Origin of the sequence: Streptomyces lycii (assembly GCF_009735685.1) — a bacterium.
Classification (GTDB): domain Bacteria; phylum Actinomycetota; class Actinomycetes; order Streptomycetales; family Streptomycetaceae; genus Streptomyces; species Streptomyces lycii.
On the sequence record NZ_WHPN01000301.1, the window covers coordinates 42,277 to 99,947 of the forward strand.

At 74.7% G+C, this 57,671-nt stretch carries 41 protein-coding genes (1 of these 41 running past the window's edge); 12 read left to right on the forward strand and 29 right to left on the reverse strand.

What is annotated here, in order from left to right; genetic code table 11:
* Positions 1–353 precede the first annotated feature (353 nt).
* From GCU69_RS17845 to GCU69_RS34390, 21 genes are all read right to left on the reverse strand, one after another.
* On the reverse strand, positions 354–1,229 hold the full coding sequence (locus GCU69_RS17845; protein WP_156206602.1) for an MBL fold metallo-hydrolase: 876 nt from the start codon (positions 1,227–1,229) through the stop codon (positions 354–356).
* A 371-nt stretch (positions 1,230–1,600) separates the two neighbouring features.
* Positions 1,601–2,086, reverse strand: coding sequence for a phosphatase domain-containing protein (locus tag GCU69_RS17850; RefSeq protein ID WP_235978541.1), 486 nt, complete (start codon positions 2,084–2,086; stop codon positions 1,601–1,603).
* A gap of 136 nt (positions 2,087–2,222) precedes the next feature.
* Positions 2,223–5,438 carry a beta-N-acetylglucosaminidase domain-containing protein gene (locus GCU69_RS17855; protein WP_156206603.1) on the reverse strand — a complete coding sequence of 1,072 codons (3,216 nt, stop codon included), beginning with the start codon at positions 5,436–5,438 and terminating at the stop codon, positions 2,223–2,225.
* 227 nt (positions 5,439–5,665) lie between these two features.
* On the reverse strand, positions 5,666–7,321 hold the full coding sequence (locus GCU69_RS17860) for a four-carbon acid sugar kinase family protein (RefSeq protein ID WP_156206604.1): 1,656 nt from the start codon (positions 7,319–7,321) through the stop codon (positions 5,666–5,668).
* Entirely contained in the window at positions 7,318–8,037 is a 720-nt protein-coding gene (locus GCU69_RS17865) for an aspartate/glutamate racemase family protein (RefSeq protein ID WP_176604599.1), read from the reverse strand. The genes GCU69_RS17860 and GCU69_RS17865 overlap by 4 nt, the downstream gene beginning before the upstream one ends.
* Positions 8,034–9,143, reverse strand: coding sequence for a hypothetical protein (locus GCU69_RS17870; protein ID WP_218037945.1), 1,110 nt, complete (start codon positions 9,141–9,143; stop codon positions 8,034–8,036). The genes GCU69_RS17865 and GCU69_RS17870 overlap by 4 nt, the downstream gene beginning before the upstream one ends.
* Positions 9,140–10,849: an FGGY-family carbohydrate kinase gene (locus GCU69_RS17875; protein WP_156206605.1), complete on the reverse strand. Its 1,710-nt coding sequence runs from the start codon at positions 10,847–10,849 to the stop codon at positions 9,140–9,142. Before GCU69_RS17875 ends, GCU69_RS17870 begins: the two co-directional genes overlap by 4 nt.
* Complete coding sequence (locus tag GCU69_RS17880) at positions 10,834–15,402, reverse strand: FAD-dependent oxidoreductase (RefSeq protein ID WP_170315876.1); 4,569 nt, start codon at positions 15,400–15,402, stop codon at positions 10,834–10,836. Before GCU69_RS17880 ends, GCU69_RS17875 begins: the two co-directional genes overlap by 16 nt.
* On the reverse strand, positions 15,399–16,997 hold the full coding sequence (locus tag GCU69_RS17885; protein WP_170315877.1) for a GH1 family beta-glucosidase: 1,599 nt from the start codon (positions 16,995–16,997) through the stop codon (positions 15,399–15,401). The genes GCU69_RS17880 and GCU69_RS17885 overlap by 4 nt, the downstream gene beginning before the upstream one ends.
* On the reverse strand, positions 16,994–19,180 hold the full coding sequence (locus GCU69_RS34385; protein WP_176604600.1) for a hypothetical protein: 2,187 nt from the start codon (positions 19,178–19,180) through the stop codon (positions 16,994–16,996). The genes GCU69_RS17885 and GCU69_RS34385 overlap by 4 nt, the downstream gene beginning before the upstream one ends.
* 250 nt (positions 19,181–19,430) lie before the next feature.
* Positions 19,431–22,037 carry a glycoside hydrolase family 2 protein gene (locus tag GCU69_RS17895; protein WP_156206607.1) on the reverse strand — a complete coding sequence of 869 codons (2,607 nt, stop codon included), beginning with the start codon at positions 22,035–22,037 and terminating at the stop codon, positions 19,431–19,433.
* Entirely contained in the window at positions 22,034–24,991 is a 2,958-nt protein-coding gene (locus tag GCU69_RS17900) for a glycoside hydrolase family 38 N-terminal domain-containing protein (RefSeq protein WP_235978542.1), read from the reverse strand. Before GCU69_RS17900 ends, GCU69_RS17895 begins: the two co-directional genes overlap by 4 nt.
* Positions 24,988–25,893 (reverse strand): D-sedoheptulose-7-phosphate isomerase, encoded by a 906-nt coding sequence (locus GCU69_RS33245; protein WP_218037946.1) that lies wholly within the window; start codon positions 25,891–25,893, stop codon positions 24,988–24,990. Before GCU69_RS33245 ends, GCU69_RS17900 begins: the two co-directional genes overlap by 4 nt.
* A gap of 89 nt (positions 25,894–25,982) precedes the next feature.
* Positions 25,983–26,993 carry an ROK family protein gene (locus GCU69_RS17910; RefSeq protein ID WP_156206608.1) on the reverse strand — a complete coding sequence of 337 codons (1,011 nt, stop codon included), beginning with the start codon at positions 26,991–26,993 and terminating at the stop codon, positions 25,983–25,985.
* Positions 26,994–27,091: 98 nt separating this feature from the next.
* Positions 27,092–28,042, reverse strand: a complete 951-nt coding sequence (locus GCU69_RS17915; RefSeq protein WP_156206609.1) for a carbohydrate ABC transporter permease — start codon at positions 28,040–28,042, stop codon at positions 27,092–27,094.
* Positions 28,039–28,992, reverse strand: coding sequence for a carbohydrate ABC transporter permease (locus tag GCU69_RS17920; protein ID WP_098755407.1), 954 nt, complete (start codon positions 28,990–28,992; stop codon positions 28,039–28,041). Before GCU69_RS17920 ends, GCU69_RS17915 begins: the two co-directional genes overlap by 4 nt.
* 5 nt (positions 28,993–28,997) lie before the next feature.
* Positions 28,998–30,368 (reverse strand): extracellular solute-binding protein, encoded by a 1,371-nt coding sequence (locus GCU69_RS17925; RefSeq protein ID WP_098755406.1) that lies wholly within the window; start codon positions 30,366–30,368, stop codon positions 28,998–29,000.
* A 625-nt stretch (positions 30,369–30,993) separates the two neighbouring features.
* A complete protein-coding gene (locus tag GCU69_RS17930; protein ID WP_098755401.1) occupies positions 30,994–32,052 on the reverse strand; it encodes a LacI family DNA-binding transcriptional regulator in 1,059 nt (352 codons plus the stop codon).
* A gap of 13 nt (positions 32,053–32,065) precedes the next feature.
* Positions 32,066–34,084 carry an alpha-amylase family protein gene (locus GCU69_RS17935; protein ID WP_156206610.1) on the reverse strand — a complete coding sequence of 673 codons (2,019 nt, stop codon included), beginning with the start codon at positions 34,082–34,084 and terminating at the stop codon, positions 32,066–32,068.
* Positions 34,081–35,868 (reverse strand): MBL fold metallo-hydrolase, encoded by a 1,788-nt coding sequence (locus tag GCU69_RS17940; RefSeq protein WP_235978543.1) that lies wholly within the window; start codon positions 35,866–35,868, stop codon positions 34,081–34,083. The genes GCU69_RS17935 and GCU69_RS17940 overlap by 4 nt, the downstream gene beginning before the upstream one ends.
* Positions 35,869–36,297: 429 nt before the next feature.
* Positions 36,298–37,164, reverse strand: coding sequence for a universal stress protein (locus GCU69_RS34390; RefSeq protein ID WP_098750764.1), 867 nt, complete (start codon positions 37,162–37,164; stop codon positions 36,298–36,300).
* Positions 37,165–37,615: 451 nt separating this feature from the next.
* On the opposite strand from GCU69_RS34390, the gene GCU69_RS17950 reads away from it, so the two are divergent.
* From GCU69_RS17950 to GCU69_RS17970, 5 genes are all read left to right on the forward strand, one after another.
* Complete coding sequence (locus tag GCU69_RS17950) at positions 37,616–38,881, forward strand: APC family permease (RefSeq protein ID WP_156206612.1); 1,266 nt, start codon at positions 37,616–37,618, stop codon at positions 38,879–38,881.
* A 425-nt stretch (positions 38,882–39,306) separates the two neighbouring features.
* Complete coding sequence (locus GCU69_RS17955; protein WP_098750766.1) at positions 39,307–39,714, forward strand: STAS domain-containing protein; 408 nt, start codon at positions 39,307–39,309, stop codon at positions 39,712–39,714.
* Between the two features lie 40 nt (positions 39,715–39,754).
* Complete coding sequence (locus tag GCU69_RS17960; protein ID WP_098750767.1) at positions 39,755–40,411, forward strand: response regulator transcription factor; 657 nt, start codon at positions 39,755–39,757, stop codon at positions 40,409–40,411.
* Positions 40,408–41,619: a PAS domain-containing sensor histidine kinase gene (locus tag GCU69_RS17965; protein WP_218037948.1), complete on the forward strand. Its 1,212-nt coding sequence runs from the start codon at positions 40,408–40,410 to the stop codon at positions 41,617–41,619. The genes GCU69_RS17960 and GCU69_RS17965 overlap by 4 nt, the downstream gene beginning before the upstream one ends.
* A complete protein-coding gene (locus GCU69_RS17970; protein WP_218037949.1) occupies positions 41,616–42,029 on the forward strand; it encodes a response regulator in 414 nt (137 codons plus the stop codon). The genes GCU69_RS17965 and GCU69_RS17970 overlap by 4 nt, the downstream gene beginning before the upstream one ends.
* A gap of 238 nt (positions 42,030–42,267) precedes the next feature.
* On the opposite strand, the gene GCU69_RS17975 is transcribed toward GCU69_RS17970, so the two are convergent.
* The gene (locus GCU69_RS17975; RefSeq protein ID WP_098750768.1) at positions 42,268–42,681 is read right to left on the reverse strand and encodes an arsenate reductase ArsC; all 414 of its coding nucleotides are present in this window, start codon (positions 42,679–42,681) and stop codon (positions 42,268–42,270) included.
* 95 nt (positions 42,682–42,776) lie between these two features.
* Between GCU69_RS17975 and GCU69_RS17980 the strand changes: the two genes are divergently transcribed.
* From GCU69_RS17980 to GCU69_RS17990, 3 genes are all read left to right on the forward strand, one after another.
* Positions 42,777–43,091: an ArsR/SmtB family transcription factor gene (locus GCU69_RS17980; RefSeq protein ID WP_156206613.1), complete on the forward strand. Its 315-nt coding sequence runs from the start codon at positions 42,777–42,779 to the stop codon at positions 43,089–43,091.
* Positions 43,088–44,194, forward strand: a complete 1,107-nt coding sequence (gene arsB / locus GCU69_RS17985) for an ACR3 family arsenite efflux transporter (protein WP_098750770.1) — start codon at positions 43,088–43,090, stop codon at positions 44,192–44,194. The genes GCU69_RS17980 and arsB overlap by 4 nt, the downstream gene beginning before the upstream one ends.
* A gap of 90 nt (positions 44,195–44,284) precedes the next feature.
* Complete coding sequence (locus GCU69_RS17990) at positions 44,285–44,590, forward strand: hypothetical protein (RefSeq protein WP_156206614.1); 306 nt, start codon at positions 44,285–44,287, stop codon at positions 44,588–44,590.
* 235 nt (positions 44,591–44,825) lie between these two features.
* Here GCU69_RS17990 and GCU69_RS17995 read toward each other — a convergent pair whose 3' ends face one another.
* The 3 genes from GCU69_RS17995 to GCU69_RS18005 all read right to left on the reverse strand — a co-directional run bounded on the left by GCU69_RS17995 (position 44,826) and on the right by GCU69_RS18005 (position 47,980).
* Entirely contained in the window at positions 44,826–45,179 is a 354-nt protein-coding gene (locus GCU69_RS17995; protein ID WP_098750772.1) for a hypothetical protein, read from the reverse strand.
* Positions 45,180–45,392: 213 nt separating this feature from the next.
* Positions 45,393–46,262 (reverse strand): AraC family transcriptional regulator, encoded by an 870-nt coding sequence (locus GCU69_RS18000; RefSeq protein WP_098750773.1) that lies wholly within the window; start codon positions 46,260–46,262, stop codon positions 45,393–45,395.
* 215 nt (positions 46,263–46,477) lie between these two features.
* Entirely contained in the window at positions 46,478–47,980 is a 1,503-nt protein-coding gene (locus tag GCU69_RS18005) for a SulP family inorganic anion transporter (protein ID WP_098750774.1), read from the reverse strand.
* A gap of 404 nt (positions 47,981–48,384) precedes the next feature.
* On the opposite strand from GCU69_RS18005, the gene GCU69_RS18010 reads away from it, so the two are divergent.
* Positions 48,385–48,804, forward strand: a complete 420-nt coding sequence (locus GCU69_RS18010) for a MerR family transcriptional regulator (protein WP_098750775.1) — start codon at positions 48,385–48,387, stop codon at positions 48,802–48,804.
* A gap of 416 nt (positions 48,805–49,220) precedes the next feature.
* Here the strand turns inward: GCU69_RS18010 and GCU69_RS18015 are convergent, their stop codons facing one another.
* Together GCU69_RS18015 and GCU69_RS18020 are read right to left on the reverse strand one after the other, a co-directional pair.
* Complete coding sequence (locus GCU69_RS18015; protein WP_170315879.1) at positions 49,221–49,739, reverse strand: RICIN domain-containing protein; 519 nt, start codon at positions 49,737–49,739, stop codon at positions 49,221–49,223.
* 429 nt (positions 49,740–50,168) lie between these two features.
* The gene (locus tag GCU69_RS18020; RefSeq protein ID WP_156206615.1) at positions 50,169–50,876 is read right to left on the reverse strand and encodes a B3/B4 domain-containing protein; all 708 of its coding nucleotides are present in this window, start codon (positions 50,874–50,876) and stop codon (positions 50,169–50,171) included.
* Between the two features lie 397 nt (positions 50,877–51,273).
* On the opposite strand from GCU69_RS18020, the gene GCU69_RS18025 reads away from it, so the two are divergent.
* Positions 51,274–51,852 carry a helix-turn-helix domain-containing protein gene (locus GCU69_RS18025; protein WP_156206616.1) on the forward strand — a complete coding sequence of 193 codons (579 nt, stop codon included), beginning with the start codon at positions 51,274–51,276 and terminating at the stop codon, positions 51,850–51,852.
* A 161-nt stretch (positions 51,853–52,013) separates the two neighbouring features.
* Here GCU69_RS18025 and GCU69_RS18030 read toward each other — a convergent pair whose 3' ends face one another.
* On the reverse strand, positions 52,014–53,399 hold the full coding sequence (locus GCU69_RS18030; protein WP_156206617.1) for a peptidase C39 family protein: 1,386 nt from the start codon (positions 53,397–53,399) through the stop codon (positions 52,014–52,016).
* A 367-nt stretch (positions 53,400–53,766) separates the two neighbouring features.
* Between GCU69_RS18030 and GCU69_RS18035 the strand changes: the two genes are divergently transcribed.
* Complete coding sequence (locus tag GCU69_RS18035) at positions 53,767–54,354, forward strand: uridine kinase family protein (RefSeq protein ID WP_098750780.1); 588 nt, start codon at positions 53,767–53,769, stop codon at positions 54,352–54,354.
* Positions 54,355–54,836: 482 nt separating this feature from the next.
* Positions 54,837–56,753 (forward strand): AAA family ATPase, encoded by a 1,917-nt coding sequence (locus GCU69_RS18040; RefSeq protein WP_098750781.1) that lies wholly within the window; start codon positions 54,837–54,839, stop codon positions 56,751–56,753.
* 116 nt (positions 56,754–56,869) lie between these two features.
* Here the strand turns inward: GCU69_RS18040 and GCU69_RS18045 are convergent, their stop codons facing one another.
* Positions 56,870–57,671 carry the 3' portion of a hemolysin family protein gene (locus GCU69_RS18045; RefSeq protein WP_156206618.1) on the reverse strand. Its footprint extends 371 nt past the window's final position, so the window shows 802 of its 1,173 coding nt (coding positions 372–1,173); its start codon lies beyond the right edge, outside the window — the gene reads right to left on this strand; it ends in the stop codon at positions 56,870–56,872.

Here is a 57,671-nt window from a genome sequence, read left to right on the forward strand (position 1 = left end):
GGTCAGGCACCCGGCGCGCGGCGCGTGCGGCCCGGCGCGGAGGGGCCAGCGGACGTCCGGGGACTCCGGGTCGTGGTGGCAGGGCCGGCGGTTCGGATCCGGGCCGGGCTCGGGTCTTCCGGGCAGAGCCGGTTCCGGGCGGTTCCGGGGGCTCGTGCTTCCGGGCAGAGCCGGCTTCGGGCGGTTCCGGGGGCTGCTGCCTGCGGGGCAAGGCCGGTCCGGGCGGTTCCGGGGGCTGCTGCCTGCGGGGCAAGGCCGGTCCGGGCGGTTCCGGGCGTTGCCCGGCCGGGCGAGGGCCCGTTCGCGCCGCCGCGCCGGACTCCCGGACTCCGCCCCGCCCCGGGCCCGTTCGTTCAGACGGCGGGGCCGGGGCCGTGCCCGTCACCCGTCCCCGCCGCGACCGGTCCGTTCGCGTCGACCGTGACGGTGTCGCCCCGCGCGCAGCGCAGGACGCGCGAGGCGATGCCGCGGCGGCCGGCCTCCCGCAGGAAGTCCGACAGCGGCGAGCGCATGACCGTGTAGTCGTCGTAGTGCACCGGCAGGACGTGCCGGGGCCGCAGGGCCTCGACGAGATCGGCGCCCTGGCGGGCGTCCATGGTGACGACGAGTCCGCCCGGCAGCGTCGTGCCGCCCAGATGCACGACGGCCAGGTGCACGTCGGGAAAGCGGCGCGCGATCTCGTGCACGCCGGGGAACATCAGGGTGTCGCCGGTGATGTGCAGCCGCAGCCGGGGCGGGCCGCCGGGGTCGCCGAACTCCAGCAGGCTGCCCATGACCGGCGGCAGCAGCCCCGGCAGCTTCCCCGGGGTGTGGCGGCCGGGCAGCGCGGTGATCCGGACCTGGCTCCGGTCGCGCAGCAGCACGTGCTCGTGCCAGGTGGGGAGGCCCGTCGCCCGGCTGAAACCGTGCAGGCCCTGGAGCCGGCGGGAGGCGTGCGGGGTGGTGAGGACCGGCAGGGAACGGTCCAGGCCGCGACGGGCGACCCGGTCCCAGTGGTCTCCGTGCAGATGGGAGAGGACCACCGCGTCGAGGTCCGCCGGCAGGTCCCGCACCGTGACGGCGGGGTCCGCGAGCCGCCGGGACACCAGCCCCTTGCCGAGATAGGCGTACTGGCCGCGGTGCAGGAAGTTGGGGTCGGTCAGCAGGGTGAGCGAACCGTAGCGGATGAGCAGCGTGGCGTTGCCGATGAAGCGGATCTCGGCGGCGCCCGGGGGCGGTACGGGACTCATGGGCGGCCTCCTGACCGGGCACGGGCAGGCCCGGGCGCCGTGGCCCGCGCCGCCGTGACCCGTTGGGGAACGGCCGCCGTCACGATCGGCTCCGTCCCCGCGGAACGGTACGGGCGGTTCCGGGCCGTTACCGGGGCGGCCTCTCCGCCCGTCCGTCCGCGGTACCCGGGGGGCGGCGGGCCATGCACGGACGGGCGGGAGCCCACCGGCCGAGGGCGGACGGCGGCGGGGCGGGCCCATCGGGCAGCGGGGCACGCACACCGGCGGCGGAGGCGGGCCCACCGGGCAGCAGGGCACGCACACCGGCGGCGGAGGCGGGCTCACCGGGCGACGGAGCGGACTGCTCGCCGGGCGGCGGCGGAGCCGGTGTCTCAGGTGCGGCCCTCGTCCTCCTGGACCTGCTCCAGGACCGGCGGGGCCTGCGCCATCCAGTCGGCCCGTACGACCCGGAAACCCGCCGCCTCGTAGGCCGCGCACACCTGCTCGTCGTCGTCCGCGACCAGGGCGACCTCGCGGCCGGCGGCCAGTTCGCGCAGCAGTTCCGGCTTGGTGACACGGGCGGGACGCCGGTCACGGGCGCCCCGCATCCGCAGGTCGCCGTCGGGCAGGCCGTGCCGGGCGAGCCACTCCCGGGTGTCGCGCCGGCAGCTCTCCGGGCGTCCGGTCACGTACACCACCTCGCAGTGCCCGGTGCTCTCCCGCACGAGCCGGACGCCCGGTTCCAGGGGCGCGTCGCGCGGGGCCGCCCGGAAGAACGCCTTCCAGTCGCGGGGGCGGCGTTCCAGGTGGTGCAGCCGGTGCCGGACGTCGGCGAGCGTCCCGTCGAGGTCGAACACCGCCAGCGGTCGTGCTGTCACCGTTGGCCTCCGGGGGTCGGGATCGTCGGTACGGCGCCATGGTCGCACCGCCGGGCCCGGGCGCGCCCGGCGGCCCGGCACCGCGCGCGCCCCGGCACGCCCGGATTCACGGACGTGCCGGGGCGGGCCCGTGGCCTCAGCGCAGGGCCCAGCGCACCGCCGCGTCGAACAGGTCCAGCCCGCGCTCCGTGACGACGTCCGGGTCGACGGCCTCGTCGCCCAGGAAGAGCGCCACCCTGGCGGCCGGCGCGGTGCCCTCGGCCATCCGGTCGCCCGCGCGGTAGCCGAAGAGCGCCGGGCGGCTGTCGCCGTCGGCCGTCACCGCGGCGACCTCGGCCTCCGGGCCCGGCGTGCCCCAGCGCACGCGGTCGGGGCCCCGGTAGACGGCGACCTCGCCGTCCAGTCCTGCGGCGAGCGGTGAGCCGGGGTCGCTGATCCGCAGCCGGGAGGCCCGGAACGTCTCCCCCGGATCGCCGGCCATGCCCAGGTCGTCGAAGAGATACGCCTCCCAGACGAGGACCGGCACCGCGGCGTCGGTGAACTTCTGCCGCACCGCGCCCGAGGAGAGCGTCGAGGAGATCACCACCGCCGCCTTTCCCCGGGCGTCGCCGGATGCCGCGTCCTCGCCCCGGAGCACCCGGACGGGGTGCCCCAGATGCTCCAGCCGGTCGCGTACGGCCGCGTCGCCCGCGCTGAGTTCCTCGCCCTCCGGGACGGGCGCGTCGCGGCCGACGAGGAGCAGTACGGGTTCCGGGTCGCCGACGGTGAGGCGGGCCGCCGCGGAGCGCACGGCGCCGCCGTCCGCCGCGACCGCCCGCGCCGTCACCAGATGCAGCCCGGTGGGCGCGGAATCCCAGGTCAGCCTGTACGGGGCGGTGGCGTCCTCGCCCAGCTTCCGGGACCCGGCGTGGAACTCCACCTTCGCCACCGGGGTGTCACCGGCCCGCACGTCCGCGCGCAGCGCCACATCGGACCCGGCTTCGGCGCGCCCGGGCGCGGTCGCGGTGACGGTGCGCCGGGCCAGTCCGGCGTCGGTGAGGAACCGGCGCAGCACACCGGTCGCCACGGTCTCGTACGTCTCACGGGCCCGCGCCGCCTCCCGGTCGGCGGTGCGCCACCGGCTCCACGACACGGTGCCGCCGCCGTCCGTCCCGGCGGCCGTCTCCGCCGCGAGGGCTTCGGTCGCCGCCGCGCCCGCCGCGCCGTAGTGGTGGAGCTTGGTCAGCCACGGCTTCGCCTGGGCCGTGAAGCGCGGGTTGCCCATGTCCCGGACCAGGGTGTCGCGCGCGTCGCGCATCGCGGTGAACGCGTCGATCAGCGCGGCGGTGGCGGGCCCGTTCCGGCCGGCCCGGTGTTCGGTCCAGAAGTCCGCGATGAGGGCGGCGAGCCGGGGTGACTCGGTGCGGTCGAGGTCGGAGGAGCGGCTGTTGCCCGCGAACGCCTCCAGTGCCCGGTGCGCGGAGCCTCCGATGTCCCGCAGCGCCGCCCGCCAGGACCGCTCGGCGTCGTAACCCGCGGTGTTCCAGGCGTAGTCGGCGACCGTGGCCAGGGCGATCTTGGAGGGTTCGGACTGCGGCATCGGGTTGGCGGTGATCCCGGCGATGCCGTGCCGGGGCAGCTCGGGCGACCGGCCGGTCAGCGGGCCCAGGAACAACTGCCGGGGCAGGTAGTCGTTGACGGGGAAGTTGTCCCAGAGGATCAGGTCGTGGCGGAAGACCCCGGCGGCCGCTTCGGCGTCGGCCGCGGTGATCTCCGGGGAGACGACCTCGGGCCCGGTCCAGTACAGCACCACGTCGTCGTGGACGAGTTCGGCGAAGCGCTCCCGGTAGCCGGAGCTGTCCGTACCGGAGTATTCGGTCGGCACGGTGAGCAGCCGGCCCGCGCCCTCGCGGGGCTCGAGGAAGTCCGTGCGGAAGGAATTGAGCAGATGGGCCTGGGCGGCGGCGAGCGGGTCGGCGTCGTCCCCGAAGCGCCGTTCGTCGTCGGCGCAGTGCAGCTCGCGGCCGATGTCGTCGAAGAACAGCCCGAAGGTGCGCACGCCCGCCTTCCAGAGGGAGGCCGCCTTGGCGCGCAGCGCGGCCTGGTCACCGGGCGAGGAGTAGCAGACGTCCTGGCCGGGTGAGACGGTGAAGACGAAGTCGACGTGCCGGGCGGTGGCGCGCTCGCGCAGCGCACGCAGTTCGCCGAGGGTGTCGGCGGGGTACGGCTCCCGCCACTTCTCGCGGTGGTACGGGTCGTCCTTGGGCGCGTAGACGTAGGTGTTCATCTTCCGCTCGCCGTGGAAGTCGAGCTGCCGGAGCCGGTCCCGGTGCGTCCAGGGATCGCCGTAGAAACCTTCGATGACGCCCCGCCAGGACGTCGACGGCCAGTCGCGCACGGTGACGGCGGGCAGCACCGGCCGCCCGTCCCCGCCGCCGCGCGGTGCCAGCAGTTGGCGGAAGGTCTGCGCGGCGTAGTACGTGCCGGGGGCGTCGGCGCCGGCGAGCACGACCTGGGCGCCCGGAAGACCGGGGGCGCGGCCCGACGCCAGCACGTAGCCCTCGGCCGGGAGCCCGCGCGGGCCGTCCGCGCCGAGGGAACGCAGGATCCGCCGTGTCTCCGGGGTCCCGGACGCGCCGGTCATCCAGACGGTCAGCGGGGCGGGGGCGCTCTGCGCGGGGCCGCTCTGCGCGGGGCCGTTCTGCGCGGAGCCGTTTTGCGCGAGGCCGTTCTGCGAGCGCCGCGGGGGGTCTTCCGGAGCGGGGGCGGACGGTCCGGTGACGGCTGATCCGGGGGCGGACAGTCCGGAGGCGGACAGTCCGGAGGTGGCTGACGCGGAGTCGGCTGTCGTGAGGTCGGCCGTCGCGGAGTTGGCGGACGCGGGGTCGGCTGACGTGGAGTCGGCTGGCGCGTCGGCGGGGGCGGGTTCCGGGTCGGCGGAGCGGACGGCGGCGTGGGCGGGTCCGGAGCCGGGGGATCCCGGGCCGGCGGCGGCCGGGTCGGCTGATCCCGGGTCGATGGGGGCAGTACCGGCGGGGGCGGGAGCCTGTCCGGCCGGTGCGGTGACGGTGCGCGGTTCCGCACCGGCCTCGCGCAGTGCCTTCTCGACGGCGTTCACGGCGGGCCGGTCGGTGCCGGGCGGTGCCACCACCCGCACCCGGGGCGGCAACGGCACGGCGGGGCCGCGGCGCGTCACGGACTGCGGCCGGGGGCTGATCCGCGGCAGCGCCCGGCCGTCGTCCGCGGCCGGTTCAGCGGCGACTCCCGCCGCACCACCGGCCGCACTCGCACCACCGGCCGCACTCGCGCTGCCGGCGAGGGCGCGGGTCGTCGCCGGCCGGTCCGCCGGATGGGCCGCGGCGGCGGATGGCATCAGCCCCAGGGTGAGCAGCGCGGCGAGGAAGGGCGTCAGCGCGCGGGAACCAGGGGTGGGGCGTGGGCCCGTGGGGCGGCGTGGCCCGCCGGGTGGGGCGGTGCGGAAGAGCATGAGGATCCTCTGCGGAAGTCGTGGGGATCGCGGGGGGAATGGGGATCGCGGGGGTCGTGGGGATCGCGGGATTTGTGGGGATCGCGGGAGTCGTGGGAGTTCCGGGGGCGGTGTCACAGGGCGTTCCAGGCCGTGACGAAGAAGTCCTCGGCACCGAAGTTGCCGGACTTCAGCGCGAGGTTGACGGTGCGGCCCCGGTAACGGGCCGCCGTCCACGGCACACCCGGGGCGATCGCCGGGCCGATACGGAAACGCCGTATGCCGAGCGCCGTGGCGACGGCCCCGGAGGTCTCTCCCCCGGCGACCACCAGCCGGCCGGTGCCCGCGTCGAGCAGCCCGCGCGCGCAGGCCGCCATGGCCCGTTCCACGGCTGCCGCGCTCTCCGCGGTGCCGAACCGCCGCTGCGCGTCCTGCACTTCGGCCCGGTCGTCCGCGCTGTAAAGCAGCACGGGGCGCGGCCCGGCGTTGCTGCGGGCCCAGGCCACGGCCTCGGCCACGGTGCGAGCGGGGTCGGCGAGCAGGACGGCAACCGGCAGCTTGCGGTGCGGCAGCGCCTCGCGGGCGTACGCCGTCTGCGCGAGGGTCGTGTCGGAAACGCTGCCGGCGAGCACGGCGCCCGGTCCGGCAGCCACTTCGATGCGGCCCGCACGTTCCGCGCCGGCGCTGTCCCCGCCCGCCCCGGCGGCGTACGTGCGGGCGACGCTGCCCCTGCCCGCGCCGACGGCGTACGTGCCGTCCGCGGCGGCGGCTGCGGCAGCGGCGGCAGCAGCGGTGGTGGTGGCCGTGGCAGCGGCGGCAGCAGCGGTGGTGGTGGCCGTGGCAGCGGCGGCAGCAGCGGTGGTGGTGGCCGTGGCAGCGGCGTCGACCTTCGTGCCCGCGCCGACTCCGTCGCCCCGCAGGTCCCCGTCAGCCCCACCGGCCCCGCCAGCCCTACCAACTCCGCCGGTCCTGCCAGCCCCGCCGACACCACCGGTTCCGTCCGACCCACCGGTCCTACCGGCCCCTCCAGCCCTGTCGAACCCGTACGCCCCGTCGGCCCCGGAGCGTGGCGGCGGCAGGGCGAGCGCCAGGCCCGAACCGCCGGTGAGCAGCGGCAGATGCGCGGTGGCGCGCAGCAGCGGGGCGAAGTCCTCGTTGCCGAGCACGTCGGTGACCACGACGCGGGTTCCGGCCGCGGTGAGCCGGTCGAGCCGGGCGCGTACGGCGGCGTCACCGGCGCGCAGGACCTGGTGCGGCAGCAGCCCGACCCGGTGCCGGGTCTGGGCCGCGAGTACCCGCACCAGATCGGGGTCGGTCATCGGGGTCAGCGGATGGTGGCGCATCCCGGTCTCGTGCAGCGGCCGGTCACCGACGAAGAGGTGCCCCTGGTAGACGGTGCGGCCGTTGTCGGGGAACGCCGGGCACGCGACGGTCCACGGGGCGCCGGTGGCGTCCAGCAGGGCGTCCGTGACCGGGCCGATGTTGCCTTCCGGCGTGGAGTCGAACGTCGAGCAGTACTTGAACCAGAAGCGGGTGCAGCCCAGCCCGGCCAGCCCCCGGTGCGCGGCCAGCGCCTCCGCCACCGCCTCGGCGCGGGGCGCGGTGCGGGTCTTGAGCGCCACGACCACCGCGTCCGCGCCCTCGTCCGCCACGCCGCCGTCCGGCGGGCCCACCGTCAGGATCGTGCGGTGCCCCGCCCGTACGAGGTTCCCGGCCAGGTCGGTGGCGCCGGTGAAGTCGTCGGCGATACAGCCCAGCCGGGGGCCCGGGCCCGCCCCGGCGCCCCTCACGGGCCCGCCTCCGCCGGGGCCTGCCGCTGGGCGAACGGCGCCAGTTGGGCCGTACCGCTGCGCGGGGAGGTCAGGACCGGTACGGCGACGCCGCCGTCCGGCAGGGTGCGTACGGCGGCGGCCATGGACGCCTGCGCGAGGACCAGCACGTCGTGCGTGGCGGCCAGCCGGAGCGCCTCGGCGGCGACCAGCGCGTCGTGCTCGCCGGGCCGGCCGGCGGTGCGGGCGCGGTGGGCGCCCTCGCAGGTGGAGGTGGTGAGGGTGACGGTGGTGCCGCTCTCGGCCGCCCGGCGGCGGATCAGGGCGGCGGTCGGCTCCAGGGTGGAGTCGAGCGTGGCGAGCACCCCGATACGGGATCCGGTGCGGACGGCCTCGTCGGCCATCGGGGCGTCGACCCGCAGCACGGGCACCGACACCAGCGGGCGCACCTGTTCGGCAGCGGTGCCGATCGAGGAGCAGGTGACGAGGACGGCGCGGGCGCCGGCGGCCTCGGCCTCCCGGACGTGGGAGGCGAGCCGGGCGGTGGTGCGGGGCAGCGGCCCGTACGCGACGGTGTCGGCGAGCAGACTCTCGTCGACCATGTGGTACGGGGCGAGGCCGGGCGCCTCCTCGCGCAGCAGCGGGTCGAAGACGGCGGGGAGCGCGGCCACGGTGTGCAGCAGGCACACGCGCGGTGCCCGGCCGGGTCCGGTCCCGGAACCCGGGTCCCGCGTCATGCGGTGTCACCGCCCCGCCGGGTGCCGGCCGGCCGCGCGTCCCACCAGGGCCGGCCGTGCCGGTCGACGATCTCGCCGAGCGCCCGGAGGCGTTCGGCACAGGGGCCGTGCAGCGCGGCCTCCGGGTCGGCGGCGCCCAGCGCGGAGGTCCACAGCGCGCGCCCGGCGAGGAAGCCGGACGCCCCGGCCCGGCAGGCCGCTTCCACGGCCCGCGGGAAGGCGGCCGGATCGACCCCCTGCGAGAGCACCACCCACGGCACATCGACCACGGCGTCGATCCGGGCGGCCTCGGCGGCCAGGCCGGACACCGTCCCCGCGCCGCCGTCCGGCACCTGGCACTTGTAGAGCGAGGGCCGCAGCGGGGCGAGTTCGGCCGCGGCCTCCACGATGGCGTCGTTCAGCCGGAAGCTGCCGTCCGCCTCCTCCTCGGGCGTGGGCCGGGCGACCGGTTCCAGGACCGAGGCGAGCCCGGCGGCGCGGCACAGCTCCACGAAGCGGGCCGCTGTCGCGACACGGCTGTCGCGGTGCCGGTCGCGGCGCCAGATCACCAGCAGTTTCAGGGCCCGTACGCCCGCGGTCGCGGCGGCCGCCGGGTTCACGGCCGGGTCGAGGGCGGTGTCCGTGACAGGACCGCCCGGCTCCTGGGTGAGCGTGTCGACGGCGAGGACGGGAGCGCAGGTCCCGGGCAGGATCCGCTGGTCCAGCAGCTCGCGGAAACCGTACCGGCGGTCGATCAGCAGGGCGGAGGCGTACGGGCCGAGGGCGCGGGCGACGGACAGCTTGAAGGCCGTCATGCGGGCGTCGCCGATGTCGTCGCGGGGCGTGCCGGTGTGCTCGGCCATCATCGTGCGCAGCGAGTCGCGCTGGTCCATGGCGACCATGGCGAAGGTCCCGGCGGGACGGGCCAGCGCCGCGACGGGCTCGGAGGTGCCGGTGCGTGCTGTGGTGTCGGTGGGTGCAGCGGTGTGGGTGGGTGCAGCGGTGTGGGTGGGTGCAGCGGTGTGGGTGGGTACAGCGGTGTGGGTGGGTACAGCGGTGTGGGTGGGTACAGCGGTGTGGGTGGGCGCAGGGGTGCCGGTGGGCTGACTACGGGTCTGACGGGTCACGGACGACTCCGGTTGGGTGTGCGGGCGGGATCGGGGTGAGCGGTACGGGCGGGGCCGGGCCGGGCGGTACGGCCGGGATCGGGCCGGCCGGTGCGCGGAGGGGCGGCGGCGGTGGCGGGGCCGGCGGCCGCAGCGGTCCCGGGCGCGGTCGCGGGTCCGGCCGCGCGGGTGACCGCGGGCAGGAACGCCTCGCGGTACACCGCGTCGTAGCGCTCGCGGTCCTCGCCGGGGCCGGGCTCCCGTGTCTCGGTGGGCAGGGGTCCGGGCACCGGCAGACCGGCGGCCGGGGCGGCGAGCAGGGCCGCGCCGACCGCGGGTGCCCGGTGTTCGGCGAGCACCCGGGTGCGCCACGGCGTCACCGCTGCCTTGACGCCCGGCCAACGCGTCTGGGCGACGGGACCGCCGAGCAGCACCACCTCGTCCGGCGGGACGCCGGTCAGCTCCGCCTGCGCCTCGGTCATCCAGCGGGCCTGGTAGGCGGTCGCCTCCACCACGGCGAGCGCGAGCCGCGCGGGTCCGTCGCCGGGGCCGAGCCCGTGCACGGCCACCCTCCGGTCCGGGTCGGGTGCCGGGGCGGTGCGGCCGCTGAGATACGGCTCGACGACCAGCCCGGTCGGACCGCCGCCCGCCTCGGCCAGCAACGCGCCGAACCGCCGCTGCCGTTCGGGGCCGCCCGGCAGCCCCAGCAGCTCCGCGCACCAGTCGGTGAGCGCGCCGCAGCTGCCCGTACCGGCCATCACGTACCAGTGGCGGCCGTCCGCGTGCCGCCCGTAGCCCATGCCGCGGGCCAGCGCGCCGGCCGGCTCGGGCGGCCGCTCGGACAGGGTGAGGACGGCCTCGGCGGTGCCCATCGAGTCGGCCACGGCACCGGCCGTGCGGGCGCCCGCGGCCCAGGCGCCGACGAGGTGGTCGTGCCCGGCGACGACGACGGGGGTGCCGGTGCGCAGTCCGGGCACGCGCCGGGCACCGTCACCGGTGACGTGTCCGGCGGGCTCGCCGGGGGCGCGTACGGGGGGAAGCCGCGCCGTGGACAGCCCGGCCAGCGCGGCGAGTTCCGGATCCCAGCGGCCGCGGTGGACGTCGTAGGCCATGGTGCGCTGGGCGAAGGTCGGGTCGGTGGCGGTCCGTCCGGTGAGGGCCCGGGCGACCAGGTCCGCGGCCCCGGACCAGACGCCCATCCGCTCCAGGGCTTCGGGCCGGTGCTCGCGCAGCCAGCACCACTTGGCGAGGGTGGCCTTCGCGGAGGGCCGTACACCGGTCACCGCGTGCAGGTGCGGCCCGCCCACCGTGCGGACCAGCCGGGCGGCCTGTTCCGTGCCGCGCGGGTCGGACCAGGTCAGCAGCGGACCGGCCGGACGGCCGTCCGGGGCGAGCGGCACACCGGTCTCGGCCATGCCGGTGAGCCCCACGGCGAGCGGTGGCCGCCCGGCGGCGGCGACGGCCTCCGCGAGCGCGCCGAGGGCGGCACTCACCAGGGCGTCCGCGTCGTCCTCGCCGAGCGGGGTGGGCCGCGCCCCGGAGCCCAGCACGCTGCCGTCGGCTGTGCAGACCACGGCCTTGACCCGGGTGGAGCCCAGGTCCAGCCCGGCCAGCACGGGGACGCCGGACGGTTCGCCCGGCACCCGGGAGACACCGGTCGCGCCGGTCGCGCCCGGCGGGGCAGGCGGGACCGGTGGGACCGGTGGGGAAGTCACCGGCTCAGCCATGACTCTTCTCCTTCTGCCTCTGACTCTGCCACCGGGATCTCTCCCGCCGGAATCTCCACCGCGGGGTTCCTCGCTGCCGATGTCTTTCCCCCGGGGGCTTCCTCCGCCGGGGCTTCCTCCGCCGAGGTCTCAGCTGCTGCGCCGTCGTCCGCCGGGGTCTCCGCTGCCGCGCCCTCGTCCGCTCCTGTTCTCGCAGCTCCGGACCCTCCCGCTGCTGCCCGCACTGCTCCTCGCTCCGGATCCGCCGCCGCTCCCGTACCGCCACCGCCGGTGTGCACCGCGAACATCGCGGCCGGCAGATCGGCGGTGTGCGGGTCGTGCGCGTACGGGAGCGGCAGGGGTCCGGGCGGGCCGGCCGCCGCCAGGTGCCGCCGCCAGGCCCCGGCGTCCTTGCCGTGGTCCGCGCCGGTCAGGACGGTGAGCCTGCTGTGGGCCTGCTCGGCGAGGAGGGCGCGGTTGTCGTCGAGGTAGCGCACCAGGATGCGGTGCCCGCGCGGGTTGCCGCAGTGTGCCAGGGCGCGGCCGAGGGCCAGTTCGAGCAGGGCACGGCGCTCCTGGAGGTCGTCGGCCTCGATGCCGCCGGTGCGCCACTGCCCGTGCAGCGACGGCCGGTCGTGCAGCCGTTCCAGCGCGGGCGACGCCGCGGGGTCGCCGAGCCGTTCGGCGGCCGCGCAGACGGCGTCGACCCAGGCGAAGGGGGCGGCGGCCGGGTCGCGGAAGGCTTCCTCCCGGGCGTCCAGCAGCCGGGCGACCCGCTCCCACAGCGGCACCGCGCGCGGCTCGCGCGCGAAGCCGAGGGTGTGCAGCAGATACGCCTCGTCCGGCATGGCCGACTGGTCCGGCGGCAGTTGGGCCTCGCGGATGCGGGAGGTGCGGGGCGGCAGCCGGTCACCGGAGAGCCGCTCGGCGAGACAGGACAGCAGTACGTCCGTACCCGCCCGGTTGCCGCGCAGAGTCAGCAGCTGCGCGACGGCTGTCCGGGCTTCCCCGGTCGTGCCGGGGGCGTTCAGGGCGCGCTCCAGTGCCGCGGTGGTGTCCGGGCGCCGGTCCAGGGCGAGCAGTACGAAGGGGATCCGGTCGCGGAACACCTCGCGGCGGCCCATGTCGGAGTAGGCGTACAGGGGCAGCGCCGCCTGCAACCCGGCGATCAGCCCGGCCACTTCTCCCGGACCGGGACCGGGACCGGAACCCGAACCGCGACCCGAACCGCGACCGGGACCGGGACCGGGACCGGTACCGAAATCGGGACCGGTGTCCGGGACTCCGGCGGCGGGGTCTCCGGCGGCCGGGGCCCCGGCGGAACGGTCCGAGCGGGCGGTGCGTCCCGAGGGGGCGGTACGTCCCCAGTGGCCGGGGCGATGGGCGTGCTCGGGTCGGCCGGGCCTGTGAGGGCGGTCGAGGCAGTCAGCGCGGTCAGGGTGACCAGGACGGCCGGAGTGGTCGGAGGGGACGGTGTCGTCGGGGCCGTCGGGGCCGTCGGGGCCGTCGGGGCCGTCGGGGCCGTCGGTCCAGTGGCCGGGGCGGCAGCCCACGACGCCGCCGGGACGATCGGTGCTGTCGCCGGGACGGCCCGGGCCGGTGTGCACAGCCGTCGCCGGGAGGCTGCCGCGCCGTACCAGTTCCCGCTGGAGGGCCGGCACGTCCAGCTCGCGGGGTTGGCACCCGGCGGCGGCGCAGCGCGCGGCCGCGAGTCCGGTCGCCTCACCGAGGTTCTCCAGGTCGGCCTGCATGCGCAGCGCCGGGAGCGCGTCGTGTGTCGCGGACAGCGCCTTGCCGGTGACCAGGAGCCCGTCCAGCCCGCGGGGCAGCAGCGCCCGGTAGGGCACCTCGATCTCCAGATTGGGCGGTACGAGGCCGAGCTGCGGCCACAGCGCCTCGCCCTTGCCCTTGAGGTCGTGATTGGAGAAGTGCACGCCGACGGTGTCCGGCCAGTGCCGGCCCGTCAGCTGGTCGGTGAGCGTCAGGACGACCTCGCCGATCAGGTGCCTGGTCTCGCGTGCGGCGGGCCGGATGCCGTGGTCGTGGTGGTCCGGTGCGCGCCGCCGGGCGGCCAGCACCGCGCGGGTGGCGTCGGTGACGTCGGTGGGGTCGGCGAGCCCGCCGAAGTTGTTCCGCGTGGCCCCGGGAACCTCGAACCGGGCCAGCGAGCCCCACATGACGGTGTGCACCCCCGCAGCACCGAGTACGCACGGGGCGCCGCACCAGGCGGCCAGATCGGCGTCACCGGTGGCGTCCACGACCACCCGTGCCGTGGCCGCGAAGGGCCCGGTCCCGCTGCTGAACACGGCACCCGTCACCCGCCGGCCGTCCCGCAGCGCCGCGAACGCGGAGGCTTCGTGGACCATGGTGACCCCGGCCTCGCGCAACTCCTCGTGGAGGGTGAGGGACTTGGCTTCGATGTTCCACCGGCCGACGCCCCCGCGCAGGCCCAGCTCCCGGTGCGTCCGGCGGGTCGCGGCCTGCACCCGGGCTGCGTGGCCCTCACGGCGGCCGAACCAGTAGCTGTGCACGCCGCCGTGGGTGCCGGTGCCGCCGGGCCCGGGTCCCGCCTCGACCAGCAGCGTACGAGCGCCTTCCCGGGCGGCGGCCAGCGCGGCGGACGCCCCGCTGGTGCCGCCGCCGACCACCAGCACGTCCACGGCGTGGCGGTGCGGGACGACGAGGGCGGCGACGGTCTCACGGGCATACGGCCGCCCGCGGCACGGGGCGTCCTGCTCGGCGACCCGGACGCCCGCGGAGAGCCCCTCGCCGGAGCCGGATTCCGGAGCGGTTCCGTCCCGCGCGCCCGGGGTGGCCCCGGTGCCGGTGCCGGGGGTGATCCCGGCACCGGCGTCCGGAGCAGCCTCGGCTTCTGCCCGCGAAGCGTCACCGATCCCGGCGTCCGCGGTTCCCCCGGTCCGGGTGCCAAGAGCGACCCCGGAGCCGACATCCGGAGCGGCACCGGCCCCGACGCACGGAGCGACCTCAGCCCCGGCCCCCGGGGCAGCACCGCCCCCGGCCCCCGAAGTGCCCCCACCCCCGGCGTCCGCAGTCCCCCCGGCCCGAGCACCGGGAGCGACCCCGGCGCCGACATCCGGAGCGGCACCGGCCCCGACGCACGGAGCGACCTCAGCCCCGGCACCCGGGGCAGCACGGCCCCCGGCGTCCGAAGCACCCCCGGTGCGGGCCGAGTTGGCTGCTGTCCCGGTGTCCGCGGCTCCCCGCGGGCCGGGCCTCGCGGGCGGTGTCGCGCCGGTGCCGCTGCCGGGCGCCGCCGCCATGGCACGGCCCAGCCGCGTGCCCAGTGCCACCGCGTCGAGGGGGTCGAGCAGCGGCCCGGCCGGGTCCGTCAGCCGGGGCGGCGGCGCGGCCGACCGGACGCCGTCCCGGGCCGCCGTTGGCCATGTCGCCGGTGGCCCGGCCGCCTTATCCGCCGGATCCCCGTACGGTCCCGACAGCGGCTCGGTCCCCACCGCGCCCAGCGACGCCCCGGCGAAGCCCGGGTGCTCGCGCAGCAGCCGGCCGGCGGCCCGTACGGCGGCGCGGCGGCCGCCCGCCACCGCGAGCAGCGCGTACACGTGACCGCGCCCCCGGCAACCGTCGAGCAGCGGTACGCCCCGGGCTGCGGGGTGCGCGGCGAGTTCCCCGGCTCCCGCCGCGGCGCCGTCCAGTTCGACGCTCCACACGGCCCTACCGGTCCCCCGTTGCGGCGGGGGACCGGAGGTGCCGTGCAGCGCCGGGTCCCGGCCGGTGGCGTCCAGCAGCAGGGGGCAGCGCACCAGTTGCCGTCCCGACTTGTCCGCGACGACGACCCCGCGCACCGCTCCCCCGCGGCGGTGCACGGCCAGTGCCCTGGCCCCGTAGAGCAGCAGACCGCCCGCGTCGAGGAGGGCGTCCTCCAGGTGCAGTTTGAGCGCCGCCGGGCGCACGGCGACCCGCTGCCCGGACCGGGCGCCCGCGGGCAGCAGCGCGCGGAGCAGCCCGTGCGGCGCCGGGCGCCCCGTCCCGCGGCTCCCGGCCCCACCGGGGCGCCGGTCCTCCGTGGGCACGCCCTCCGTGCGCACGCCCGTGCGCCCGTCCGGGGCCACGTCCCTCGGGCGCACGCCCAGCGATCCGTCCGCGGAGACGACCGCGGAGACGGCAGGGGAGACGGCAGGGGAGACGACCGGGAAGACGACCCGAGATACGTCCGGGGCCACGTCCCGCGTGGGCCCGCCCAACGGCCCGCCCGACGTGCCGTCCACGGGTCCGTCGACAACCGGCTCGTCGACAACCGGCTCCTCCACCGCCCGGTCCACCGCTCCGTCCCCCGGCACGCCGGCCGGCCCGTCCACGGGCACGTCCGGGGGCACCGTGAGCCACGGGCGGTTCGCCGCCGTCAGCTCGGTGCCGAGGTCGTATCCCGGCTCCAGCAGCACCACCCGCCGCCCCGCGCGGGCGAGTTCCACGGCCGCCGCCGTGCCCGCCAGTGTGCCGCCCACCACGGCGGCGTCCGTGTCGTACAGCACCGGGAGGGCGCGGCCGGGCAGTCGCAGCGCCGGGCTTCCCGCGCGGGGCGGCCGGGGCCCGTTCACACCGGCTCCGGTGCGGACGGACTCGCCGGGCCCGGCGGACGCGGGGTTGCCGGAATTGCCCCGGCCGCCGCCGCCCGGGCGTACCAGTGGCCGCTGTCCTTCACGGTGCGGCGCTGCGTGGCCCGGTCGAGGTGGACCAGGCCGAAGCGCGGCCGGTAGCCCATGGCCCACTCGAAGTTGTCGATGAACGACCAGTGGTAGTAGCCCTCGACCGGCGCCCCGGCCTCGATCGCCGCGTGCACGGCGGCGAGATGGGCGTGCAGGAAGGCGGTCCGGCGGCTGTCGTGCACGGCTCCGTCCTCGCCCGGCCCGTCGCCGAAGACGCCGCCGTTCTCGGTGACCATCAGCGGAACGCCGGGGTGGTCGTGGTGCAGCCGCAGCAGCAGCGCGGTGAGGTCGTCGGGAACGATCTCCCAGTTCAGGTCGGTGCGCGGTACCTCCGGCCGCCCGCGCTCGACCCGCCAGGGCCACGGTCCGTCACCCGAGTCGGCGGGGACGGCGGAGACGATGCGGCGGGTGTAGTAGTTCACGCCGATGAAGTCGCTGCCGGTGGCGATCGTGTCGAGGTCGCCGTCGTGGACGAAGTCCAGCGGCCCGGCGGCCCGCTCCCAGTGGGCGCGCATGTCCTCGGGATAACCGCGGCCGTGCACCGGGTCCAGGAACCAGCGGTTCACATAGCCGTCGGAGGCGTACGCGGCGGCCCGGTCGGCCTCACCGCCGGTGGCCGGGGTGTGCGGGAAGAGGCTGTACGCGATGCCGGCGCGGGCGTCCTCGCGGCCGGTGGCCCGCAGCGCGCCGGCCGCCAGCCCGTGCCCCAGCAGCAGGTGGTGCATGGCGCGGACGCTGCCCGCGAGGTCCTTCTCGCCGGGGGCGTGCAGACCGAGCTGATGGCCGAGGACCCCGGCGATCCACGGCTCGTTGACGGTGACCCAGTCGCGTACGCGGTCGCCGAACGCGTCGTAGCAGACGGCCGCGTAGTCGGCGAAGCGGGCGGCGGTGTCGCGGTTCCGCCAGCCGCCGCGGTCCTGGAGCGGCTGCGGCAGGTCCCAGTGGTAGAGGGTGACGAGCGGGGTGATGCCGCGTTCCAGCAGCGCGTCGAGCAGCCGGTCGTAGTGGTCGAGCCCGCGCCGCTCGACCCGGCCGGTGCCGTCGGGCACGATGCGCGGCCAGGCGAGCGAGAAGCGGTGGGCGTTCAGGTTCAGGGAGGCCATCAGGTCGGCGTCCGCCCCGAAGCGCCGGTACTGGTCGCAGGCGACCTCGCCGGTGTCGCCGTTCTCGACGGCGCCCGGCCGGGCGCAGAACCGGTCCCAGACACACTCGCCGCGCCCGTCGGCCCGCACGGAGCCCTCGACCTGGTACGAGGAGGTGGCCGTGCCCCAGCGGAAGCCGTCGGGGAAGCGCAGCGGGGGCGTGGTGCCGTGCCCGGCGGAGGCCGCTTCGGGGCCGGCGGCCCGGTCGGTGGTCGGGGCTGCGGTCCGGTCTGCGGTCGGGTCTGCTGTCCGGTCGGCGGCCCGGTCTGTGGTCGGGTCCGTGGTCCGGTCCGTGGTCCGGTCTGTGGTCGGGGCTGCGGTCCGGTCCGTGGTCCGGTCGGTCACAGGGACTCCTTGAACTCGGGGAGGTCGCGGGCCGTTTCGCAGGCGTACAGCAGCACCCCGGCCGACCAGGCGTGGGAGAGCGTGAGCAGCATGCCCTTCGCCTGGAAGCAGTCGGTCTGGTAGAAGCGCTCGCTGACCATGCCGCGGTAGGCGTTGAAGTCACCGTCCGCGCGGGCGACGAACTGCCGGAAGCAGTCCAGGTTCTCCCGCGCGGAGCGCAGGTAGTACGGGTCGCCGAGATGGCGGGCCAGTCGCACCGTCTCGGGCAGGCAGATCAGGCCGAAGGCGTGCAGGTGCTGGTTGGAGGGCGACGCCTGGTCGCCGCCGCGGGTGCGGAAGCCGTAGCGGCCGAGCAGGGTGTGCGGGCCGAAGGTGACGTCGTAGGTGTAGCGGAACGTGAGCATCCAGTCCGCGGCGCGGCGGGCGAGAGCGGCCCAGCGGGGATCGCCGGGGTCGGCCTCGTGCAGCAGGGTGTAGGCGATGACGGCGTTGTAGCCGTCCTCCGAGGTCGGGGCGAGCGAGACGTCCTCGGGCGCGCCGCACAGGAACTCGGCGTGCACGTCGGCGGCGTAGGCGGCGCCCGCTCGCCGGGCCGCGGCCAGCAGCTCCGGGGCGTCGAAGGCCGCGGCGGCCTCGGTCAGCGGCGCGATCCAGGCGAGCCCCGCCGCGCCCAGGTGGGACAGCGGGGCACCGGTGTCGCTGTGGTGGGCGGCGGCGGGCCTGCCGTCCTCGGGTCGCTGCCCGGCGACCGCGACGGCGAGGTTGGAGCGCACGGCCCGCTCCCAGGCGGGATGGTCGTGGCCGCGGGACCGCTCGGCGCGCAGGGCGCGCAGCAGGAACAGCGTGGCGTCTCCGAGGGTGCGCGCGTGCAGCCGGTGCGGGTCGGGGGTCCAGCCCGCGGTCCAGCCGCGCCGGGCGCCCCACTGGCCCCAGAAGGTGCCGCCGGGCGCGAGATTGCCCGCGATGTGGTCGAGCACGCCGACGGCTGCCTCGGCCCGTGCCCGGTCGCCGGTGCGGCGGGCGTGCAGCAGCAGGGCGTGCGCGTACGGGGTGCCGCTGACCCAGGACACGTGCATGGCCTGCCGGTCGCCTCGCTCGCCGAGCGCCTCGCGGTCGAAGGCGGCGGTCTCCAGCAGCACCGGCGGGGCGGGGCGGTAGTGCCAGCGGTGCAGCCCGTGGGCGGCCAGCGCGGCGGTCTCCTCGATGCCGGTCCAGGCGGCGGGCACGGCGGGCTCCGGGGTGCGCTCGTGGAGCGCGCGCAGCACGGGGGCGTACGCGTGCGGATCGGCGCCGGTCAGGTGGATCGTGAACCGCAGGGTGTGCTCCTCGCCGGGCCGCCAGGTGTGCAGCGGGGTGTCCGGCGGCAGCGGGGTCGCCGAGCCGTAGTAGCCGACGGGCTCCTCGCGGTACGGGGCGTGCAGGCGCAGCGCCGGGCGGTCGCCGGGCAGCAGGGCGAAGCCGACGCCCTGCTGGCCGAGTCCGCCGGTCTCCGCCAGGGAGAGCGCGGCGCCGCCGAGGCGGTCACGGGCGAAGACGGCGGGGGTGGCGCAGCGGTCGGCGCGGAAGGACCAGGCGTCGGCGACCATGCAGCCGGGGTCGTGGGCGCCGCGCTGGTAGCGCGGATAGGGGCGCTCGCACTCGGGCAGCCGGTTCTGTCCGTAGAACACGCCGGGGATCAGCCAGCCGGGGTCGTCGGTGGGGCCGAGGCGCAGTTCGACCCGCAGCCCGGCGGAGACGGCGGTGGGCTCCTCCGGCGGGGCCGCGGTGCGGCGCACGGTGAGCACGGCCTCGCGCCGCAGCGTGTCCCCGCCGGGTGCGGCCGCCGGCCGCGGCCCGTGGGCGTCCCCGGGGCCGGGGAACTCAGGGGTGTCTCGGCCGGGGGCGGTGTCCGCCCGGGTGCCGTGCCCGCCGGTCGAGGGGCCGGTGCCGTCGTGCTCCGGGGTGTGCCCGGGAGCAGGCCGGGAGGCGTCCGCGGCCGGGGCTTCTCCGGGCGTGTCGGCCACGGGCGGACCCAGCCGCAGTTCCACCGAGAAGCCGTGCGCCGAGCCGCGCAGTTCGATGCCGCCGTCCGCCCCCCGTACGTGCGTCTCGGCCGGGATCGGCAGACAGGCCCCGTCGGCAAGGATGACGGCGGCGGCGTACGGCAGCAGCACCTCGCCCGCCGCGCCGTCGCGCAGCAGCACACAGCCCGGCGGCGCGGCGCCAGGAGGTGCGTCGGGGCCGCGACCGGCCTCGGAGCAGCGACCGGGGACGGGACCGTGACCGGCCCCGGAGCCGTGGCCGGGAACAGCGCCGTCACCCGGGGAGCCCGACGCGTCCGCCGGAGCCGATGGAGCCGATGCAGCCGCCGGGGCCGATGCAGCCGCCGGGGCCGGTGGGGTGCGCGGGCGGGGGACGACCGGGGCTCCGGCGGGCAGGGCCGCGGCCGGGAGGTCAGCCGAGTTGGCGGGCACGGACGTTCCATCCTTCCAGCAGTACGGTGCGCGGCTCCGGCGGTGCGGCACGCCAGTCCACGGGGACCAGCGCACGCTCGCCGGGCAGCAGGTCGAGCATGTTGTCGCCGAACGCGGCCCAGCCGGGCGCTTCGTACGGGCGGGCGTCGGTGAGGTACAGGCCGAGTGCCGCCGGGCCGCCGGTGTGACGCAGCTCCACCGAGTCCGTCCCGGGCCCGGTGCGGGTCTCGATCCGTGCCTCGCCGAGATCCAGCAGGGGCGCCAGATCCGCCGTCGTGGTGTGCAGATAACGGTTGTCGGCGAGGAGCGTGCCGTCCGGGCCGCGCAGCGCCAGGTCGAGGACGAACAGGCCGTCGGCCGGGGCGGGCAGCGGCACCCGCCACTCCCCCGCCCGGACGGCCGGTACGGAGTTGTGCGGGCCCGGTCCGGCCGGCTCGCCCGCACCCCGCGCGGGAAGGACGGTTTCGGCGAAGGGCACGCCGTCCGTGCCCAGCAGCCGGGCGGTCACCGTGCCGCCGCCGGCCGTGGGACGGTCCTGCTGCCAGGACCAGAGTCCGGCCCGGAAGGTGCTCTCCCCGGCCCACACCTGGGTGGCGAACCGGGCGCACACGTGCCGCGGCCGGTAGGCGCGCCGCACCCCGTGGTAGGCGGGCTTCGGGTCGCCCCGGTGGTCGACCGCGCTGGTGCACCAGGCGTTGGGGAAGGGCTCGTTGAACTGCCAGGGCACCGTGCCGCTGCTGCGGGGCGCGCGCCGCAGGTTGGCCTCCACGGCGTAGCGCAGCCCGTCGTACTGGAGTTGCCGGCTCGCGCGGCGCACCGCGTCCGGGCCGGCCGGGCCGATCCGGTCGCCGAAGGCCGTGCACACCAGCGGTGTGTTGTTCCACCAGGCGCCGAGATGTTCCAGGACCGGGTTGTCGCGGCCGGTGGGGGTGCGGTCGTCCGGCGGGACGACGGCCTCCCAGGTGCGGCGGTTGGCCATGCCCTCCACGCCGAACTCGCTGTGCAGCAGGCAGGTCCCGGCGTCGTAGAGGCGCTGCTGCCCGCCGTGGCCCTGGTGTTCCCAGGGGCCGTGCACGTCGTGCTGCCCGTCGGGGTCGGCGGCGACGATGTCGGCCCGGTTGAGGAACGCCGGGCCGGAGGGCGATCCGGGGAGCCAGGCCCGGTCCGGGTCGAGTTCGGCGACGACGTCCGCGAGCACCTTGATCACCGGGGAGTCGTCCTCGGCGAGGGGGCGGGCGGCAGCCGTGTCGTGCAGTTCGTTGCCGGGGCTCCACACGGCGAGCGAGGGATGGTGGCGCAGCGCGGGGACGATCGCGCGGGCCTCCCGTTCCATCAGGGCGAGGTACTCCGCGTCGGCCGCCGGCACGCTGTCGATGCCGGAGCTGGACAGCGCGAACTCCTGCCAGACCAGCAGTCCCAGCCGGTCGCAGGCGCGGTGGAAGTCCTCGGACTCGATCAGCCCGCCGCCCCAGACCCGCACCAGGTTGACGTGCGCGTCGGCGGCCAGCCGCAGCAGGTGGTCCAGTTTCCGCGGCCGGGGCACGCCGTGCCGGGCGTCCATGGGCACCCAGTTCCAGCCCTTGGCGTACAGCCGGCGGCCGTTGACGCACAGGGTGTACGGCAGCGCCCCCGGCGGTGCCCCGGGGTTCGGTACCAGCCGCACCCGCCGGAAGCCCGTCTCCACCGTCCGGACGCCCGCCGGCCGGCCGGCGGCGTCCTCCAGGGTGGTGACGACCGTGTAGAGGGGCTGTGCGCCGTGGCCGTTCGGCCACCACAGCCGGGGCCGGTCCACGGCGAGTTCCAGTGCGGCGGAGTCCGCGCCCGCGGGGACACCGGTGGAGCCGCGGGCGACCACGGTGCCGTCGCCGGGCGCGCGGACCTCGGCGCGCAGGGTCCCCGGTTCGCCGGCCTCCAGCACGGCTTCCACCGTGATCCGCCCCGTGCGGCCGCCGGGGTCCGGGAGCGCGCCGGTGCGGGCCCCGGCCAGCCGCAGCGGGCCGGAGACCTCCAGGGTGACCGGCTTCCAGATGCCCTGGTGCACCATGCGCGGGCAGAAGTCCCAGCCGTACGTCATCCGGCTCTTGTGCGTACGGACCCGGTCGGTCCGCCCCACCTGGGGCTCGCCCGGCGGGGTGGGGTGCACGGCGACGGCCAGCAGATGACTGCCGCCGTCCGCCAGCTCCGCGGTGACGTCGACCTCGAAGGGCGTGAACATCCCCGCGTGCCGCGCCACTTCCCTGCCGTCGACCAGCACCGTCGCCTCGTGGTCGACGCCTTCGAAGCGCAGCACCGCCCGCCGGCCGGGCGCCGGGGGCCCGGCGGTGAGGGTCCGCCGGTACAGCCAGGTGCGCTGCGGCACCCACTCGGCGGCCAGTGAGCCGGTGCCCCGGTACGGGTCGGGCACCAGCCCGGCACGGTGCAGGTCGTCCAGCACCGTGCCGGGCACCCGGGCCCGCGTCCAGCCGGGTTCGTCCTCCGGCCGGCCGGGTCCGCAGAGCCAGCGCCAGGTGTCGCCGAGGCAGCCGCGCAACTGCCAGCCGGAGTCGAGCCGGGCCGGGGCCCGGCCGGGATGATGCTCCGGGCTCATGCCCCGCCGGTCCTCTCCCCGCCGGGCGTCCCGCCGGTCCTCTCCCCGCCGGGCGCTTCCGCGGCAGGTGTCTCCCCGCCGGGCGTCTCCCGGGCGGCCCCTCCCCGGGCTCCCTTGCCCCGTACGGTGCGTCCCCGGTCCGCGCGCTTCCGCCCCGCCTGCTCGGGGACCCTCGGCTCGGGGACCCTCGGTTCGGGAACCGTCGGCTCCGGGTCCGTGGCGCCCGTAACCCGGCCGTTCGACGCCCTGCCGTCGGGGCGGGTGCCGGTGCCGCCGGGCCGGGTGCCCTCGGGCCGGGTGGCGGAGGGGCGGGAGTCGCCGGGGCCCGAGCCGTCAGGGCCGGTTCCCTCCGGGCCGCCCTCCGGACCGGAGGCACCGGCGCCGGTGCCCTCCGCGCCCGAGCGCTCCGGACGGGCGCGTTCCAGCAGGTCGGTCTCCACGACCGGTCGCCGCGCGTCGGCGGGCACCCGGAACGTCTTGATCTCGCACGGCCCGAACTCGCTCTCGATCACCCGGCCGCCGAGCGCGGGCAGCGCGATCCGGGCCCGCGCCGGACGCCCGGCGGACTCGTACGCCCGCACGACGACGTCCCCGCCGCCGTCCTCGTCGCCCTTGAGCACGGTGACCAGCACACTCGACCCGCCGTCGTCGGCGTGCGAGGCCCGCTGCGCGAGCGGCCCGTCGTGGAACGTCTCCAGCAGCGCGAACGCGGGCTGGTTGAACTCCGCCGCGCGGCGCACCGGATCGGCGGCCCGCCAGTCGCCGCCGTGCGGCAGCAGCAGCAACCGGAAGTCCTGGCGGCCCTGGTCGAGGTAGTCGTAGATGCCGTCCGGGTCCAACTGGTGGGGTTCGTGCCAGGCGTAGGCGGGGCTGCGCAGCGCCGTGACACCGATGTCGCCACCGGTCACGTCGTGCCCGTACTTGCTGTCGTTGACGACGGTCAGCCCGGCGGGCCGGCCACCCGGCAGGGTGCCGGTGACGTCCACCCAGGCCTGCGCGGGCTCCTCGGTGCCGTCGGGTGTGCGTTCCAGGTGGCCGTACGGGATCTCGTGGGTGGCGGTGGTGCCGGTCAGCGCCGTGGGGAAGCGCAGCTTGAGCAGCTTCAGCTGCTCGTGCCAGTCGACGGTGACGCGGATCTCCACCTGCCGGGAGCCCGCGGACAGCAGGAACTCCTCGACCAGAGTGGAACGCCCGTACGCCGACTCGACGCGCAGCGCGGCCCGCACCGGGCCCTGTTCGGTCACGCGTATCCGCCGCGGGCGGAACGAGCCGACGGCCTTGTCGTAGGCGCGGATCCGGTGGCCCCAGGTGTCGGACGGATCGTCGACGACCACGGCGTGCGGCCCGGGCCGCTCCGGCATCAGCTCGGCGCCGGTGTCCTTGTCGAGGAGCGAGCCGAGCCGGCCGGTCCCCGGATCGACGGTGAGCCGCAGGTGCTCGTTCTCCAGGGTGGTGCCGGCCGCGGCCACCGGGCCTGTCTCCGGCCGGTCCCCGGGAGCGGCCGTCCCCGGCAGCAGGTGGTACACGCGGTGGCCCAGCGGGGGCACGGCCGCACGGAAGGCGACACGGCCGCGGCTGCCGTTCAGGGTGGCCTCCGAGCGGATCCGCTGGAGCGGCACGGGCGTGCCCTCGTCGTCGGCCAGCCGGGAGACGGCCGCGCGGCCGTACTCGGCCTCGACGTCGGTGTGCAGCTCCCAGGGGTGCGGATTGAAGACGACGAGCGGCATCGTCTCCTCGCGCAGCGGGATGTCGATACGGCGCGCGACGGCCTGCACCGAGCGGTTGAAGACATCGGCGGCCAGCGAGCGGGCCCGCCCGTAGTCGTCGCGGGCGTCCTCGTAGGCGGAGCGGATCGAGGTGCCGGCGAGGATGTCGTGGAACTGGTTGAACAGCACCAGCTTCCATGCCTCGGTCAGCTCCCGCAGCGGCTGCTCCTCGCCCGCGACCGCCGCGGCGACCACGGCCCACTTCTCCGCGCGCTGGAGCTCGTTCTCGGCACGCCGGTTCCACGCCTTGATGCCGGAGTGCGCCGAGTAGCAGCCCGGGCCGTGGTGCTGGAGTTCGCCCGCGTGTACGGGGATGTCCGCGCGGTCACGGACCCGGGCGAGGAACGCCTCGGGGTGGCTGAGGGTGAGCCGGGGCAGCCCGCCGAGCGCCTCCAGCCGGCGGACGCTGTCCAGGTTGGCCTTCGTGGGGCCGCCGCCGTGGTTGCCGACGCCGTAGAAGACCATCAGCTCCGGCTCGTCCGGCGGCATGACCGCGAGCGCCTTGTCGAGATGGCCTCCGATGTCCTGGCCCGCGCTGCCGTACTCGTGCGGCAGCCGGTAGGCGATCACCCGGGAGCCGTCCGGGGACTGCCAGTGGAAGAACTGGCCGGGCAGCGCCTGCTCGTGCGGGCCCGGCCGGAGGAAGACGTAGCCCTCCAGGCCGGACTTGCTCAGCAGCTGGGGCAGCATCGCGTTGTGCCCGAACGGGTCGAGGTTCGAGCCGACGGTGGCCGCCGCGCCGAACTTCTCCAGCAGATAACGCTGGCCGTACAGCGCCTGGCGTACGAAGGACTCGCCGGACGGGATGTTGCAGTCCGGCTCGATCCACCAGCCGCCGATGTTCTTCCAGCGGCCCTCGGCGACGCGCTTGCGAATGGTCTCGAACAGCTGCGGATCGTGCCGTTCGACCCACTCCAGATACATCACGGAGTCGCAGGTGAACACGGCCTCGGGGTACTCCTCCAGGCGGTCGGCGGCGGACCGGAACGTCGCGCGGACCTCCTGGAGTCCCTCGGGCCAGCGCCACAGCCAGACCGGGTCGATGTGGGCGTTGCCGACCAGGTGCAGGGTCCGGTCGCGGGAGCCGGGGGCGGGGACGCCGCGGGAGGGCGGGACGGTGCCGGCGGGGGCGGTGCCGGCGGGCCGGTCGTCGGCGTCCGGGCGGCTCTGGGGCTTCCTGTGGGTCATACCGGGGTCTCCAGGCGGTCGTGTCCGTTGCTGCCGGTGCTGCTGGTGCTGCCGTTGCTGCCGGTGCTGCTTGTGCTGCCGTTGCTGTTGGTGCTGCTCGTGCTGTCGGTGCCGCCGGGCGCGCCGGTGTTGTCAGTGGCGGCGGTGTTGTCGGCGGCGGCGGTGCTGTCGTCGCTGTCCGGGGTGCCGGTGCGGTGCTCCTCCGCGCCCTCGGCCGGTGCGGTCCGCGCCCCGGCGCCGGATCCGGTCCGCGTGCCCGGCTCCGCGCCGGCTCCCCTGTCGGTCTCCGCTGCGACTCCCGCGTCGGTCTCCGCTGCGACTCCCGCGTCGGTCTCGGCGGCCCAGACGTCCACCCGCTCGCTCAGCAGATGGAGCAGCAGCAGATGCATCTCCTGGATCCGGGCGGTGGCCGTCGCGGGCACCGCGAGGACGTGGTCGGCGTGCTCGGCTGCCGGCAGCCCGCCCCGGTCGCCACCCGTGAACAGCACGGTCACGGCCCCCGCTTCGCGCGCCGCCGCCAGCCCGCGCACGACATTGGGCGACCGGCCCGAGGTCGTGAAACCGGCGACCATGTCACCGGGCCGGGCGAGCGCCCGGACCTGGCGGGCGAACAGGTCCTCGAAGGCGTAGTCGTTGGCGATGCAACTGACCACCGACGGGTCGGTGGTCAGCGAGACCGCGGCGAGCGGGCGGCGTTCGCGCAGATAGCGGCCGACGAGTTCGGCGGCCAGATGCTGGGCGTCCGCGGCGCTGCCACCGTTGCCGAAGGTGTAGAGACGGCCGTCGCCGGTGTAGACGTCGATGAGGCGGCGGGCCACCCGGTCGAGTGCGGGCAGCAGTTCCCGGGTGGCTTCGGCGGCGTGCAGATGGCCTTCCAGCTGCCGGGTGAGGGCGTCGTGCATCGTACGGGGGCTCCAGAAGTCGGGGGAGGTGTGGGGACTGTCGCGCCGCGCGCGGCCGGTTCCGGGCGTGGCGGCGCCCGGGGAGGGGCTCACGGTGCTGCCAGTCGTTCGAACCCGATGGCGGCGGCTCCGAGGACACCGGCCGCGTCACCGCCGGAGGCCCGTACGATCCGGGCGGTGCGCGCCGCGGGGCCCATCGCCTGCGCCGCGACGAGGCGCCGTACGGGCTCCAGCAGCCGGTCCCCGGAGCGCGTGACTCCTCCGCCGAGGACGACCAGCTCCGGTTCGAACAGGTTGACCAGGGAGGTGAGTCCGCTGCCGAGGGCGTCCACGGTCTCGGCCCAGACCTGCTCGGCCACCGGATCGCCCTGCCGGGCCGCGGCGTCGACATCGGCGGCGGTGAGCCGTGCGCGGCCGGCGAGGACGGTGGCGGTGCCGCGGGCCGCCGCGGCGGTGACCGCCTCCGCGGCGCGTTCCGCGATCGAGGTGCCGGACGCGTACGCCTCCAGACAGCCGGTGCGCCCGCAGCCCTTGCAGCTCCGGCCGCCGGAGCGCACCGTCACATGGCCGGGCTCGCCGCCGTTCCCGGCCCCGCCGCGGAACGTCCGCCCGTCCAGCACCAGGCCGCCGCCGACCCCGGTGGACACCGTCAGGTACAGCAGGTGGCGGCAGCCGCGCCCGGCACCGAACCGCCACTCCCCCGCCGCGCCGGCGGTGCCGTCGTTGTCGAGCACGGCGGGCCTGCCGTAGCGCTCGCGGGCGAGGCCGGTGATCGGCACGTCCCGCCAGCCGGGCAGGTGCGGCGGCGCGAGCAGCACCCCGGAGTACGGGTCCAGCGGCCCGCCGCAGCCGATGCCCGTACCGAGCAGGTTCCCGGCCGCGGCCCCCGCTTCGGCGAGCGCCTTCTCACCGAGGTCGAACAGCCGCTTGAGCGCGGCTTCCGGGCCGTCCTCGACGCCCGTCGGGCAGACGGCGAAGGACAGCGTCGTGCCGTCCGCGCCGACCACCCCTGCGGCGAGCTTGGTGCCGCCGATGTCCAGGGCCAGCACGGCCCCGCCGGCGTTTTCCCCCGGGCCGCCGGCCCCGTGGTCGTCGCTCACGTCAGCTCTTCCGTTCCGTGGTCCTGGCTCAACGTCAGCTCTTCCGTTCCGTGGTCGTGGCTCACGTCAGCTCTTCGTTCCTCGGTGATGGCTCAACGTCAGCCCTTCCGTCCTGTGGTGGCGATGCCGGAGACGAAGTACCGCTGGCCGAGGAAGAAGACGAGGATCATCGGCAGGGTGACGACGACGCTCGCGGCGCACACGATCTCCCACCTCATCTCTCCCCCCTCCCCGAACTGGTCGAGGACGGCCTTCAGGCCGCGCGGCACGGTGTAGAGGTCGGGGTCGCGGAGGTAGATCAGCGGCCGTACGAGATCCGTCCAGGCGGCCTGCACCTCGAAGACGAAGGTGACCACCAGCGCCGGCCGGCACAGCGGGACGGCGATCCGCCAGAACATCCCGAAGTGGCTCGCGCCGTCGAGCCGGGCCGCCTCGAACAGTTCGCGCGGCAGGCCCAGGAAGAACTGCCGGAGCAGAAAGATGTAGAAGGCGCTGCCGAAGAGGTTCGGCGCCCACAGCGGGATCTGGCTGCTGGCCAGGTGCAGCCAGTTCCAGATCAGGTACTGCGGGACCATGGTGACCACGGCCGGCAGCATCATCGTGGCGATGACCAGGCCGAAGAGCGCGTTGCGGCCGGGGAAGCGGAAGTAGGCGAAGCCGAAGGCCACGATCGCGCTGCTGGCGGTCGCCGCGACCGCGGCGGCGAGCGTCACCGCGGCGCTGTTGCCCAGCCAGGTGAGCAACTGCACCTCTTCCCAGATCCGGGTGTAGTTCTCGAACTGCCAGGAGTCCGGGATCAGGGCGTTGTCGAAGACGTGCTCGGAGGGCTTGAGGGAGGCGCTGATCAGCCACAGGAACGGATAGACGAAGACGACCGTGGCACCGGTCAGGGCGATCCACCGCAGCGGTCGCGCGACGCGTCCCCGGCTGCCGCGCGCGCCGCCCGCGCGTGCGGGACGGGCCCGGCGGGTTCCGGTGCCGGCGGGGGCGCCGGTGTCCGCGGGCCGCTCGCCGTCGCGGCCGGGAGGGAGGGTGGTGAGGCCGGTCATCGGGCGTCTCCCTCGTAGTAGACGAACCGCTTGCTGACCTTGGCCTGGATCACGGTGATGACCAGGATCACCGCGAACAGCAGCCAGGACAGGGCGGAGGCGTAGCCCATGTGCATGAACTGGAAGGCCTGCTGGAAGAGGTAGACGACGTAGAACAGCGCGGCCTCGTGGCTGTACGTCTGCGCGTTGGAGGTGCCGAAGAAGGCGGTGTACGCCTCGGTGAAGGTCTGCAGCGAGGCGATGGTGTTGACGATGAGGGTGAAGAACAGCGCACCGGAGATCTGCGGCAGGGTGACGTGCCGGAACGCCTTCCAGCGGCTCGCCCCGTCCAGCTCGGCGGCCTCGTACAGGTCCTGCGGCACGTTGCGCAGCGCCGCGAGGTAGATGACCACGGTGGAGCCCAGCGCCCAGAGGGTGGTGAGCACCAGCCCGGGCTTGACCCAGCTGCCGTCGGTGGTCCAGCTGGGCCCGGGGATGCCGAAGAACCCGAGCACGTTGTTGACCAGGCCCATGTTGCCGTTGAACAGCAGCAGGAAGAGGATGCCGACGGCGACCGACGGCGTCATCACCGGCAGGTAGAAGACGGTGCGGAAGAAGCCGGCGGCCTTGCCCACCCGGAGCAGCAGCATGGCCAGTGCCAGCGCCAGCGCCATGGACAGCGGCACCCGCAGCGCGGTGAAGACCAGGGTGTTCAGCAGCGAGGTGGCGACCTGCGGGTCCTCGAAGAGCTGCCGGTAGTTGTCCATGCCGACGGCGTGGGTGGGCCCGATGCCGTCGTAGTTGGTGAAGGACAGCACGAAGCTGGCGATCATCGGCCCGGCGGTGAGGGCCAGGAAGCCGAACATCCACGGCGAGATGAACCAGTACGCGGCCCGGGTGTCGCGGCGCCGCCACGAGGCCCGCCAGCGCCGGACCCGGTCGCGGCGCTCACCGGTCAGGAGCGTGGTCATGCCGGTCACTCCCTCTCCGTGTTGCCGCGGTCCAGTGCCGCCTGCGCGCGCTGCTGCGCCTGTTCGAGCGCTTCGCGCGGGCCGGCGTCCCCGGACAGGACGCTGTTGACCGCGGACTGCCAGGCCTTGCGGAACTCGGTGCCGGCGGCGTTGGCGGGGACGCTGAAGGCGTTGTCCTGTGCCGCGTAGAGCTGGCGGGCGGCCTCGTCGAACGCGGCGTTGCCGGTGGGCTTCCAGATCTCCTCGTGGATGCGGCGGTCCGCCACCTTGTTGCCGGTGAAGTCGCCGATGTACGGGGAGCCGTCCTTACGGATTTCCGCCGCCTTGGCCCGCGCGGCGGCGAACCAGGTGTCGGGCGCGGTCATCTCGGTGATGAACTCGCAGGCCTCCTCCGGGTGCGGGCTGCCCTTGGGGACGACCCAGCTGTAACCGGAGACGTAGTTGACCGGCTCGCCCCGGCGGTCGGTGAACGGCTTGGTCCGCAGGTCGACGTCGGGTGAGGTCTCGGCGAGGACGCTGACGTACCAGTCCTCCATGGGGTACGCGCCCACCTGGCCGCGCACCAGCTGGTTGCCCGCGCCGAACTGGTCGAAGGAATCGCGGAGCGCCTTCATGCCGCCCCAGCCGCCCTGCGCGTCGATCAGCCCGACGGTGAACCGGAGGGCTTCGACCGTCCGCGGGTCGTCGAGCTTCGCCGTCCGGCCGTCGGCGCTCAGCAGCGAGCCGCCGTTGGCCCGGACCCACAGCGGGAAGAACTCCGGGATCTTCGGGTCGAAGCCGATGCGGGTGAGCTTGCCGCCCCTGGTGCGGTCGAGGTCCTCGGCGAGAGCGCGCAGGGCCTGCCAGTCGGAGGTGTCGATGTCGGCGGCACGGTGGCCGGCCTCCTCGACGACCTTGCCGTTGATGAGCAGCAGCCGGTTGTCGTAGGAGTCGGGCAGCCCGTAGACCGTGCCGTCGAGGGTGGCCTCGTCGACGGCGCCGTCGCGGTACTGCTCCAGATCGACGTCCTGGTCACGGAGGCACTCGGTCAGCGGCATGATCGCGCCGCGGGCGGCATAGCCGCCGATCAGCGTGCGGTCCATGCGCACCGCGTCGGGCGGGTCGCCCGCGGCCACCGCGGAGAGGAACTGCTGTTCGTCGAACGCGCCCTCGTTGACCTCGAGTTTCATCGTTCCGAGGGTCTTGCGTGCCTTCTCGACCCGGACGGTGGCCAGGGCGTCCCCCATGCCGTACCCCATGGTGGTGAAGGTGTCGGAGGTGTCGGCGAGGCCCACGCCACCGCAGGCGGTGGCGGCCGGCAGGAGCAGCGCGGCCACGGCGGCGAGGGCGGCGGGCCGGCGGTGGCGCCGCCGGTGGTGGGGTGGTGGTGCCGTCATGTGCTCTCCCTTGAGTGTGACGGGCACGGGCGGGGGGATCAGCGGACGGGGACGGCGGGCGGGGACGGAAACACGTCGTCAGAAGCGTGGATCCGGGCCGCCGGAGAATGTGGCATCGTTCCCACATGAGAACGTAGCCACATGGCCCGGAGGGGTCAAGAGAAGGTGAACAACAGGTTTCCGGGCGCGCCGGGGCGGGGCACGTCGGCGCAGCTCAGGGGGTGACAGAGGGGCCGGCACGGGGATTTCGGACGCCCGTACGGGGTGGGTGCGGGCCGCTCGCGGAGCCCGCCCGGGCGCTCCCCCCGGAAGCCCCCTGGGCGGCGGAAGCCGGTTCCGGGCTGCGCGGAAACCGTTCCGGGCCCTGTGGCAACGGTTCCGCGGCGGGGCTCCGGCGGAAGCCGTCCGGACCGGCCCTGTGGAGAGGTTTCCGGATTTCCGGGCTCCCTGCGGAAACGGTTCCGGGGGTGTGTCTGCGGACGTCATCCGGCTGCGTGCGGCGGCCGACCCGGGTGCGGGGACCGTCCCGGTGCGGCTACGGGGTCCGCCGGGCGGGGTCCCGGGCCTGCGGGGGCCGTCCGGTGGCTCGCGGTGGTGATCCGGGCGCCGGCGCCGGTGCCCCGCGCTACGGAGTCTGTTCGGCCGGGGTTCCGGGCGCGGAGGTCGAGCCGCGCAGCACGAACTCCGGTTCCAGCGTGTGGGTCCTGGCCCGCCCCCGCTCGCCCGCGATCCGCTCCAGCAGCAGTTCGGCGGCCGTGCGGCCCATCTCGTAGACGGGCTGGCGCACCGCGGTCAGCCCGGGCTCCACGATGCGCATCCAGGTCAGATCGTCGAAGGACACCACGGAGCAGTCCTTCGGCACCGCGCTGCCCCGGCGCTGGAGCTCCTGCCACACCGCCTCGGCGACGAGGTTGTTCGCCGCGAACACGGCCGTGACGTCCGGGTTGGCGTCGAGGAAGGCCGCCACGTCGCCCTGCGGGTCGGCCGGACGCAGCCCGAGGTCGAGCACGAGCCGCCGGGCCAGCGGGACTCCGGCCGCGCGGTGGGCCGCGCGGTAGCCCTTGAGCCGGTCCCGTCCGGTGCCCCACACCGTCTCGTCCAGCACCATCGCGATCCGGCGGTGGCCGAGTTCCAGCAGATGGCTCACGGCCTCCCGGGCGCCGCGCTCGCTGTCGATGGTCACCGCGTCACAGCTGCGCACGCCGGAGCGCCGGTCGACCTCGACGACGGGCGTGCCGTGCTCGACGAGCAGTTCGGTGGCGGTCCGGCCCACCGGGGCGAGCAGCACACCGGCGGCGCGCATCGCGAGGAAGGCGCGGGCGCCGTCCAGCGCCTGTGTGTCGCTGCCGTGGTCGTCGACCAGCACCATCTGGTGCCCGGCCGCGGCGAGGGTCTGCTCCACCCCGGCCGCGAGGGCGGCGTAGAACTGGTTGCGCAGGTCCGAGACGACGAGGCCGACCAGGCCGCTGGAGCGGCCCTTCAGGCTGCGCGCGGAGACGTCCGGCACGTAGCCGAGCCGGGCGGCCGCGGCCTCGATCCGGGCCTTCAGCCCCTCGGCGACATAACCGTGGCCCGCCAGCGCGCGGGACGCGGTCGACGGGGACGTGCCCGCCTCCTGGGCCACCTCGCGGAGGGTGACCCGGGCCCGCCTGCTCCTGCCGCCGGTGCGCGCGTCCTTGCCCATCGACCCCTCTTCCTCACCGTCGGCCGCGGTCGCGCCAGCGCTCCCACTGCTCGCGCAGGGCGGCGTAGTCGCACTCCTGGAGTTCCTCGCCCGTGCGGTCGAGGTGCGTCGTCACATACAGCGCCGGAACGCCCAGCTCCCGCTTGGCCGCACCGTAGGCGCGCCACTGCGCGAGGTCCGGTGCGCACCAGTCGTCGGTGTCGGTCAGCAGCCCCGGGCACGCCGCCCGGGCGACCGCCGCGCGGTAGCGCATCTGGGGTACGACGCGGGCGCGGGGGTCCGGGTCGTCCAGTCGCAGCATGTCGTTGAGCCGGATCATATCGGTCACCGCCGCGAACGCCGGATGCGGCGTGTGCGTGACGACCAGCGCGTCCGGCTTCGCCCCCTTCGCCGCGTCATGGATCGTGGCCAGTTGATCGTACAGGAGCGCAAGGCCCCAGCGGTCTCCGGCGGTTGTCAGGGAGTGCCCGGACGGCGTGTCGGCGGTGAAGTCGATCTTCAGGCCGTCGGCGTCCAGGCCGTCCGGGGCGAGCAGCCGGTCGATGTTCCCGGCCAGCAGGACGCGCGCGCCCGGGTGGCCGGGGTCCAGGGCGACCGGCACGCCGTCGGGGGTCCGTACGCAGAACTCCTCCGGTACGCCCTCGGTCGCCCAGGCCCGCCACCACAGCAGCACCTTCTGGCCGCGGGCGTGCCGGCCCGCGATCCAGGCGCGCAGGTCCGGCCACTTGACCGGGTCGGGCTCCCAGGAGCCGTAGACCACCTGCCACTTGTCGTCCACCACGACGGTGCCGGGCACCAGGCCGTGCGCCTCCAGCACCGCGAGGTGCGCGTCGTACTCCCGCTGGGTGGCGAGCGCGGGCGCGGGGCGGCCGGTGTCACGGGCCCGGGCCGTCTGCGCGCCCCAGCCGCAGAACATCGGTTCCGACCACCAGGCGGGCCGTTCGCCGGGGTCCGGCGCGGGCGCCCAGCCGTGCGCCTCCAGCCACCGGCGGTGCGCGCGCAGCCCGGCGTACGGATCCGGGTGGCCGGGCGAGACGAGCAGCGCCGGGGTGCGGAAGGCGCCGTCCACCCGGGTGTGGCCCTCGTAGTCGCAGCTCAGGTGCCAGCCCTGGTCGGAGGGGACGTAGCGGAGCTGGGTGAAGGTCAGTTCGCGTACCGGCGCGCCGAGCCCGAGCGTGCACCACTCCCCCGCGCCGGGGGCGGCCGGGTCGGTGTCGTCGGGCAGCCGGGCCCCGGTGAGCGCCAGGCACAGCGGCGCGGGGGTGAAGAACCAGTGCCCGCGCCCGGGTCGCGCGTCCCCGCACGCGCCGATCACGGCGCTCTCCCCCGCGCCGCGCAGCAGCCTGCGCGGCGGGCCGGGGTTCGGTGTGAACAGGGTCTGCCAGTCGTGCCCGCTGGGGCACAGTCCGCTGCCGCGGCCGCCCCGCGCGGACCGGGTGGCGAAGAGGGCCACGGACTCCAGCCGCCCGGCTCCGCGCACCGACCAGCTGAACTCGGGGCCTTCCGGGGTGCACACGAGACGGGTCTCGGCGTGGTCCCAGGCGGTGGAGCGCCGGGTGACGGTCACGACGGGCGCGGGCCCGGACGTGTCGAGCACCGGGGCGGCGACGGAGAGCGTCTCGTCGACCGCGCCGGTACGGTCCAGCGCGCCGGGCAGTTGGAGCTCCACCGGATATGCGCCGCCGGCGAGGAGGCGGGCGGTGGTGCCGTCCGCGGCGACCGTGAGCCGGTAGCCGGGCGCGGTGACGCCGATCTCCCCGGCGGCGGTCCGCTCGGCGGTGACCGCGGGCTCCCCGTGCCGGTGCTCCGCCGCGCGCCGTTCCGCGTCCGGGCGGGAAGCGCGGGTGTCCTCCGGAGCCGGGCGGGAAGCGCGGGCGCGCCCGGAGGCCGCGCGAGAGGCTCGGGTCTTCTCCACGTCCGGGCGGGAGGCACGGGTCTCCTCCGGAGCCGGGCGGGAAGCGCGGAAGTCCTCGGGGTCCGGGCGGGAAGCACGGGTGTTCTCCCGGGGCCGCGGGTCCGTGTGGTCGGTCATCGCACGCTCACCAGGGCCTCCGCCTGTTGTCCGAACCGCATCCGGCCGACCGTCAGATCGGCCGCGACCCGCAGCCGTTCCGCGGCCGGCTCCCCGTCCGGCACCCGCACCAGGAATTCCGCCGTGCCCTCCGCGTGCCCGGCCAGCCCGACACGCTCCACCGCGGGCTGCGCCTGCCAGCCGGGCGGCAGCACCAGCCGCACCTCGGCCGTGTCCCCGCCGGGGAAGGGGTTGCGCACCTCCGCCACCAGCCGCATCTTGCCGCCGGAGGCGACGACGCTGCGGTACGGGGAGAGCCGGGCCCCGAAGCCCTCGGCGCCGAAGTCGATCCCGGCGGGCAGCAGTTCGCGGTGCAGCCGGGCCAGTTCCTCGCCCTTGGCCAGCAGCATGTCGAGATAGCCGTCGGTCACCTCGTGCGGGTGCCAGTGGCCGCTGATCATCAGCTCCGGACGCAGGCTCCGGTACAGCTCGGCGCTGCGGGTGAAGTCGTCGATCCGGAAACGGTTGCGGTACTGGTAGTTGAGGATCTCCGGACGCAGCCCCGGCTCCCACTCGGTGGTCTGCTGGTCCCCGGTGGCGATGATCCGGCGGCCGTCGGCGGTGAAGGAGTAGGCGGCGGCGTAGAGGGTGTGCCCGGGCAGGTCGTGCACCCCGATCTCGTACTCGCGCCAGCGGACCGGGCGGTCCGGCGGCAGTTCCCGGTCGACGGGGATCGGGTCGTACCACAGGCACGGCAGGTCCCAGTGGTCCGGTGACTGCAGTACGGGCGCGATGTGCGCCGGGGACCACACCTCGGTGCCGTGCACCTCCCGCAGCAGGTTGAAGCCCGCGACATGGTCGTCGTGGTAGTGCGTCGGCAGCGCCACCTCGACCCGGTCGACCCCGTGGTCGCGGCGCAGCGCCTCCACGGACGCGAGCAGCGGGCGGCGCGAGGAGCGGTCCTGGCCGCCGGCGAGACCCGTCGTCAGGTCGTAGCCGAAGTCCAGCAGCAGCGCGGTGCCGTGGTCGGAGAGCAGCGCGTAGGAGTTGGCCATGGCGGTGGTGTTGCGCAGCAGGTGCGGGGTGACCTCACGCCAGGGCCGGTGCAGCATCCGCTCGGGGTCCCAGGGGGCGCGCCGGTGCAGATCGAGCAGCGCCTGCATCCGGGACCGCAGCCGGGCGACGGCGCGCGGCGGGTCGGTGACGGGGTCGCCGTGCGAGGGCAGCAGCAGATCGGGCCGGTGGTCGAGCAGTTGCATGCAGGAGAGCACGGTGGCGGCGACGCCTTCCCGGCCCGCGTGCTCGTGGAAGCCGGAGTACGCCCACTGGGTCGCGGCGAGCGACCACACCCGTCCCTCGCCGTGGACGAGGTCGCCGACGAAGGCGAGCCGCCGGCCGCCGTGTTCGACGAGATAGCTGACGGAGCCGACGGTGTGGCCGGGGGTGGGGAGGGTGTGCACGTCGAAGGGGCCGTACCGCCGGGTGCGGTACTCGGCCGCGGTGCCGGTGACGGGGACCTGCTGGAGCAACGAGAAGCGGTCCTGCCTGACGTCGTAGTCGTTCTCGAAGCGCCGGGTGCGCCAGTGCTCGTCGACCCCGGCTATCAGCTCGCGCTCGACCGGGGGCACCCAGATCCGGATTCCGGCGTCCGCGGCGCGGGCCAGGCCCTGGAGCTGGTCCCGGTGGTGGTGGGTGATCAGCACATCGGTGACCTCGTCCACGCCGAAGCCCGCCAGACGGTCCAGCACGTCGCCGCTGCCGAAGTCGACGAGCACGGCCTGACGGCCGGATCTCAGTACATACACGTTGCAGGTGTCCCGGAACACGAACACATCACTGCCGACCAGCACTTCCCGCCCCCTGTCGCCCCACGTCCGGCGTGTGGCATCGATACCAGATGGGAACGCTGCCAGGTCGGGTGGGAGCGGTCAAGAGACGTGCGGCCGGCGGTATGGGCACGGGCCTCCGCGACGGGGCGCCGCACGCGGAGAAAAGCCCCCGGCGCGGCGGACCCCGCCCCTGGTCCGCCGCCCGCCTCGAAGCACCGCTCACCCCGGTCCGCCGCCCGCCCCGGATCTGCGTTCGCCCCGGGCCGCCTCTCGCCCCGGATCACCGCCGCCGCTGTTCCGTACGAGCCCGTACGAACCCCACCAGCCCGTACGGGCCTTACGAGCCCGTACGAGCACGGGCCGGGCCGCCCGCGGCAGGACGGGCCGCGCCCGGGCCCGTGCGGGTCACTCGTAGGGCACGACGGTGACCGGCTGCTTCGCGTGGTGCAGCACGGCATGGGTGACCGGGCCGATGTGCGTGCCCAGGCTGAGCCGCTTGCGGCTGCGGCGGCCGACCACGACCAGGCCCGCGTCCTCGGAGGCGGCGAGCAGTTCCGGGGCCGTCGCCCCGGAGAGCAGTGACAGCTCGGCGTCCACCTCGGGGAACGCCTCGTGCACGGGGGCCAGCGCGGCGAGCGCGCCGCGGTGCGCCTCCTCGCGCACCGCGGCGGCGACCTCGGGGTCGGGCAGCGCGGAGGGATAGGCGTACAGCTCCTGGAGGCTCCAGGTGTGCACCACCCGCAGCGGACTGCGGCTCCGGGCCGCGGCCTCGAAGGCGTATTCGAGAACGGCCGCGTGATGGTGCTGGAGGTCGAGGCCGACGACGACCGGCCGTCCCGGACCGGTTTCCGGAGGCTCCTCCCCGCGGACCACGGCCACCGGCCGGGACGCGTGGGCGATCACCGCCTGGCTGACCGAACCGACGAGGAACCCGGCGAGTCCGCCCAGCCCACGGGAGCCGACGACGAGCAGCTCCGACTCCGCTGCGGCGTCCAGCAGGACCCGTACGGGCGCGTCGGCTCTCGCCTCCGAGGTCAGTTCCAGCTCCGGATACCGCTCGGTGACCCGTTCCGTGACCAGGGCGATCCGGGTGTCGGCCCAGGACTCGTTCGCGGACACGCCGATCGTGAACTGCTCGTTGCCCGCCCGCCACTTCCGCGCGTGCAGCAGTCTGAGCGGGAGCCGGCGCGAGACCGCCTCCGCCGCGGCCCATTCGGCGGCCGCCAGGCTCTCCGGGGATCCGTCGACTCCCGCCGTCACCGGTCGCACCATGTTCGTTCTCTCCGATCCGGGGCGTCCGCGGGCCTTGCGGCGCGTCGCGGGGCCGCTCGTCGAGGGTCCGTGTCGGCTCCGGGCGGGACCCCTCGGGGGCAGCCCCTCCGAGGCAACGCCGTGGAAGCGACCCCTCGGAGGCAACCTCTCGGGAGCGGCCTCTCGGGAGCGGCCCTTCGTGAGCGCGGGGGACTGCGCCCGGAACGCGTGAGGTCCGCGCCCGGAACACGAGAAGTCCGAGCCCGGAACACGAGAGGTCCGCTCCGGGGGCGGGCCCCCGGAGTGCGGGGCCCGCCCCCAGAATAGGTCCGGACGGCCGGGGCCGCCGCGCGAGAACCCGGCACACCGCTTCCGCAGGTCCGCCCCGTGGACCGGCGTACACCGACCCGCCGGGCCCGGTGCCGCGAGGCAGCCGGGGCCGCGCGCCCCGAGGAGACCGAGGAGTGCACCCGTGAGCAAGCCGCCCGCCACCGGGACGCCGGAACCACTGCGCCGCCGGCTGGGGGTGTCCGACGCGGTCGTGATCGGCCTCGGGGCGATGATCGGCGCCGGGATCTTCGCCGCACTCGCACCCGCCGCCCGGGCCGCGGGGACGGCCCTGCTGCCCGCCCTCGCCGTCGCGGCGGTCGTCGCGTACTGCAACGCGACGTCCTCGGCCCGGCTGGCCGCCCGCTACCCGGCCTCCGGCGGCACCTATGTCTACGGCCGCGAGCGGCTCGGCGAGTTCTGGGGCTTCCTCGCCGGCTGGGGCTTCGTCGTCGGCAAGACCGCCTCCTGCGCGGCCATGGCCCTCACGGTCGGCTCGTACGTCTGGCCGGACCAGGCGCACGCGGTCGCGGTGGCCGCCGTGCTGGCGCTGACCGCGCTGAACTACACCGGGGTGCAGAAGTCCGCCTGGCTGGTCCGGGCCGTCGTCGCGGTGGTCCTGGCCGTGCTCGCCGCCGTGGTGGTCGCGGCGCTCACCTCGGGCGCCGCGGACACCGCACGGCTGGGCCTCGGCGGCGACGCGGCGTTCGGCGGGCTGTTGCAGGCGGCGGGCCTGCTGTTCTTCGCCTTCGCCGGTTACGCGCGCGTCGCCACCCTGGGCGAGGAGGTGCGCGACCCCGCCCGCACCATTCCACGCGCCGTCCCGCTCGCCCTGGGCATCACCCTGCTGGTGTACGCGGCGGTCGCGGTCGCGGTGCTGGCCGTGCTCGGCAGTGACGCGCTGGGGCGGGCGTCCGCGCCGCTGGCCGACGCGGTCCGCGCCGCGGGCGTTCCGGCGCTGGTCCCGGTCGTACGCGTCACCGCGGCGATCGCCGCGCTCGGCTCGCTGCTGGCCCTCATCCTGGGTGTCTCGCGCACCACCCTGGCGATGGCGCGGGACCGGCACCTGCCGGGCGCCCTCGCCGCGGTCCACCCCCGGTACCGGGTGCCGCACCGGGCCGAGCTGGCGGTCGGCGCCGTGGTGGCGGTCGTGGCGGCCACGGCGGATCTCCGCGGTGCCATCGGGTTCTCGTCCTTCGGCGTCCTGGCGTACTACGCCGTCGCCAACGCCGCCGCCTGGACGCTCACCCCCGCCGAGGGCCGTCCGGCGCGGGCCGTACCGGTGCTCGGACTGGCCGGCTGCCTGGCCCTCGCGTTCGCGCTGCCGCTCTCCTCGGTGCTCTCCGGGACGGCCGTGCTGGCGGCGGGCGCCTGCTGGTACGGCATCCGCCGGGCGGCTGCCGGGCGGTGACGGGCGCGGGGGCGGACGCGGGACGGCGCGGGGCCGAAGGGCGCTTGCCGGTGACCGCGGCACCGGCCGCACGGGCGGGCTCTCCTGCGGGCTTCCTCCCGCACGGGCGGGGTCTCGTACCGTTTCCTCCCGCACCGGCAGGCTCCCCCGTACGAGCGGGCTCCCGTACGGCTTCCTCCCGTACGGGCCGCGTCGGCCGGGGCGCCGGGCCGAACCCGGGACGGCCGGCCTGCGTCGTCGCGGCCAACGGCCGGGATCACGGACTGTTGACTTCCGGATATAGTGCGGATTCACTAATTGGAGTTGGCTTCCAGTAACTATGTTGAGGTAGAGATGCGACGTCTGCTGATGCATTCCGGGAGTAGCTGTGGTGACCTGCGACGGGGGTGTCCTTTCATTCCCTCGCCCGTCCCGGGGGAGCCGACGTGAGCACCGCGCTGCTGCACACGCGCACGGTCGTCCGGTCGGGTGTGGCGGTGGTCTACCTCTCCGGCGAGCTCGACCTGGACACCGCCCCCGGGGTACGGGCCACGGTCACCCTCTGCCTGGACCGGCGGCCGGAACAGCTCCGCATAGACCTCACGGAAGTCGTCTTCTGCGACTGTGCCGGGCTGAACGCCCTGCTCGGCGCCCGCCTGGCGGCACTGCGGGCCGGCGCGGAGATGTATGTGACCGGCGTCGGAAGCCAGGTGGCCCGCCTGTTCGACCTCTCGGGCGCCGGCAAGGTGCTCGCCTGCCGTGCGGCGGATCCGGCCCCGCCGGACGGCACCGGCGGGGCGGCACAGGAGCCACCGGAACCACCGGCTGTCCCACGGACGCGGCCCCTGCCGTAACCTCTGTTCGCCGATTCCCCGTGACCGAGGATTGTTTTTGATGCCAGAGTCCCCAGCTACCGGTGAACCGATCCGGGTCCTGCTCGTCGAGGACCACGACATGGTGGCCGAGGCACTACGTCTGGCCCTCGACCGATCACCGGACCTGGAGGTCGTCGGACGATCCGGTTCGATGGCGGAGGCCTTCAAGGACGCCGAACGGTACGAACCCGATGTCGTCCTGCTGGACCGCCGGCTGCCGGACGGGGACGGCATCTCCGCCATCGCCCCGCTCCAGGAGGCCCTGCCGCGGGCGCGGGTGCTCGTCCTGGCGGGCGAGGCGACCGCTTCCGTGGCGGCCCGGGTGGCGGAGGCGGGCGGGGCCGGGCTGGTGCTCAAGGCCTCCGGGCTGGAGGAGTTGGAGGACGCGGTGCGCCGGGTGGGCCGGGGCGAGGTCGTGTTCAGCCGGGAACTGCTGGGCGGCGTCCTGGACCGGCTGACCGGCCGCACCCGGGGCATCGGTGCCGCGCTGACCCCGCGGGAGCGGGAGACCCTGCACCTGCTCGGCGAGGGGCTCAGCACCGCAGAGATCAGCAAACGGCTGGGGGTGGCCGTGAACACCACGCGGAACCACATCCACCGCGTACTGGAGAAGCTCGGAGCCCGCTCCCAGCTGGAAGCCGTCACGATCGCACGCCGGGAAGGACTCCTCGATTGACAGCGCCGCAGGACTCCTCCGGAACCGGCCGCCCGGCCAGACGCCAGGCCTCGGAGACGGCCTTCACCCTCCTGGTCCAGGGAGTGCTGGACTACGGCATCTTCATGCTCGACCCGGGCGGGCACATCAGCAGCTGGAACGCGGGGGCGGAACGCATCAAGGGATACCGCGCCGACGAGATCATCGGCCGGCACTTCTCGACCTTCTACCCGCCGGAGGACGTCGCCGCGCAGAAGCCGCAGCGCGAGCTGGAGACCGCGGTGGCCGAGGGACGGCTCGAGGACGAGGGCTGGCGGATCCGCAAGGACGGATCGCGGTTCTGGGCGAACGTCGTCATCACCGCCCTGTTCGACGAGGACGGCGTACTGCGCGGCTTCGGCAAGGTCACCCGTGACATGACCGAACGGCGCGCCGCGGAACAGGCGCTCACCGAGCACCGGCGGCTGTTCGAGCATCTGGTACGAGGCCAGGAGCAGGAGCGCCAGCGGATCGCCTGGGACGTCCACGACGACACCATCCAGTCGATGGTGGCCGTCGGCATGCGCCTCCAACTGCTGGCCGGCCGGATGCCGGAGCCGTACGCCGCCGAACTGGCCCAGCTCGACCACACCGTGCGCGACGCCGTCACCCGGCTGCGGAACCTGACCTTCCGTCTGCATCCGCCGGGCATCGACCGGCACGGTCTGGTCGAGGCATTGACCAGCCATCTGAGCGATGTGGTGGAATCATGGGGGCTCACGCACTCGTTCGAGCACCGCATCGACCGTGAGCCGTCGCCCGAACGGGCCGTCACGATCTTCCGGATCGTCCAGGAGGCGCTGCTGAACGTCCACAAGCACGCGAACGCGAGCAGGGTCGCACTGAGCCTGGAATCGGTCGACAACGGCCTGCTCACCCGTGTCAAGGACGACGGAAACGGCCGGCCCCTCGACCCCACGGCCTACCACGGGCACTTCGGCGTCATGGAGATGCGCGAACGGGCCGAGTCGGCGGGCGGCTGGTGGTCCCTGCGCAGCGAGCCGGGCGCCGGGACGACGGTGGAGTTCTGGGTGCCGGACCTGCCGTCCACCTCCGAGGACGACGTGCCCACACCCGGTCCGGCCGGGGACGGCGCGTCCCCCGACGCCGCGGCCGGTGACGGCACATCCCCGCCCGCCGCGACCGGGGACGGTGCTTCCCCCTCCCCGGCCGAGGAGGAGGGACCGTGACCGCGGAGGCATCCGGCCCGAAGGCCCCTCCCCGGCAGTTGGACGTCATGATCTGCGACGACAACATCATGCTGCTGGAGGTGCTGCGCGAGGTCGTGGAGTCCGAGCCGGACATGACGGTCGTCGCCACGGCGCAGAACGCCGAGGAAGCCATACGGCTCGCCGGCCGCCACACACCGGACCTCGCGGTCCTGGACGTCCGCTTCCCAGGCGGCGGCCCGTACGCCGCGCGTGAGATAGCCCGCCGGTCACCGAGAACCGGGATCCTGGCCTTCTCCGCGCACGGCGACAGCGGCGCGGTCGGGGAGATGCGGCACGCCGGAGTGACGGAGTACCTGGTCAAGGGCGCGACCAACAGGGAGTTCCTGACGGCCCTGCGGCGACTGGGCGGCAGGCTCCCGAAGTCCTGAGAGCGGCGGCGGGGCGGCTTCCCGGAGTCCTGGAAATCCCGGGAGCGCCGACCACCGGCGGCGGCCCGGAGTCCCGGGACGCGGCCGGGAGCGGCGCCCGGAGGGCCGGGGAGCCGCCGGAGGGCTGAGAGCGACCGGAAGGCCGGAGGCGGTCGGCGGCGGGCCGGAAAGCCCCGGCCGGCAGGCCGCCGGGGGGGGGCGTCCGGGGCGTGCCCCGGACCGGCGCGGGCCCTGCCGGTCAGCCGGCGGGGGCCGGTGCGATCTCCGCGATCAACGTCTCGACCCGCGTCCTGATCGCGTCGCGGATCGGCCGGACGGCCGCGACGCCCTGCCCGGCCGGGTCCTCCAACCGCCAGTCCAGGTAACGCTTGCCGGGGAACACCGGGCAGGCGTCGCCGCAGCCCATCGTGATGACGACGTCGGAGGCACGGACGGCGTCCGTGGTGAGCACCTTGGGGATCTCGGCGGACATGTCGACGCCGGCTTCGCGCATGGCCTCGACAGCGGCCGGATTGACCCGGTCCGCCGGCTGCGAACCGGCGGAGCGCACCTCGACACGGTCTCCGGCGAGGTGAGTGAGCCAGGCGGCGGCCATCTGCGAGCGGCCGGCGTTGTGCACACAGACGAAGAGCACGGAGGGCTTGTCGGTCATCTCGGGTTCTCTCTGCCTCACGGGAGCGGGGCGGCGGCGACCGTCCCGTCACCGCCTGCTGGCGTCAGCCGACGCTGATATGACAGTATCAGCCCATGCTGACGTCAGTCGAGGCTGAACTCATCCGGGTGCTGGCCGACCCGCTCAGGCTGAAGATCGTGACCCTGCTCGCGCACGAGACGCTGTGCACCACGCACCTGGTCGAGGAGACCGGTGCGCGGCAGACGAACCTCTCCAACCATCTGCGAGTGCTGCGCGAGGCCGGGGTCGTCGACACCGAGCCGTGCGGCCGCTACACCTACTACCGGCTGCGACCCGACGTCATCGAGGCGCTGGCCGGCTCCTTCGCCGAGCTGGCCGCCACCGCACGCACCACGATCGCCGCCGACACGAAGAGGGCCTGTCCGTGACCCCCACCGCCCCGACCGCGACGAGCGAGAACACCTCGGTCGCCGCCAAGCTCTCCACCCTCGACCGCTTCCTCGCGGTCTGGATCCTGCTCGCGATGGCGGCCGGCCTGGGCCTGGGACGGCTCGTTCCCGGAATGAACGATGTGCTGGCGGCGGTCGAGATCGGCGGCATCTCGCTGCCCATCGCCCTCGGGCTGCTGGTCATGATGTATCCGGTGCTGGCGAAGGTCCGTTACGACAGGCTCGACGCGGTCACCGGCGACCGGAAGCTCATGGTCTCCTCGCTGGTGGTCAACTGGATCGCCGGACCGGCCGTGATGTTCGCCCTCGCCTGGATCTTCCTCCCCGACCTGCCCGAGTACCGCACCGGCCTGATCATCGTCGGCCTGGCCCGCTGCATCGCCATGGTCGTCATCTGGAACGACCTGGCCTGCGGGGACCGCGAGGCCGCCGCCGTCCTCGTCGCCCTGAACTCCGTCTTCCAGGTCATCGCCTTCGGCCTGCTCGGCTGGTTCTACCTCGACCTGCTCCCCGGCTGGCTGGGCCTCGGCCGGGGCGAACGCCTGGACATCTCCATGTGGGAGATCGCCCTCAACGTCGTCATCTTCCTCGGCGTCCCGCTGCTCGCCGGCTTCCTCACCCGGCGCCTGGGCGAGAAGAAGCTGGGCCGCGCGCGGTACGAGCAGGGCTTCCTGCCGAAGATCGGCCCCTGGGCGCTCTACGGCCTGCTGTTCACCATCGTCATCCTCTTCGCCCTCCAGGGAAAGACGATCACCTCGCAGCCTTGGGACGTGGCCCGCATCGCGCTGCCGCTGCTGGTCTACTTCGCGCTGATGTGGTTCGGCACCTTCGCCCTCGGCAAGGCCGTCGGCCTCGCCTACGACCGCACCGCGACCCTCGCCTTCACCGCCGCGGGCAACAACTTCGAGCTGGCCATCGCCGTCGCCATCGCCACCTTCGGTGTCACCAGCGGCCAGGCCCTGTCCGGCGTCGTCGGCCCGCTCATCGAGGTTCCCGTCCTCATCGCCCTGGTCTACGTCTCGTTGGCCTGGCGCGGGCGGTTCGGCGGCCGGCAGCCGGCGGCGGTCCCGCAGGAGAGCTGACGCCCGGCAGCGGGACGCGGGGCGTCCGCCGGTCCGGCGGGGGCCGCCGCGCCAGGTGTGGCCGGCGCCTGCCGGGGAAACCGGTGCCGCATGCCGGTGCGGAAGCAGTATCGAGTGGCGGCCTCGGGCCAGTGGCGGGACACGGAGGACGGGCGCAGGCTCCCCGCGGGCGAGGTGCACGCGTGGGAGCAGGGCAGGAACGAGACCGTGTGCGGCCTGTCGCTCGACAAGTCCCGTCTCGGGCGGTTCGCCCACGTTCCGTGGACGGACGCCCTGCCCGAGTCGGGCGGCGCCGCCGACCGGGTGCGACGGGTCTGCCCGCGCTGCGCGTCGGCCGCCGGGCGCCGCGGCACGGACGCCCGTCCGCGCTGGCACCGGGAGAACCCCCGGCCGTGACCCGGCGACCGGCCGCGGGCGGAGCGGCGCCGCGCACCGTCCAGCCGGCCGCCGGCCCCGCGGAGTCCCGGCCCGCGAGTGACCGGTTTCCACCGTGAACCCCGATGTCGTACGACACTGGCACGGGCGCGAGGCGTACGACTTCTCCGGCCTGGTCTTCGACGGCCCCCCGCCCCGACCGCGCCGTTGGCAGGGGCCCCTCCCGGCCGTACAGCGCCGCTGGATCGCGGGATTGCTAGTAGTACGTCTCGATCCAGCCGTCGTAGACCCAGCCGCACCAGTCGTTCGTGCGGTCGGAGTACTGCACCTTGATCCACAAGTTGTCGTACTTGTTGGTGTGGAGCCCGTAAATGGCCATCGTGGTGCCGCGGGGGACGGACTTCAGCGTGGCGGACGAGCTGTAGTAGGTCTCCTTGATGGCGACCGTCTCGTTGAGTGCCCTGGCCCGCAGGTCGAGCGGGTCACCGGGGCACATGCCCTGGACGGTGACGGGCCCCTCGGGGACCGCCACGGCGGGTGCCGCCCCCATGGTGCCGACCATGACCGCGGAGGCGGCTGCCACGCCGAACAGCCGATGAAGCTTGCCCATCGAGTAACCTCTCATTCCCCTGGATCGACCGTCCGGCCGCGGCTGCCGTGCCGCGGCCGGACGTCGCGGTGCGTCCTGAAAGGACTTCACCCGCGACCTTCTCCGTCGAGATGCGCCCGGCCACCATGACGGGCTGCACCGGGGGAAGGAACCTATGACCTCGCAGGGTCACTTCATCGCGTTCCGCGGTTGCGGGTGCGGTCCCGCCGTGTGTCACGCCGGTTCGACGGGCAGCCACAGCTCGCAGGTCGCCGTGCTGAAGTCGTCCGCGCGTTCCAGGACCGTGACGATCGACGGCCCCGGCCGCAGCCGCCACGGGTTGGACGGGAACCACTCGGTCGCGGTCGCGGCCCAGGTCGTCTGCAGGGCCTGCGGATGCGGTCCGGCGCTGCGGAAGGCCGCCCAGGTGCCGGCCGGTACCTCGATGGCGTCGAGATCGGCGGGGACCGGCGTGTCCCGGGAGACGGCGACCCCGTGCAGATAGGTCAGTTCGCTGCCCTCCGTGCCGTCGGGGGCGAGGTCGTCGCAGACTTGCAGCAGACCCCCCGGTTCGGTGTCGCTGAGGGCTTTCAGCCGGCCGTGCTCCTCCTGCGGCAGTGCGGCGATGTGCTGCTGGATGTGCGGGTTGACCCCCTGGTGGATCAGGGGGACCCGGGCTGCGTGTCCGACCAGCCGGAAGGCGGGGCGTTCGATGAGGCGGGTGTCCATGGGACTGCTCCCTTCGACGGTCAGGCGGAACCTGAGCTGCGGTTGCGTACGCAGGGGGCCTCCGGCGCGGCGTACGTCACCGGGACCGGCACCGTGCACCGCGCGGAACGCCCGGCCGAACGCCTCGGTCGAGCCGTATCCGTGCCGGACTGCGATGCTCAGCAGATCCTCCTCGCCCCGTACGACGTCACCGGCGGCGACGGTCATGCGCCGTCGGCGCACGTACTCCGACAGCGGCATGCCGGCCAGCGAGGAGAACATCCGGCGCAAGTGGTATTCGGTCGTGCCGAGCGCGCCCGCCAAGCCGTGCACGTCGAGTTCCTCGGTGAGGTGCTCCTCCACGAGATCGACGAGCTGGTTGAGTGCCGAGATCACGAGGCCTCCTTTCGCCGTCAACCCTGGCAGGGCGCACCCCGGGCGCACCCGATCACCGCGGACCGGTCCGATCGGATGCCCGGACCGGCGGGAGCCGCCGGCCCGCGGCCGGCGGCTCGAACCGTACGGCCCTGTCCGCCGGACGCGGGCCGGCCGGTACCGCGGGTGGGTCGCGGCGGTTCGCGGCGGTTCGCGGCGGTTCGCGGCCGGTGACGTCAGTGGCTGCCGGTCAGCTGTCCGGCCAGGCGTTGGTGCATGTCCGCGCTGGACTGGTTGAGGCCGACGATGGTGACCTTCTTGCCGCGCTGGGCGTACTTGGTCTCGATGGCGTCGAGGGCGGCGACGGTGGAGGCGTCCCAGATGTGGGCGTCGGTGAGGTCGATGACGACGTCGTCGGGGTCGTCCCGGTAGTCGAACTGGTGGACCAGGTCGTTGGAGGAGGCGAAGAACAGCTCGCCGGTGACCGCGTAGACGACCTGGTTGCCGTCGGGGTCGACGACACCGGAGACATTGACCATGTGCGCGACGCGCTTGGCGAAGATCACCATCGCGGTGATGCAGCCCACGACGACGCCGATGGCCAGGTTGTGGGTCGCGACGACGCAGGCCACGGTGACCAGCATGACGATCATCTCCCCGGCCGGCATCCGCCTGACGGTCTTCGGCGCGATGGAGTGCCAGTCGAACGTGGCCACCGACACCATGATCATCACAGCGACCAGAGCCGCCATCGGGATGTCCGAGACCACCGGCCCGAAGATCACGACCAGCACGATCAGGAACGAGCCCGCCAGGAAGGTGGACAGCCGCGTCCGCGCTCCCGACACCCGCACGTTGATCATGGTCTGGCCGATCATCGCGCAGCCGCCCATGCCGCCGAAGAAGCCGGTGACGATATTGGCCACGCCCTGGCCGAGGGACTCACGGGTCTTGCCCGAGTGCGTGTCGGTGATGTCGTCGACCAGCTTCGCCGTCATCAGCGACTCCATCAGGCCCACCAGCGCGAAGGCGAAGGCGTACGGGGCAATGGTGGCCAGCGTCTCCAGGGTGAAGGGGACGTCGGGCAGGCCCGGCACCGGCAGCGAGGACGGCAGTTCGCCCTTGTCACCCACCGTCGGCACCGCGATCCCGGCCGCCACGGTGATCACGGTCAGGGCGACGATGGACACCAGCGGGGCCGGGACCACCCTGGTGACCTTGGGGAAGAACACCATCAGCGCCAGACCGGCGGCGATGAGCGGATAGACGGCCCAGGGCACGTCGCGCATCTCCGGAACCTGCGCCATGAAGATGAGAACGGCGAGGGCGTTGACGAAGCCGACCATGACGCTGCGCGGCACGAACCGCATCAGCTTGGCCACCCCCAGCGCGCCCAGAATCACCTGGAAGACGCCGCCGAGGATGACGGCGGCGACCAGATACCCCAGCCCGTGCTCATGGTTCAGCGGGGCGATGACCAGGGCGATGGCACCGGTCGCGGCGGAGATCATCGCCTTGCGGCCGCCCACGACCGAGATGACCACGGCCATGGTGAACGAGGCGAAGAGGCCCACGGCCGGGTCGACCCCGGCGATGATCGAGAACGAGATCGCCTCGGGAATCAGCGCCAGGGCGACGACCAGACCGGCCAGCACCTCGGTACGGAAGACCTTCACAGAGGCGAGCCAGTCGGGCCTGGACATGCGAAGCCCGGGGAGTGCGGACAGCGGAGAGGACATGCAACCGTTTCTGTTCGGGCGGACGGCGCCCCCTGGGGGTGTCCGCGACGTTCTGATTCCGCGCACGGAAGAAGCGGAACCCCTCGGCGGCCCGGCCACATCAGCGGGGCCCGGCCGGTCTGCACGGCAGCCTTCCGCTGCCTGTCGGGCATCATGGCCCGGAAGTCTTCGGATGCCACCGGGGCCCCGCGGGGCCCGCGTCATGGCGGTTCACCGGTGCGCGGCAGCACACGGCCGCAGCGGTCAACACGGAGAAATACTACCCTGACGTAAGGGCAGAGTGCGACGTGCGGCATACGAAGTGCAGGCGAACACCCGCCAAGATCCTGTGATTCATCTCACGTAGGCTGCATTGCCTTACGGTTTCAAGAACTGCGGGAAACGACGAAGGGGACCATGGGGAGATGACGGATCAGCGGCGGATGCAGATCGGCGAGGTGGCCGAGCGGACCGGATTGTCGCTGCGCACGATCCGCCACTACGAGGAAGTGGGACTGGTCATCCCCTCGGCCCGCAGCAAGGGCGGCTTCCGGCTCTACACGGAGACCGACGTCGAGCGCCTGATGGTGATCCGGCGGATGAAGCCGCTGGACTTCTCGCTGGAGGAGATGCGGGATCTGCTGGACATCACCGACCGGCTGGCCGGCACCGGCGAGCAGCCCGCCGACGAGGAACGCGAGCGCCTGCGCGAACGGCTGGACTCCTACCGCGAGGTGGCCGACGCCCGCTGCGAAACCCTGCGGGCCCGGCTGGAGATGGCCGAGGACTTCGCCGCCACACTGCGCCGCCACCTGCCGGCGGACACCCGGCCGCGCCGCCACTGACGAACGGCCGGGCCGCCGGCGGGCCCGGGCGGTGACGGGATCCGGGCGGTGACGTGATGTGGGCGGTGACGGGATCCGGACGGTGACGGCCCGGCCGTCGGCCACGGTTCGCAGGGCCCGGCAGACTGCCGGGCCCTCCCCCGCGGCCGGACGAACCACCCGGCGTCCCGGCAGGCACGCCGCCGGACGCCGAGCCCGCGGGTCGTGCCCGTGACGGGAACCGCCGGGAGCGGCGCGCACACCGCCGGGCTGCCGTCGGCGGCGCCCGGCAGGGGATTCCGCCTGGTGCCGGCCCTGCCCGGCCGTGTGGCGCGTGTCGACGCCGCGCGAGGCACGGGACCGCGGTGCGCCGCGCGAAGTACGGGACCGCGGTGGGGTGCCCGTCCGCCGCGCGGCGTCTGATCACGGCCGGCGGCTCAGAGGAGGCGCCATTCCTGGTACGGCCGGTCGGCGGCGCACGTCTGCTGGACCACGCCGGCTCCGTCGTAGATGTTCCCCGCGGTGACTTCGAGGCACTTGCCGCTGTGCCGGGCGACGAGCGTGAAGTAGCCGTTGGGGCGCTGGACGAGGCGCCACTCCTGGTTGGGCGTGGTGTAGCACCGCCACTGGTGGACGGTCCCCCCGTCGGCGACGCTCGCCTCCGCCACGTCGAGGCACTTGTCGCTGTGATCGGCGCTCACGGTGTAGTAGCCGTCGCCCACCGAGGTGAAGTTCCAGTTCTGGTTGGCGGTGCTGTAGCACCGCCACTGCTGGACGAAAGCCCCGTCGGCCGTGCTCGCGTTCGCCACGTCGAGGCACTTTCCGCTGTGGTGGGTCTGCAGCTTGGTGTTGAACGGGCCGGCGCTCGCCGGAGCGGCCGATCCGGCGGCCAGCATCGCCCCGCTGAGTGCGAGGACGGACAGGGCTGCGGTGAATGCTCGTCTGGGCTTCCTCACGGTGACCTCCCTTGTCGAGCCGCCCTTTTGGGCGGACTGAACGGTCACCGTTGTACTGCGGATAATTCGACGCGTGCACAGCACATGAATGATTGGCATTGTGTTGCCATAGCACTACCGGGCGAATGTGCGAACACCGTACCCGGCATTACGGCGCACTCGGCGAACCCGCAGGTCGCCCGCGCCGTAGCAGAGGAACAAAAAACATCGGTTGCGCAAGATGACCATGAGGGGGACAGCCTCTTCTGAGCATCGTGGTGCGTCGATCCGCGCCCCGGAATCCGCGTTCGCCCGGCTGCCCCCTTTCCGGAATCAGAAATCGAAAAGGCACCTCCCTGTCCGCCGCGTCCGCGGCACGGCAGTCAAGTTCGTGTCGCGTTCGACCGCCGGGCCGGGCCGGAGCGGTACCGGCCGGGCGGTCAGCGGGATTCACACCGTGGTCTGCGGCTGGGCCGCACCGAGGTAGTGCACGGCCGTCCGGCCGGCTTGCCCGGTGAGCAGTTCCCGCAGCTCGTCGGCGGCGGTTTCGAGGATCCGGCCGTCGCGGGCGGCGTGGAGGGTTTCGAGGACGAAGGCGACGCGGGCGGAGTCCTCGGTGACCCGGGTGCGGTGGGCGTCGCGGTGGTTCCAGTGGCGGGTGAGGACACCGCTGGTGTCGGCGTAGACGACCTCGCCGGGCTTGGGGTTCTCGATGGTGCCGGGCTCGCCGAGCGGGGTGAACTCCTCGGTGCCGTCGGCGTGGCGGATGTCGATGTCGCCGGTCACATGGTCCAGGTCGAAGGCACCGGCGGGCAGACCGTGGCGGACGGAGACGGCGTTGTAGGTGTCGACGGCCGGATTGATCCGCGGCAGGCTGCCCTTCTTGGCGAGGCGGCGCCCGAGCGCGTCGACGCTGGGGCGGACGCGGCGGGGGTTGGTGCCGAAGGAACGGTAGGCGGTGTGCCAGGCCTCGACGCGCGGGTCGCGCTCGTCGGCGGGCTGCCACACGCCGTCGGCGAACTGCCGCTCCAGCGACTCCAGGGCGGCAGCGGTGTCCGGCCACGGCTCGTGGCCACGCAGTCCGGTGGCGGTGACCACGGCGATGAGGGTGTCGGGGAAGGCGTCCGCGACGGCGGGAGCGAGCCGGAAGGCGGTCATGGGAGAGGATTTCCGTTTCTGCCTGCGTACGGGGTGTGGTTCAGGGCTTCCGGGGCCGACGCGGTCCGGCCGCCGGCGCTGTTGCCGCAACCCCGGAGACGGGGCGGGGCCCGCGGTCATCGCGGTCCGCGGCACCCGGGCCTTCGTCACGGCCCGCGGCATTCCGGTCTTTCGGGCGCCGAGACGACCGGGACGACCGAAGAGGCCGAGGTGGTCGAGGAGGCCGGCGCACCCGCGAGCGAGGCCGCCGCCCGGGCCGGCAGCGGAACAATCACCGTTCGCACATCCCGTACGATGTCAATGGAACGACCAAACCGTACAGCGAACCGACCAAGCCCTGTCAACCAAACGACCGGGCGGTACATCGGAGTGGTCCAGCCGCGAGGAGGGTGATCGGATGGCCGGGGCAGAGCGCGCCCTGCGGACGCTCGCGCACAACGTCAGAGCGGCCCGCACCCGCGCCGGCCTGACCCTGGACGAACTCGGCAGGCGCGCCAAGGTGAGCAAGGGTGCCCTGGTGGGGCTGGAGAAGGCGCAGGGCAATCCGAACTTCGCCACCCTGGTCCGGCTGGCCGACACCCTCGGTGTCTCCGTCTCCGCCCTGCTGGAAGGCCCGGCCGAGGGCCGCGTCCGCGTCGTGACCGCCGACGCCGTCGCGCCGCTGTGGACCGGCGCGCAGGGCAGCGAGGCCCGGCTCGTGCTGACGACCACGGGCCCGGCGCCCACCGAGGTCTGGCGCTGGGCACTGGAGCCGGGCGAGGAGTATCCCAGCCATCCCCATCAGGCCGGAGTCGTCGAGACCGTCAGCGTCGTCTCCGGCCGCATGGCCCTGACCGTCGACGGCGCCGAGTACATCGTCGAAGCCGGGCAGACCGCCACGTTCGACGGCGACGCTCCCCACGCCTACCGGGGCGCGGGCACCGGAACCTGCCGGCTCGTCATGACGGTGCACCTGCCGCCCGCCTCGGCGACCTGACCCGCAGAGTCACGGCACCCGACGGCTGCGGGCGGGCGGCCGGGACGGCCGGAGGCCGGTGCCTGCCGCTGACTGCCGGTGCCTGCCGGTGCCTGCGGTAGCGCGGTCACCGTCCGGCGGTACGCCGCCCGCGCGGGGGCGGGCGCAAGCGGGGCGCGCCGTCAGCAGACGCCCAGTTCCTTCAGCACCCGGCGCTGCTTGGGCGAGGGCTTCGCGGGCCAGTAGATGTAGCAGATCCCGCCCGTGCCGCCGCTGACCTTGCCCTCCGCGTTGTAGCGCTTGGTGCGGAGCCAGATGTTTTCAAACTGCCGACGCTTGTAGACGTGGCGCACCGCGTCGTTGCTGTCGCTCGCCGGGTCGTTGGCGATCACGTCGCCGTCCTCGGTGAAGCCGATGACACACATCAGGTGCCCCGCCGTCCCGTAGCCCGCTCCGTCCAATTCCTCTTCGAGGAACGACTGGGACGTTATGAACGGGATTCCGGCGGCGATCAGCTTCTCGGCGTCGTTCAGGGAGCCGAGCCGGGTGACGATGCCCTGCATGCCGTCGTACGTCGCGGCGTAGGCGGCGTTGAAGGACCAGTTGCCGCAGCCCTCGTACTGGTAGTCGTACGTATAGCGGGCGGCGTGGCAGACCTGCGGGTCGGCGAAGTCCGGATTGACCCAGGCCAGGTCGTCCGCGGTCGGCTTGCGGCCCCAGTACTCGATGATCATCTGCGAGGAGGTGGGGCTGCACCAGGCCTCGCCGCCGTTGTCGTACTCCGGGTACTGGCCGATGTGGGTGTTCTGCGAATAGCGCGGCACCGTCAGCTCGTGTCCGGCGCCCGGGCCGGGCTCCGAGGCCGGGACGGTGAAGCGGTCCGGGATGTCGGAGGCCATCGCGCCCAGCCGCCAGACCTTCGGGGTGGCGTCGCTGCCCGGCTTCCGGTACAGAGTGAGCCGCAACCGGTACGAGGCCAGGCGCAGCCCGCTGCCCGTGTCGTCGATCGCGAAGGTGTCGGTCCAGACACTGCTCCTGTCGTCCGACTGGTCGTCGACGGAGGTGCGGCGCATGTCGCCGTCGCCCGCGGCCCAGCGGCCCATCACGTACCACGGGGTGTCGCCGCCGTCGGTGTACGTGCCCCGCAGTTCCACCTGGAGCCAGGTGCCCGCCGGGGTGTGGGCGTTCCAGGAGGTGACGACTTCGCTCGCCGGGGTGTCGAGGTTCCGCACCGGCCCCGTCCAGGTCGCGTACTCCCAGGTGGCCTTCTTGCCCGTGTGCGGGTCGGTGTAGTCGGTGGTGCCCGCCGGGGTGCCGATGACGACGCCCGCGCGGTCGCCGGAGACGACGCGGACACCGCGGGCCGCGCCCGTCCGCCACTGTGCCGGGGTGCTCCAGCCCTGGTAGTCCACCCGGTCGACCCCCCTCTGCGACGTGGCCGCCGGGCGGCCGGTGCGGCGGTGCGCGTCCGGCGCGGCGAGCGCCGCGGGTGCGGCGGCCGCGCTCGCCGCAGCGGCTGTCGCGATCGCGGCGGTCAGTACGGTGCGCCGGGAAGCGGGTCTGGTCATGGCGGGACTCCCCCGATCGGTGGGACTGACAGGGCTGCGGGTGACACCGCGGCGGTGACCGGCGGGGTCGCCACCGGGAGACAACTATCTCGGTCAGCATGCCCCGCGGCCAGGGTTCTCGTACGCCCGGCGCGATGATTATTGGTCGATACCACTGACATGGAGCACGGGGAACGGGCGCCGCCCGCAACCGTGCCGGGCGGTGTCGCCCGCGCGACGCGGCGCCGGGCCCGCCTCCGGACCGGGCGCACCCCCGGACCGGGCGCACCTCCAGTCCGGGCCCGCCTCCGGACCGGGTCACCTCCCGGCCCGGCCCGCCTCCCGACCGGGCGCGGCCGCGGAGCCCTCCGGCCGTACCGTTGGACGGATGGACACCTCCGGTCTCGCCCCGCTCGCCGCCCGGCTGCGCGCCCTGCCGCCGTCGTGCGGCCCCGTGCGGCTGGTCGGGCTGGACGGGCACGCCGGTTCCGGCAAGAGCACGCTGGCCGCCGGGCTGGCGGAGGCGCTCGGCGGCGCGCCGGTGCTGCATCTGGACGATCTGGCCACGCACGACGAGCTGTTCGGCTGGACCGGGCGGCTGGCCGAGGAGGTGATCGCGCCTCTCAGCCGCGGCCGGACCGCACGGTACGGCGTCTACGACTGGCACCGCCGCCGGTTCACCGCGCGGCGCGAACTGCCGCCCGAGCCGGTGGTGCTGGTCGAGGGCGTGGGCGCCGGGAGGCGTGCCGTGCGGCCGTGGCTCGCGCTGCTGCTGTGGCTGGAGGTGCCCGCCGGCACGGCCTGGGAGCGCGGACGGCGGCGCGACGGCCCGGAGCTGTCCGAGTTCTGGAACGGCTGGATCCGGACGGAGCGCGCGCACTTCGCGAACGACCCCTCGCGCGCCCATGCTCAGGTCCTGGTACGGCAGGTGCCAGAGGGATTTGTGTGGCTGCCGGGGCCCGCCGAGGCCGAATGAGAACCCTCCTCCTTCACCGACCGTAACCGGCCGCGGTCGATGCGCAATCCAGCGCCGGTGGAGCGCTCACGGGTCTCCGAACTTCGCTTGACCTGGGGGCCGTACAGGTCTTACGTTCTTATTGAGCGGTCGTCAGAAACCGCCCGCAGACGCGAAGCCCCCGGTTGTTCCCCCGTGATCGGGGGCTTCGTTCTGCTCCGGAAACGCCCACCACGCCGCATTTCGGGCACAGCCGGCCGCCGATGGATCACTCTCCGTCACCGCCGTTTCCCGCCCTCCGCAAGCCCCTTTGAAGCCCGCCTTCCGCTCGCGCACGCCGTCCCACCTGCGCGCGGCCCCTTCGGCTGCCACCCCCTGCGCGGGTACGATGCCGTACGGGAGGATGTGGCAACTTCCGTCCACAGCGCGGCGGTTCATACTGGCTGCGGTCCGGCGCCCGCCCGGCCGCCGCCACGGGGGCACGGTAGTGGGGGACGGACGTGATGGACTTCGGCGGTCAGGGCCGGGACGCCCCGGCCGAACTGGCGTGGCTGCGCGCCGTCGACGCGTACACCATGGGCGCGTACGCCCAGGCCGAGGAGGAGTTCCGGTCCGCCGTGCGGGACGACCCCGGCATGGCCGACGCCTGGCTCGGGCTGCACGCCCTGCGCGTCGACCCGACGACCGCTCTGCTGCGGATGTACCGGCACCGCGACCGCTTCGGTGAGCAGCGCGCCCGGCACCGCCGCAAGCTGAACTCCTGGTACTGGCTGGGCTGGTGGGTGCAGCCCGTGCTGGAGAGCCCCCGCGATCTGCTGCTGGCCCACGCCTCGCACTGGCTGGACGGCCGGCACGTACCGGAACTGGACCGCGCGCTCGCGGCCTGCCCGCCCGTCGACGCAGACCCGCAGGTGCGCTTCCTGCACGCCTGCCGCGCCTATCTGGTCAAGGACTGGGAGCGGCTCGTCCGGCACACCGAACCGCTGCTGGAGGACCCGCTGCTCGGCATCGAGGCGGGCCTCTTCGGCGGCATGGCACGCGTCCGGCTGGAGATGTACGGGCAGGCCGAGCCGCTGCTGTCCGCGGCGCTCATGCGCTGCCGCAGCGAGCAGCCGCAGCGCAAGGAGTTGCGCTACTGGCTGGCCCGCGCGCACGAGGGCACCGGCCGCAGCGCGGCGGCCCTCCCCCTCTACCGGGCCGTGCACCGGGTCGACCCGGCGTTCATGGACACCGCCGCCCGGCTGGCGGCGATAGCCGACGGGGACGGGCTCGACACGGGGGACCTGGCCGTGGTCTCCCTCGCCGGAGCCGGCGGCCCGGACCCGCTGGACGCGACCGCCGACCCGGACCCGCTCCTCCCCGACGCGCCGCCCGACGGCCGCGACCAGCCGGTGTATCCCGCCCCCGACGGCCTGCCCGGCGCCGGCGGGCTGCTCCCGGGCACCGCGCCCGTCGACGCCGACGGCATACGCGAGAAGGCCGTCATCCCGGTCCAGCCGTCCGTACCGCGGCTGCCGGACGGTCCGCCCGATCCGGTGCTGCTGGCGGAGGCCCTGGACGAACTGGAGCGCATGGTGGGCCTGGAGCCCGTCAAGCGGCAGGTACGGGCCCTGTCCGCGCAGCTCCACATGGCGCGGCTGCGGGCGGGCGAGGGCCTGCCGGTGCAGCCCCCGAAGCGGCATTTCGTCTTCTCCGGCCCGTCCGGTACGGGCAAGACCACCGTCGCCCGCATCCTCGGCCGGGTCTTCTACGCGCTCGGGCTGCTCGGCGGCGACCACCTGGTGGAGGCGCAACGGGCGGACCTGGTCGGCGAATTCCTCGGCCAGACCGCCGTCAAGGCCAACGAACTCATCGACTCGGCGCTCGGCGGGGTGCTCTTCGTGGACGAGGCGTACAGCCTCGCGGGCACGGGTTACAGCAAGGGTGACGCGTACGGCGACGAGGCCCTCCAGGTGCTGCTGAAGCGAGCCGAGGACAACCGCGACCGGCTCGTCGTCATCCTGGCGGGCTATCCGGAGGGCATGGACCGGCTGCTCACCGCCAATCCGGGGCTCGGCTCCCGTTTCACGACCCGCGTCGACTTCCCCAGCTACCGGCCGCTGGAACTGACCCGGATCGGGGAGGTGCTGGCCGCGGAGAACGGCGACTGCTGGGACGAGGAGGCCGTGGACGAGCTGCGCAGCATCAGCGGCCATGTGGTCGACCAGGGCTGGATCGACGAGCTGGGCAACGGCCGCTTTCTGCGCACCCTGTACGAGAAGAGCTGCGCCTACCGCGACCTGCGGCTCTCCGGTTACAGCGGTACCCCGAGCCGTGAGGATCTGGCGACGCTGCGGCTGCCGGACCTGATGCAGGCGTACGGCGAGGTGCTGTCGGGCCGGGGCCCGATGGACCCCGGCCCGCCCGATCCGCTGACCTGACTCCCCCGCCCCCGGCCGCACCGTCACGCGGGCGCGGGCAGGCGGCGCGGGCACGCGGCCTCGCTCGCCGTCGTCACAGCGGTCGCGTTCGGCACGGGCACGAGGCGGCCCGGGGGTCAGCCCACCGGCGCCCGCGGCCTCCGTTCCCGGGGCGGCAGCTCCGGCTCCGGGCGCGGCCCGGAGACCCGGCCGCCGTCCCGCTCCGGCGCCCCCGCGGCGGAATCCGCCGCGGCGGCGCCGCCCGCCACGGACCGGTGCGCCGGGTCGTGCGCCTCACCGACCAGCCGTTGCAGGACGTCCTCCAGCGTGACCAGCCCCAGCACCCGCCCCGACGCGTCGGCGACCTGGGCGAGATGCGTCGCCGCGCGCCGCATCGCGGTCAGCGCGTCGTCGAGCGGGAGGCCGGCGGGCAGTGTCGTCATCGGCCGCAGCACCCGCTCCGGCAGCGCGGTGTCGGCCTCGTCCCGTTCCAATACGTCCTTGACGTGCAGATAGCCGGTGAACCCGGAGGCGTCCGCCCCGTCCCCGGCGCGCACCGGGAAGCGGGAGAAGCCCGTCCGTACGGTCAGCTCCTCGATCTCCCGGGGCGTCACCCGCGGGCCCACCGTGACCAGCCCCGCCGGGTCGAGCAGGACCTCGGTCACGGGGCGGCTGCCCAGTCCCAGCGCGTCCGCGAGCCGTTCCCGGTCGCCGCGGCCGAGGAGTCCGGCCTCGCTCGAGTCCACGACGAGACGGCCCAGCTGCTCCCGGGTGTACACCGCTTCGACCTCGTCCTTCGGCTCCACCCGGAACAGCCCGAGCACCACCCGGGCACAGGCACCGAAAAAGGCCGTCACCGGCCGGCAGGGCCGGGCGAAGGCGACGAGCGCCGGAGCGAGCAGCAGCGCGGTGCGCTCCGGCGCGGCCATCGCGAGGTTC

What these genes read in the sequence shown, in the direction of transcription:
- GCU69_RS18035 (WP_098750780.1), top strand. Translation starts at nt 53,767, where the DNA reads ATGGACACCTCCGGTCTCGCCCCGCTCGCCGCCCGGCTGCGCGCCCTG.
- GCU69_RS17960 (WP_098750767.1), top strand. Translation starts at nt 39,755, where the DNA reads ATGCCAGAGTCCCCAGCTACCGGTGAACCGATCCGGGTCCTGCTCGTC.
- GCU69_RS17925 (WP_098755406.1), bottom strand. Translation starts at nt 30,368, where the DNA reads ATGACGGCACCACCACCCCACCACCGGCGGCGCCACCGCCGGCCCGCC.
- GCU69_RS17990 (WP_156206614.1), top strand. Translation starts at nt 44,285, where the DNA reads ATGCCGGTGCGGAAGCAGTATCGAGTGGCGGCCTCGGGCCAGTGGCGG.
- GCU69_RS17855 (WP_156206603.1), bottom strand. Translation starts at nt 5,438, where the DNA reads ATGCCATCCGCCGCCGCGGCCCATCCGGCGGACCGGCCGGCGACGACC.
- GCU69_RS17895 (WP_156206607.1), bottom strand. Translation starts at nt 22,037, where the DNA reads ATGAGCCCGGAGCATCATCCCGGCCGGGCCCCGGCCCGGCTCGACTCC.
- GCU69_RS17900 (WP_235978542.1), bottom strand. Translation starts at nt 24,991, where the DNA reads ATGACCCACAGGAAGCCCCAGAGCCGCCCGGACGCCGACGACCGGCCC.
- GCU69_RS18010 (WP_098750775.1), top strand. Translation starts at nt 48,385, where the DNA reads ATGACGGATCAGCGGCGGATGCAGATCGGCGAGGTGGCCGAGCGGACC.
- GCU69_RS18025 (WP_156206616.1), top strand. Translation starts at nt 51,274, where the DNA reads ATGGCCGGGGCAGAGCGCGCCCTGCGGACGCTCGCGCACAACGTCAGA.
- GCU69_RS17865 (WP_176604599.1), bottom strand. Translation starts at nt 8,037, where the DNA reads ATGACGCGGGACCCGGGTTCCGGGACCGGACCCGGCCGGGCACCGCGC.
- GCU69_RS17875 (WP_156206605.1), bottom strand. Translation starts at nt 10,849, where the DNA reads ATGGCTGAGCCGGTGACTTCCCCACCGGTCCCACCGGTCCCGCCTGCC.
- GCU69_RS17920 (WP_098755407.1), bottom strand. Translation starts at nt 28,992, where the DNA reads ATGACCACGCTCCTGACCGGTGAGCGCCGCGACCGGGTCCGGCGCTGG.
- GCU69_RS17980 (WP_156206613.1), top strand. Translation starts at nt 42,777, where the DNA reads ATGCTGACGTCAGTCGAGGCTGAACTCATCCGGGTGCTGGCCGACCCG.
- GCU69_RS17935 (WP_156206610.1), bottom strand. Translation starts at nt 34,084, where the DNA reads ATGACCGACCACACGGACCCGCGGCCCCGGGAGAACACCCGTGCTTCC.
- GCU69_RS33245 (WP_218037946.1), bottom strand. Translation starts at nt 25,893, where the DNA reads ATGCACGACGCCCTCACCCGGCAGCTGGAAGGCCATCTGCACGCCGCC.
- GCU69_RS17995 (WP_098750772.1), bottom strand. Translation starts at nt 45,179, where the DNA reads ATGGGCAAGCTTCATCGGCTGTTCGGCGTGGCAGCCGCCTCCGCGGTC.
- GCU69_RS17975 (WP_098750768.1), bottom strand. Translation starts at nt 42,681, where the DNA reads ATGACCGACAAGCCCTCCGTGCTCTTCGTCTGTGTGCACAACGCCGGC.
- GCU69_RS17915 (WP_156206609.1), bottom strand. Translation starts at nt 28,042, where the DNA reads ATGACCGGCCTCACCACCCTCCCTCCCGGCCGCGACGGCGAGCGGCCC.
- GCU69_RS34390 (WP_098750764.1), bottom strand. Translation starts at nt 37,164, where the DNA reads ATGGTGCGACCGGTGACGGCGGGAGTCGACGGATCCCCGGAGAGCCTG.
- GCU69_RS18030 (WP_156206617.1), bottom strand. Translation starts at nt 53,399, where the DNA reads ATGACCAGACCCGCTTCCCGGCGCACCGTACTGACCGCCGCGATCGCG.
- GCU69_RS17845 (WP_156206602.1), bottom strand. Translation starts at nt 1,229, where the DNA reads ATGAGTCCCGTACCGCCCCCGGGCGCCGCCGAGATCCGCTTCATCGGC.
- GCU69_RS18040 (WP_098750781.1), top strand. Translation starts at nt 54,837, where the DNA reads ATGGACTTCGGCGGTCAGGGCCGGGACGCCCCGGCCGAACTGGCGTGG.
- GCU69_RS18005 (WP_098750774.1), bottom strand. Translation starts at nt 47,980, where the DNA reads ATGTCCTCTCCGCTGTCCGCACTCCCCGGGCTTCGCATGTCCAGGCCC.
- GCU69_RS18020 (WP_156206615.1), bottom strand. Translation starts at nt 50,876, where the DNA reads ATGACCGCCTTCCGGCTCGCTCCCGCCGTCGCGGACGCCTTCCCCGAC.
- GCU69_RS17930 (WP_098755401.1), bottom strand. Translation starts at nt 32,052, where the DNA reads ATGGGCAAGGACGCGCGCACCGGCGGCAGGAGCAGGCGGGCCCGGGTC.